52 protein-coding genes are annotated in these 56,023 nt (G+C 65.2%); 25 read left to right on the top strand and 27 right to left on the bottom strand.

The genetic code is table 11. The features are described 5' to 3' along the window. The first annotated feature begins 91 nt into the window (after nt 1-91). From AC1DYM_RS10615 to AC1DYM_RS10605, 3 genes are all read left to right on the top strand, one after another. Nucleotides 92-373: a DUF2188 domain-containing protein gene (locus AC1DYM_RS10615; RefSeq protein WP_477338067.1), complete on the top strand. Its 282-nt coding sequence runs from the start codon at nt 92-94 to the stop codon at nt 371-373. A gap of 68 nt (nt 374-441) precedes the next feature. Further along, nucleotides 442-2,538 (top strand): ATP-dependent DNA helicase DinG, encoded by a 2,097-nt coding sequence (gene dinG, locus AC1DYM_RS10610; RefSeq protein ID WP_477338065.1) that lies wholly within the window; start codon nt 442-444, stop codon nt 2,536-2,538. Beyond that, entirely contained in the window at nt 2,535-3,071 is a 537-nt protein-coding gene (locus AC1DYM_RS10605; RefSeq protein ID WP_477338064.1) for a HutD/Ves family protein, read from the top strand. Before dinG ends, AC1DYM_RS10605 begins: the two co-directional genes overlap by 4 nt. A gap of 473 nt (nt 3,072-3,544) precedes the next feature. On the opposite strand, the gene AC1DYM_RS10600 is transcribed toward AC1DYM_RS10605, so the two are convergent. After that, entirely contained in the window at nt 3,545-3,877 is a 333-nt protein-coding gene (locus tag AC1DYM_RS10600; protein ID WP_477338062.1) for a hypothetical protein, read from the bottom strand. Nucleotides 3,878-4,085: 208 nt separating this feature from the next. On the opposite strand from AC1DYM_RS10600, the gene AC1DYM_RS10595 reads away from it, so the two are divergent. The 3 genes from AC1DYM_RS10595 (at nt 4,086) to AC1DYM_RS10585 (ending at nt 6,197) form a co-directional block, all read left to right on the top strand. Next, nucleotides 4,086-4,622, top strand: a complete 537-nt coding sequence (locus tag AC1DYM_RS10595; protein WP_477338060.1) for a lipocalin family protein — start codon at nt 4,086-4,088, stop codon at nt 4,620-4,622. Between the two features lie 48 nt (nt 4,623-4,670). Further along, entirely contained in the window at nt 4,671-5,060 is a 390-nt protein-coding gene (locus tag AC1DYM_RS10590; RefSeq protein WP_477338059.1) for a YchJ family protein, read from the top strand. Nucleotides 5,061-5,507: 447 nt separating this feature from the next. Further along, a complete protein-coding gene (locus tag AC1DYM_RS10585; RefSeq protein ID WP_477338057.1) occupies nt 5,508-6,197 on the top strand; it encodes a hypothetical protein in 690 nt (229 codons plus the stop codon). 138 nt (nt 6,198-6,335) lie between these two features. Here AC1DYM_RS10585 and AC1DYM_RS10580 read toward each other — a convergent pair whose 3' ends face one another. The 4 genes from AC1DYM_RS10580 to gltB all read right to left on the bottom strand — a co-directional run bounded on the left by AC1DYM_RS10580 (nt 6,336) and on the right by gltB (nt 13,973). Further along, nucleotides 6,336-7,130 carry an SDR family NAD(P)-dependent oxidoreductase gene (locus AC1DYM_RS10580; RefSeq protein WP_477338055.1) on the bottom strand — a complete coding sequence of 265 codons (795 nt, stop codon included), beginning with the start codon at nt 7,128-7,130 and terminating at the stop codon, nt 6,336-6,338. A gap of 120 nt (nt 7,131-7,250) precedes the next feature. Beyond that, nucleotides 7,251-8,018 (bottom strand): NRDE family protein, encoded by a 768-nt coding sequence (locus AC1DYM_RS10575; protein WP_477338053.1) that lies wholly within the window; start codon nt 8,016-8,018, stop codon nt 7,251-7,253. Between the two features lie 70 nt (nt 8,019-8,088). Further along, the gene (locus tag AC1DYM_RS10570) at nt 8,089-9,525 is read right to left on the bottom strand and encodes an FAD-dependent oxidoreductase (RefSeq protein WP_477338051.1); all 1,437 of its coding nucleotides are present in this window, start codon (nt 9,523-9,525) and stop codon (nt 8,089-8,091) included. Next, nucleotides 9,522-13,973 carry a glutamate synthase large subunit gene (gene gltB / locus AC1DYM_RS10565; RefSeq protein WP_477338049.1) on the bottom strand — a complete coding sequence of 1,484 codons (4,452 nt, stop codon included), beginning with the start codon at nt 13,971-13,973 and terminating at the stop codon, nt 9,522-9,524. Before gltB ends, AC1DYM_RS10570 begins: the two co-directional genes overlap by 4 nt. A 296-nt stretch (nt 13,974-14,269) precedes the next feature. Between gltB and AC1DYM_RS10560 the strand changes: the two genes are divergently transcribed. Together AC1DYM_RS10560 and AC1DYM_RS10555 are read left to right on the top strand one after the other, a co-directional pair. Beyond that, nucleotides 14,270-15,442 (top strand): murein hydrolase activator EnvC family protein, encoded by a 1,173-nt coding sequence (locus AC1DYM_RS10560; RefSeq protein ID WP_477338047.1) that lies wholly within the window; start codon nt 14,270-14,272, stop codon nt 15,440-15,442. A 14-nt stretch (nt 15,443-15,456) separates the two neighbouring features. Beyond that, nucleotides 15,457-16,812: a S41 family peptidase gene (locus AC1DYM_RS10555; RefSeq protein WP_477338045.1), complete on the top strand. Its 1,356-nt coding sequence runs from the start codon at nt 15,457-15,459 to the stop codon at nt 16,810-16,812. A 4-nt stretch (nt 16,813-16,816) separates the two neighbouring features. Here the strand turns inward: AC1DYM_RS10555 and AC1DYM_RS10550 are convergent, their stop codons facing one another. The 5 genes from AC1DYM_RS10550 to AC1DYM_RS10530 all read right to left on the bottom strand — a co-directional run bounded on the left by AC1DYM_RS10550 (nt 16,817) and on the right by AC1DYM_RS10530 (nt 19,639). Then, nucleotides 16,817-17,449 carry a hypothetical protein gene (locus AC1DYM_RS10550; RefSeq protein ID WP_477338043.1) on the bottom strand — a complete coding sequence of 211 codons (633 nt, stop codon included), beginning with the start codon at nt 17,447-17,449 and terminating at the stop codon, nt 16,817-16,819. A gap of 4 nt (nt 17,450-17,453) precedes the next feature. After that, complete coding sequence (gene tatC / locus AC1DYM_RS10545; protein ID WP_046967940.1) at nt 17,454-18,212, bottom strand: twin-arginine translocase subunit TatC; 759 nt, start codon at nt 18,210-18,212, stop codon at nt 17,454-17,456. Then, complete coding sequence (gene tatB / locus AC1DYM_RS10540) at nt 18,199-18,612, bottom strand: Sec-independent protein translocase protein TatB (RefSeq protein WP_477338042.1); 414 nt, start codon at nt 18,610-18,612, stop codon at nt 18,199-18,201. Before tatB ends, tatC begins: the two co-directional genes overlap by 14 nt. Nucleotides 18,613-18,625: 13 nt before the next feature. After that, nucleotides 18,626-18,871 (bottom strand): twin-arginine translocase TatA/TatE family subunit, encoded by a 246-nt coding sequence (gene tatA, locus AC1DYM_RS10535; protein WP_477338040.1) that lies wholly within the window; start codon nt 18,869-18,871, stop codon nt 18,626-18,628. Between the two features lie 75 nt (nt 18,872-18,946). Continuing rightward, nucleotides 18,947-19,639 carry a lipid-binding SYLF domain-containing protein gene (locus AC1DYM_RS10530; RefSeq protein WP_477338038.1) on the bottom strand — a complete coding sequence of 231 codons (693 nt, stop codon included), beginning with the start codon at nt 19,637-19,639 and terminating at the stop codon, nt 18,947-18,949. 85 nt (nt 19,640-19,724) lie between these two features. Here AC1DYM_RS10530 and hemH point away from each other — a divergent pair, with 85 nt between their 5' ends. Both hemH and AC1DYM_RS10520 read left to right on the top strand, forming a co-directional pair. Continuing rightward, on the top strand, nt 19,725-20,846 hold the full coding sequence (gene hemH, locus AC1DYM_RS10525; RefSeq protein ID WP_477338036.1) for a ferrochelatase: 1,122 nt from the start codon (nt 19,725-19,727) through the stop codon (nt 20,844-20,846). After that, the gene (locus AC1DYM_RS10520; protein WP_477338034.1) at nt 20,839-21,675 is read left to right on the top strand and encodes an alpha/beta fold hydrolase; all 837 of its coding nucleotides are present in this window, start codon (nt 20,839-20,841) and stop codon (nt 21,673-21,675) included. Before hemH ends, AC1DYM_RS10520 begins: the two co-directional genes overlap by 8 nt. Nucleotides 21,676-21,741: 66 nt before the next feature. Here AC1DYM_RS10520 and cyoE read toward each other — a convergent pair whose 3' ends face one another. From cyoE to AC1DYM_RS10500, 4 genes are read right to left on the bottom strand one after another with little or no spacing between them, the layout of a single operon-like run. Beyond that, complete coding sequence (cyoE, locus tag AC1DYM_RS10515; protein WP_477338032.1) at nt 21,742-22,659, bottom strand: heme o synthase; 918 nt, start codon at nt 22,657-22,659, stop codon at nt 21,742-21,744. After that, nucleotides 22,656-23,807 carry a COX15/CtaA family protein gene (locus AC1DYM_RS10510; RefSeq protein ID WP_477338030.1) on the bottom strand — a complete coding sequence of 384 codons (1,152 nt, stop codon included), beginning with the start codon at nt 23,805-23,807 and terminating at the stop codon, nt 22,656-22,658. The genes cyoE and AC1DYM_RS10510 overlap by 4 nt, the downstream gene beginning before the upstream one ends. Further along, nucleotides 23,807-24,373, bottom strand: coding sequence for a hypothetical protein (locus AC1DYM_RS10505; RefSeq protein ID WP_477338028.1), 567 nt, complete (start codon nt 24,371-24,373; stop codon nt 23,807-23,809). The genes AC1DYM_RS10510 and AC1DYM_RS10505 overlap by 1 nt, the downstream gene beginning before the upstream one ends. Further along, the gene (locus AC1DYM_RS10500) at nt 24,370-25,101 is read right to left on the bottom strand and encodes an SURF1 family protein (protein WP_477338026.1); all 732 of its coding nucleotides are present in this window, start codon (nt 25,099-25,101) and stop codon (nt 24,370-24,372) included. The genes AC1DYM_RS10505 and AC1DYM_RS10500 overlap by 4 nt, the downstream gene beginning before the upstream one ends. A 59-nt stretch (nt 25,102-25,160) precedes the next feature. Between AC1DYM_RS10500 and AC1DYM_RS10495 the strand changes: the two genes are divergently transcribed. Then, on the top strand, nt 25,161-25,379 hold the full coding sequence (locus AC1DYM_RS10495; protein ID WP_036139356.1) for a twin transmembrane helix small protein: 219 nt from the start codon (nt 25,161-25,163) through the stop codon (nt 25,377-25,379). A gap of 75 nt (nt 25,380-25,454) precedes the next feature. Here the strand turns inward: AC1DYM_RS10495 and AC1DYM_RS10490 are convergent, their stop codons facing one another. Next, the gene (locus tag AC1DYM_RS10490; protein WP_477338024.1) at nt 25,455-26,951 is read right to left on the bottom strand and encodes a Fic family protein; all 1,497 of its coding nucleotides are present in this window, start codon (nt 26,949-26,951) and stop codon (nt 25,455-25,457) included. A gap of 163 nt (nt 26,952-27,114) precedes the next feature. On the opposite strand from AC1DYM_RS10490, the gene AC1DYM_RS10485 reads away from it, so the two are divergent. Continuing rightward, on the top strand, nt 27,115-27,513 hold the full coding sequence (locus tag AC1DYM_RS10485; RefSeq protein ID WP_477338022.1) for a hypothetical protein: 399 nt from the start codon (nt 27,115-27,117) through the stop codon (nt 27,511-27,513). A 100-nt stretch (nt 27,514-27,613) separates the two neighbouring features. On the opposite strand, the gene AC1DYM_RS10480 is transcribed toward AC1DYM_RS10485, so the two are convergent. From AC1DYM_RS10480 to AC1DYM_RS10460, 5 genes are read right to left on the bottom strand one after another with little or no spacing between them, the layout of a single operon-like run. After that, nucleotides 27,614-28,507: a cytochrome c oxidase subunit 3 gene (locus tag AC1DYM_RS10480; RefSeq protein ID WP_477338020.1), complete on the bottom strand. Its 894-nt coding sequence runs from the start codon at nt 28,505-28,507 to the stop codon at nt 27,614-27,616. Nucleotides 28,508-28,542: 35 nt separating this feature from the next. After that, nucleotides 28,543-28,668: a hypothetical protein gene (locus AC1DYM_RS10475; protein WP_477338018.1), complete on the bottom strand. Its 126-nt coding sequence runs from the start codon at nt 28,666-28,668 to the stop codon at nt 28,543-28,545. A gap of 3 nt (nt 28,669-28,671) precedes the next feature. Further along, entirely contained in the window at nt 28,672-30,285 is a 1,614-nt protein-coding gene (gene ctaD / locus AC1DYM_RS10470) for a cytochrome c oxidase subunit I (RefSeq protein ID WP_046967929.1), read from the bottom strand. Nucleotides 30,286-30,317: 32 nt separating this feature from the next. Continuing rightward, nucleotides 30,318-31,217 carry a cytochrome c oxidase subunit II gene (gene coxB / locus AC1DYM_RS10465; protein WP_477338016.1) on the bottom strand — a complete coding sequence of 300 codons (900 nt, stop codon included), beginning with the start codon at nt 31,215-31,217 and terminating at the stop codon, nt 30,318-30,320. 20 nt (nt 31,218-31,237) lie between these two features. Then, nucleotides 31,238-31,720: a DUF2244 domain-containing protein gene (locus AC1DYM_RS10460; RefSeq protein ID WP_181016751.1), complete on the bottom strand. Its 483-nt coding sequence runs from the start codon at nt 31,718-31,720 to the stop codon at nt 31,238-31,240. 134 nt (nt 31,721-31,854) lie between these two features. Here AC1DYM_RS10460 and putA point away from each other — a divergent pair, with 134 nt between their 5' ends. The 3 genes from putA (at nt 31,855) to AC1DYM_RS10445 (ending at nt 36,823) form a co-directional block, all read left to right on the top strand. Further along, nucleotides 31,855-35,025: a bifunctional proline dehydrogenase/L-glutamate gamma-semialdehyde dehydrogenase PutA gene (putA, locus tag AC1DYM_RS10455; RefSeq protein ID WP_477338014.1), complete on the top strand. Its 3,171-nt coding sequence runs from the start codon at nt 31,855-31,857 to the stop codon at nt 35,023-35,025. 125 nt (nt 35,026-35,150) lie between these two features. Next, nucleotides 35,151-36,086 (top strand): 2OG-Fe(II) oxygenase, encoded by a 936-nt coding sequence (locus AC1DYM_RS10450; RefSeq protein ID WP_477338012.1) that lies wholly within the window; start codon nt 35,151-35,153, stop codon nt 36,084-36,086. Nucleotides 36,087-36,322: 236 nt separating this feature from the next. Then, nucleotides 36,323-36,823, top strand: coding sequence for a hypothetical protein (locus tag AC1DYM_RS10445; RefSeq protein ID WP_477338010.1), 501 nt, complete (start codon nt 36,323-36,325; stop codon nt 36,821-36,823). Nucleotides 36,824-36,878: 55 nt separating this feature from the next. Here AC1DYM_RS10445 and dcp read toward each other — a convergent pair whose 3' ends face one another. The 3 genes from dcp to bioD form a co-directional block, all read right to left on the bottom strand. Continuing rightward, on the bottom strand, nt 36,879-39,080 hold the full coding sequence (dcp, locus tag AC1DYM_RS10440) for a peptidyl-dipeptidase Dcp (RefSeq protein WP_477338008.1): 2,202 nt from the start codon (nt 39,078-39,080) through the stop codon (nt 36,879-36,881). A gap of 91 nt (nt 39,081-39,171) precedes the next feature. Continuing rightward, complete coding sequence (locus AC1DYM_RS10435) at nt 39,172-39,507, bottom strand: hypothetical protein (RefSeq protein ID WP_477338006.1); 336 nt, start codon at nt 39,505-39,507, stop codon at nt 39,172-39,174. Between the two features lie 36 nt (nt 39,508-39,543). Beyond that, nucleotides 39,544-40,215, bottom strand: coding sequence for a dethiobiotin synthase (gene bioD, locus AC1DYM_RS10430; protein ID WP_477338004.1), 672 nt, complete (start codon nt 40,213-40,215; stop codon nt 39,544-39,546). A gap of 75 nt (nt 40,216-40,290) precedes the next feature. Here bioD and AC1DYM_RS10425 point away from each other — a divergent pair, with 75 nt between their 5' ends. Next, nucleotides 40,291-40,779, top strand: coding sequence for a GAF domain-containing protein (locus AC1DYM_RS10425; RefSeq protein WP_477338002.1), 489 nt, complete (start codon nt 40,291-40,293; stop codon nt 40,777-40,779). A gap of 30 nt (nt 40,780-40,809) precedes the next feature. On the opposite strand, the gene yihA is transcribed toward AC1DYM_RS10425, so the two are convergent. Further along, a complete protein-coding gene (gene yihA, locus AC1DYM_RS10420) occupies nt 40,810-41,454 on the bottom strand; it encodes a ribosome biogenesis GTP-binding protein YihA/YsxC (protein WP_477338000.1) in 645 nt (214 codons plus the stop codon). A gap of 173 nt (nt 41,455-41,627) precedes the next feature. Between yihA and AC1DYM_RS10415 the strand changes: the two genes are divergently transcribed. The 5 genes from AC1DYM_RS10415 (at nt 41,628) to AC1DYM_RS10395 (ending at nt 45,376) form a co-directional block, all read left to right on the top strand. Continuing rightward, a complete protein-coding gene (locus AC1DYM_RS10415) occupies nt 41,628-42,440 on the top strand; it encodes a c-type cytochrome (protein ID WP_477337998.1) in 813 nt (270 codons plus the stop codon). Nucleotides 42,441-42,515: 75 nt separating this feature from the next. Then, a complete protein-coding gene (locus tag AC1DYM_RS10410) occupies nt 42,516-43,400 on the top strand; it encodes a thiol:disulfide interchange protein DsbA/DsbL (protein ID WP_477337996.1) in 885 nt (294 codons plus the stop codon). 30 nt (nt 43,401-43,430) lie between these two features. Beyond that, nucleotides 43,431-44,084 (top strand): thiol:disulfide interchange protein DsbA/DsbL, encoded by a 654-nt coding sequence (locus tag AC1DYM_RS10405; protein ID WP_477337994.1) that lies wholly within the window; start codon nt 43,431-43,433, stop codon nt 44,082-44,084. Nucleotides 44,085-44,174: 90 nt separating this feature from the next. After that, nucleotides 44,175-44,987 carry an endonuclease/exonuclease/phosphatase family protein gene (locus AC1DYM_RS10400; RefSeq protein WP_477337993.1) on the top strand — a complete coding sequence of 271 codons (813 nt, stop codon included), beginning with the start codon at nt 44,175-44,177 and terminating at the stop codon, nt 44,985-44,987. A gap of 8 nt (nt 44,988-44,995) precedes the next feature. Continuing rightward, nucleotides 44,996-45,376 carry a hypothetical protein gene (locus AC1DYM_RS10395; RefSeq protein ID WP_477337991.1) on the top strand — a complete coding sequence of 127 codons (381 nt, stop codon included), beginning with the start codon at nt 44,996-44,998 and terminating at the stop codon, nt 45,374-45,376. Between the two features lie 6 nt (nt 45,377-45,382). Here the strand turns inward: AC1DYM_RS10395 and AC1DYM_RS10390 are convergent, their stop codons facing one another. Continuing rightward, nucleotides 45,383-47,017, bottom strand: a complete 1,635-nt coding sequence (locus tag AC1DYM_RS10390; RefSeq protein ID WP_477337989.1) for a glycoside hydrolase family 17 protein — start codon at nt 47,015-47,017, stop codon at nt 45,383-45,385. Between the two features lie 120 nt (nt 47,018-47,137). On the opposite strand from AC1DYM_RS10390, the gene AC1DYM_RS10385 reads away from it, so the two are divergent. From AC1DYM_RS10385 to AC1DYM_RS10375, 3 genes are read left to right on the top strand one after another with little or no spacing between them, the layout of a single operon-like run. Beyond that, complete coding sequence (locus AC1DYM_RS10385; RefSeq protein WP_477337987.1) at nt 47,138-49,255, top strand: transglycosylase SLT domain-containing protein; 2,118 nt, start codon at nt 47,138-47,140, stop codon at nt 49,253-49,255. Beyond that, nucleotides 49,252-50,193, top strand: a complete 942-nt coding sequence (locus AC1DYM_RS10380) for a complex I NDUFA9 subunit family protein (protein ID WP_477337985.1) — start codon at nt 49,252-49,254, stop codon at nt 50,191-50,193. Before AC1DYM_RS10385 ends, AC1DYM_RS10380 begins: the two co-directional genes overlap by 4 nt. Nucleotides 50,194-50,200: 7 nt before the next feature. Continuing rightward, on the top strand, nt 50,201-51,427 hold the full coding sequence (locus AC1DYM_RS10375) for a multifunctional CCA addition/repair protein (RefSeq protein ID WP_477337983.1): 1,227 nt from the start codon (nt 50,201-50,203) through the stop codon (nt 51,425-51,427). A 111-nt stretch (nt 51,428-51,538) separates the two neighbouring features. Here the strand turns inward: AC1DYM_RS10375 and AC1DYM_RS10370 are convergent, their stop codons facing one another. Together AC1DYM_RS10370 and AC1DYM_RS10365 are read right to left on the bottom strand one after the other, a co-directional pair. Beyond that, nucleotides 51,539-52,732 carry a class I SAM-dependent methyltransferase gene (locus tag AC1DYM_RS10370; protein ID WP_477337981.1) on the bottom strand — a complete coding sequence of 398 codons (1,194 nt, stop codon included), beginning with the start codon at nt 52,730-52,732 and terminating at the stop codon, nt 51,539-51,541. A gap of 57 nt (nt 52,733-52,789) precedes the next feature. Next, entirely contained in the window at nt 52,790-54,907 is a 2,118-nt protein-coding gene (locus AC1DYM_RS10365) for a TonB-dependent receptor (protein ID WP_477337979.1), read from the bottom strand. A 172-nt stretch (nt 54,908-55,079) separates the two neighbouring features. Between AC1DYM_RS10365 and AC1DYM_RS10360 the strand changes: the two genes are divergently transcribed. Further along, on the top strand, nt 55,080-56,023 hold a 944-nt coding region (locus AC1DYM_RS10360; protein ID WP_477337977.1), incomplete at its 3' end, for a hypothetical protein.

Below are 56,023 nucleotides of genomic sequence, written 5' to 3'. Positions count from 1 at the left end.
CGCGGCGGCGTAGCGTGGACTCACCGCCCGCCGGCGACCGCTCCACCCGGTGTACCCATCCCAGGTCTACGTACCGACAGCGAGGGTTTCCATGGCTTCGAGCTCCGCACAACTGTTCATTCCATATAGCGAATCGACACAGGGACCGTGGATCGTCCGCCGTGCCTCCCTGCCTCTCGGCCGCTACGCGTCGCAGCCCATGGCGATCGCCGCTGCGGAAGCGCTGGCTCCCGGCCTGTCCGACAACCTGGGCCGTCCGGTCGAGATCCATGTCCAGCAATCCGATGGCACATGGGAAGAACACACCTACGTCGTCGCTGGCCTGGTCGCCGGCGCCTCGGCTCCCCCTGTCGGCATCAACCGTCACGCCTGAGCGTCGTGGGGTGAGACGGGTATGAGGTAACCTTGGTCGGTTGCCCTCCCCGTTCTGCGCCCTCATCGATGCTCACCGACGACACCAAAGCCGCGATCCGCGCCGCCTATGCGCGATTGAAGGACGGCCTTGCGGGGTTCCGCGGGCGTGCCTCGCAGCTGAAGATGATCGCCGAGGTGGCCAAGGCCCTGGGTGAACCCGGCGGCGCCGCCGTGATCGAGGCACCGACCGGTACCGGTAAGTCCATGGCCTACCTGATCGCCGGGCTGGAAGTGGCCCGTGCCCAGAAGAAGAAGCTGGTCATCGCGACGGCCACCGTGGCCTTGCAGGAACAGCTGGTCCAGCGCGATATCCCCCAGTACCTCACCCTCTGCGGTGTCGAGGCGAAGGTGGCCCTGGCCAAGGGCCGCGCGCGATACCTCTGTCCGCGCAATCTGCGCATGGCCGGCTCGGAACCGACGGCTCAGGGCGGCTTTGAGTTCGATGCCGACGTAGCGCTGTGGGCGCGGCCGCCCGCGGAGCGCGATACCAAGGCCGTGGCGAAGCTCAGCGCGGCCTTCGAATCGCGTGAGTGGAATGGCGATATCGATACCAGTCCCGAGCCGCTGTCGGATCTGGTGCGCGGCATGGTGACGACCAGCGCCGGCGGCTGCACGGGTCGCAAGTGCGGCGCGTTTGCGGTCTGCCCGTTCTTCGTCGCCCGCCGGCTCATCGGCGAAGCCGACATCGTGGTCGCCAACCAGGACCTGGTGCTGGCCGACCTGACCATGCCGCGCGATGAGGACACCTTCGGCGGCGTGATCCTGCCCAAGCCCGAAGAGACCCTGTACATCTTCGACGAGGCGCACCATGTGCCGGCCAAGGCGATCGACCGCGGCGCCGCCGACGTGCATCTGGCCACCGCCGTGCGTCGCATCGGGCGCCTGCAGAACCAGATCCACGCAGCCTACTCGCTCACCGACAAGGAAAGCATCGGCAATCTCTCGCTCGAAGCGGGCGACGAGAAGCTCATGCTGATGTCGGGCTCGCTGGAGGAGATCGAACGCGAGATCCGCATGTCGTGGACACCCTCCTCCAGCGAAACCGAACCCGTATTCCGCGCCTCGCTGGGACAGCTTCCGGAAAACTGGAAGATGCACGCCGAGCACCTCCACCTGGTGACCAAGGACATCCAGCGGTGGCTGCGCACCGTACGCCGCACCGTGGTGGAAATGGAAGCCGGCGGCCCCACGCAGGAGGCGCTCTCGCGTGAGCTTGGTGTGGCACTGGAACGTCTCGATCGGCAGGTACGTACCTGGTATGCGTGGTCGTCCGAGGATCGCGAGAACGCGCCGCCGCTCGCACGCTGGGTCACCATGACGCCCGAGCAGCAGCTGGTCTGCCATGCCTCCGCCGTCTCCGCCGGTGGCCTGCTGCGCACCGTGCTCTGGGACAACGCTTCCGCCGTGGTCATGACCTCGGCCACGCTGAGCGCGGGTGGCAACTTCCGCGGCTTCGCCGATTCGGTCGGCTTGCCCAACGATGCGGTGACGCTCAGCCTTCCCTCGCCGTTCGACCTGGAAAAGCAGGCGACGCTTACCGTGCCCGCCCTGACGACCATGCCGGACGATCGTGAAGGTCATGCGCGCGAGGTGTCGGGCTGGCTGGCCAAGAACCTCGACTGGGACGCCGGCAACCTCGTGCTGTTCACATCACGCGCCAAGCTCGATCGCGTGCTGCAGATCCTGCCGATCGAGTTCGTGCGCAAGGTGCGCGCGCAAGGTTCGCTTTCGAAGGCGCAGCTGATCGCCGAGCATCGTGAAGACATCGAGGCTGGCAAGGGCAGCACCTTGTTCGGCCTGGCCTCGTTCGGTGAAGGCCTCGACCTGCCTGGCAAGCTCTGCGAAACCGTCGTCGTCACGCAGCTTCCGTTCGCCGTGCCTACCGATCCGGTCGGCGCGACCTATGCGGAGTGGCTGGAGTCACGCGGACGCAATCCCTTTATCGAAGTGAGCGTGCCGGATGCCACGCGTATTCTCACGCAGTATTGCGGCCGCCTCATTCGTACCGAAACCGACACCGGTCGCATCGTGCTTCTCGATCGCCGGGTGATCACCAAACGCTACGGCACGGGCATGCTTCGTGCTCTACCGCCTTTCGCCCGCAACATCGAGCGCGTCGCATGACCATCATTCCCTTTGCCGAGCTCAAAGCCGTGCCGTGGAAGAACGGTCTCGGCATCACCCGCGAAATCGTCGTCGAACCTGCCGGTGCGACGATGGACGATTTCCTCTGGCGCGTGAGCATCGCCGACGTCGACACCGCATCGCCGTTCTCGGCTTTTCCCGGTATCGACCGCATCATCGTGCTACTCGAGGGTGACGGCTTCACAATGACGCTTGACGGCGAGCGCGAGCACGCATTGACGACACCGTGCGCACCCTTCGCCTTCGCGGGCGAGGCGCAGGTGGATGTCACACTGGCCGGCGGCGCGACACGCGATTTCAACCTCATGGTCCGCCGCGGCAAGGCACGCGGCACGGTCGATGTCGTGCATGGTCCGGCAATCGTCGATGCGGCCGACGTCGCGTTGCTTTACGTCGCGATGGGAAACGCCGTCGCCGACGGCAACCCCTGCCAGACCGGCGATTCCATCACCCATCCCCAGACCATCGAACTCGCCGCCGACACCACTGCACTTATCGTCCGCATCGCGTAGCCATCACCGGCACCAGGCTCACGCAATCCCATGGTAGGAGCCGATTCATCGGCGATCCCGCGCCAGCGGGCCAGACCCCTGACCGATCGGCTACTGCCTACCGAGCCCCAGCATCAGTCTTCTTCACCTTGAGTTCGATAGGCGGGGGGTCATTAACGCCTTCAGTCATCGACTGTGCTTCGACCTCACCCGACGTTGTCACATCGACCCACAACGTACTTCGGTCACCATACAGCTCTGGTTTGCATGCCCATTCGTACGCCCACCTGTCTGGAAAAGTCTTCTTGCTCGTCATCACAGGCGCCTGACAATCGCGATCTTTTGCTGCAGCCGAAGAACTCAGCGCGTCAGCTTGCGCCTCCGTAATCCGGCTGCTACAGCCGACGAGCCCCATCGACATCAGAACTATCAGCTGGCATTTCATGGCGTGAGATCCGTCTTCAATAAAGCCTCTTCGCAACTTCGCGTTCGTGTCATGCCTGCGGCGGACTGAGCGAATCATCCTCAGGCGAAACGTCGTGGATCAGGGGTCGCTTCCACAGCTCCACCGAGGTCAACTGAAAGCGAACCGGCGGCACCGCCCCCTCCCAGCCCTCAATGCCCGGGAAGTACTCGCGCATGACCTCGACCAAGGCGGCAAAGCCGCTGTCCAACTCGGAAATCGCCATCGTCGGCTCGCCGTCGAGGTGGAAGAACAGGAATACCGTATCGGCCGCCAGATTGTCCCGATTGCCTGCCTCGATGCGCCGAATCCGCTCCATCCGCACCTCGCGCGTCCGGAACGGCCCCAGGTGAACCACGACCACGCCCGACTCCCGGTCGAAGTGGACCTTCGGCCGCCATGTGAGATTTTCACGGAAGCGTGTCCATAGGGGGCGGGGCGTTGATTTGGGGCCCATCGGCGGCGTCTCTTGTCGGCTCCACCCCGTTATCGGCCGCGAAGTCGTAGGATTTAGTTGTAGTTCACCGCCGCGGGGCATCGTAGGGGGTCTGCTCGTAAGGAAAAGCACCGCCATGCGTGAACTATTCGCCGCCCTCTCCCTGGCCATGGCCACCTCCAGCGCCGTCGCCACGGTGCCACTCGCCCCCGTGCCCGACCTGGATCTGGCCCGCTACGCCGGCACGTGGCACGAGATCGCCCGCCTGCCCATGTGGTTCCAGCGTAAGTGCGAAAGCAACGTCACCGCTCATTACACGCCGAAGCCGGACGGCACGGTCGCCGTGCACAACGCCTGTGTCACCGCGGAGGGCAAGACGATCGCCAGCGACGGCGTGGCGCGGCGCCCGGACAACTTTGCCCGTGGCAAACTGGAGGTGCGTTTCGCCCCGGCGTGGCTGTCCTGGGTCCCGATGGTGTGGGCGGACTACTGGGTGCTCGCCTTGGACGACGACTACCAATGGGCCCTCGTCGGCCAACCTGGCCGGAAGTACCTGTGGATACTGTCGCGTGAGCCGTCGATGGATCGGGCCACCTTCGAGGCGCTGAAGAAGACCGCCACGGACATGGGGTATGACCTCACGCCACTGATCGTGTCGGGCAAGGTGGAGTAAGCCGCGGGGCTGCTAGGATCGCGATCTCCCACGAGACCGGCCGTACCGATGCCCATCGCTCCACCCTGCGCCTGCGGATCCGGCGCCACCCTGGCGAACTGCTGTGGCCGTTGGCACGCCGGTGAACCGGCCCCCACGGCCGAGGCATTGATGCGCTCCCGCTACACCGCCTACGTGTTCGCCCTCGAGGAGTATCTCCTCGCGACCTGGCACGAAAGCACGCGGCCCGCAGCGCTCGACCTGGCGACGCAATCGCCACGCCCTACCTGGCTCGGCCTCAGCGTCAAACGCCACGAAACCCTGACGCCGGAGTCGGCGATCGTCGAGTTCGTGGCGCGTTTGCGTATGGGCGGCGGTAGCGCGGAACGCATGCATGAGACGAGTCGTTTCGTACGCGAAGGCGGTCGTTGGTTTTATGTCGATGGCATCCTCGACTGAGCCCAGTGCGACGTGAGATGTTCCTTAGTGGGTTCGGGACACTTATGTCATCCGATGCGACTACGAACCTTCAGAGTTGTGCTTAGTTTATGTAGCCAAATGTCGGTCACTGCGTCGCTCCCGCTGTGGCTACACGCGCCCACATAGCGCTTTTTAAGCTGTCTTAACGTGTAATCAAGAGCCATCGCGACGAGACACAACGGCGACGAACGTCCCTTGGCGGCATCATCGCTGCACGAAATCGAGCGCTATCATTCTTGAATGACTACCAACAAACCAAAATTCCCCGTAGCGAACTTCCGTATCCGAGGCTGCAGTTTGACGAAGCGTCAGAGGGTTTCGTTGGTGCGAAAAGCCATGGCGGCTCAACGTGCACTGGAAGAGGCAACGCCGCCGCAGACTAACAAGGTTGTTCCGCAAAACTCGCTTAAGAGGAAGTAAGTCGCGATGGCTCGATGGACCGATCGCGACCTGACCAGCGTCTTTATCAACTGCCCTTTCACGACATACTTTCGGCCGTTGCATGAGGCGATAGTCTTCGCTGTGTTGGCGTGCCACTTTCGCCCACGCTCCGCCCTCGAAGCCGGCAACAGTGGCGATACACGTCTGGACAAGATCGTTCGCCTGATCAAAGAGTCCGGATACAGCGTACATGACTTGTCTGCCGTCAGCCTTGACGCCACCAGTGGGCTACCGCGTTTCAATATGCCTTTCGAGCTTGGCATCGCCGTCGGCCTGAAGAAGGCCACGCGCACCTACGCATCGCATTCCTTGCTGGTACTTGAGCACGAAAGGTACAGCTACCAAAAATGCCTCTCCGACATGGCTGGACAAGATCTCCAGGCGCACGGCAGCGACAGCGCCCGCCTGATCCCTATCGTGCGCAATTGGTTACGCACGGAGTCGCCCCGCACAGACATCCCGGGTGGCACCAGGATCAGCGCTGAATTCGTCAGGTTTCAACTCAAGCTTCCAGACATGTGCGCCGACGCGGATCTGGACAGGGATGCCCTGCCTTTCGTCGACCTGGTCGCACTTGCGCAGACATGGTTGCTGGAAACTGGCTTTACGCCTAAGACACGCCCGACGGATTCTTCTTCCGCCGCTTCGCATACCACCGTCCGAAGGACGGCATGAGGCAGGCGACGACGAACGCCGCGATAGCACTGAACATTCCCTTGATCCCTGTGCGCCGGCCGAAGGCCGACTATGCCGGGAATCTAGGTGTCACGTCAGTTATTGTCAATCGCCGTCCCTGGCGATCGACCGGCACGTTCAGATGATCGAACGGGTCACGCCACCGTCGACGCGGATGGCGGCGCCGGTGGTACCGGAAGCCTGCTCCGACGCCAGGTAGACTGAGACATTGGCCACTTCCTCGACGCTCAGCAGGCGTTTGATCAGCGAGGTCGGGCGGTGGGTCTGGATGAAGTCACGCTCGACGTCTTCCAGTGATTTGCCCTGGTCCTTGGCAATCTTGCCGAAAAACTCGCTGACGCCTTCGGACAGGGTCGGGCCCGGCAGGATGGCATTGACGGTGACGCCGGTGCCCGAGAGTACCTCGGCGAGGCCACGCGACACACCGAGCTGGGCGGTCTTGGTCACACCGTAGTGGACCATCTCGGCCGGAACCTGCACCGCGGATTCACTGGAGATGAACTGCACGCGACCCCAGCCACGCTCGGCCATGCCCTTGGCGTAATGACGCGAAAGGCGCACGCCCGAATTCACGTTCACTTCGAAGAAGCGCGTCCATTCGGCGTCATCGATGTCGAAGAAGCCCTTCGGCTCGAAAATGCCGAGGTTGTTGACCAGGATGTCCGTCTCCGGGACGGCCTTGATCAGGGTGGCGGCGCCGTCGGCCGTGCCGAGGTCCGCGGCGACGCCCTTGAGCTTTGCGTTCGGAACATCCTTGCGGATCGTGGCGAGGGCTTCGTCTACGCGAGCCTGCGTGCGGCCGGTGACGACCACTTCGGCGCCGGCGGCGGCAAGGCCGGTGGCGATGGCCAGGCCGATACCGGCGGTGGAACCACTGACGATGGCACTGCGCTTGCTGAGATCGATGTTCATGGTGACGCTCCGAGAGAGGAAGGTTCGATGTCTGACCCACTCATCGTCGGGGCTGACCGGCGCTGGATCAATCGCCGCTACGGCAAAAGACTCTCGCCGCCACGCCAACAACGGCGAGCATCAAGGGCTGGCGAGGTCGAACCGGTCCTCACCGAGGGCGACGCCATGTGGCCCAAAGCGCCGCTCGGCAATGACGGCGCGATCCTCGTGGTCGACGAGGATCACCGTACTCGCCCGGGTCCCGTAGGTTTCGCCGACGATGAAGGCACTGGAGAGGAAGCGTTCGCGCTCGATGCCGATGCCCGTGTCTGGCAGCACATCGTCGGGCCAGGCGCCCTCGTCGGCGAGCAGCGCGAACAGCGCGCTTACGTCGGTGTCCTCGTCGGCGGCCACCCAGGCGGTGAGATGCTCGACCAGGGCCTGGGTCTTTGGCCACGGCGCGTTGAAGTCCGCGTTGCTCAGGCCATGCACACCCGGCTCGACCCGCTGGGCGCGCGCATTCGGATGATTGCCCAGGTAATAGGCGTCGTCGTGGTCGAAGGTCAGCAGGTTGAACGGCCGGTATGCCTTTGCGCTCGACATCAGCTCGATGGCATGGGCGCGGGCGGGCACGTTGGAGCCGAGGTAGTCCGCGACCAGCAAGCCCCGCGACATGCCGCTGTGGTCCGCCGTCATGTCACGCACATTGGTGATCACGCTGACCCGGCCATGCGGAGCGATGCCGGCCCAGGTGCCGCCGGCCTCGAGATCGCGCCCCGCGATGATGTCGGGGGCTTCGTCCCACGGTGCCAGCGGTGCGGTCGGACGTGCGTGGAACTCGTCGCGGTTACCGACGAGCACCAGCTTCCATCGCGGATGGACATGCCAGGCGAAGGCGATCAGGCACATGGGCGGGGAATGGCTCGGAAGAGCATGCGCCTATTGTGCCCTACCTGTCGCCGTAAGGTTTTGTGGCGGATTAGACCGCCACTTTCAATGTCAGCTTCGACGTCGCCAGCATCCGCGCGATCGACCCAGCCGCTTCGCGACCGTCGTAGACCGCACGCACGACCAGGTCCGCGCCACGCACGTTGTCACCACCGGCGAAGATGCGCGGGTTGCTCGTCTGCAAGGGCAGTCGCCCTTCGCCACCGGCGACGATGCGACCACTGCGGTCGCGCTCGACGCCGAAGGCATCACACCAGTCGGGCGGGCTGGGCTGGAAGCCGAAGGCCTGGATCACCACGTCGGCGCGCAGGTCGGTCTCGCTGCCTTCGACGTTGCGCGGTCGCGGGCGTCCGTCACCGTCGTCGACAAGCTGGGTTTCGACCACGCGAACCGCGGCGACCCTCCCACCGTCGCCGACCAGGGCGATGGGCTGCTGCTGGAACAGGAAGCGCACGCCTTCTTCGCGGCTGTAGCCAACCTCGCGACGCGAGCCGGGCATGCTGGCTTCGTCGCGACGGTAGACGCAGGTGACCGAAGCAGCACCGAGGCGGATCGCGGTACGGTTGCAGTCCATACCCGTGTCGCCGCCGCCGAGGACGACGACATGCTTGCCGGCGAGGTCGTACTCCGGGGCAGGCGCTTCATCGCGTAGCAGGCGTTCGACATTGGCGATGAGAAAGGGCAACGCATCATGCACGCCGCCGAGGTCGCGGCCTTCGAGCTGCCCATCGACGTAGGTGTAGGCACCGGTACCCACGAACACAGCATCGTAGTCGGCGAGCAACTCGTCGAAGGCGATGTCGCGACCGATCTCCACGCCGAGATGGAACCGCACCCCCATGCCTTCGAGCACCATGCGACGGGTGCGCACGACGGATTTGTCGAGCTTGAACGGCGGGATGCCGAAGGTGAGCAGGCCGCCGATTTCGTGCTGGCGATCGTAGACGTCCGCCGCGATCCCGGCGCGACGCAGACGATCGGCACACGCCAGGCCCGCGGGCCCCGCGCCGACGATGGCGACACGTTGCCCGGTCTCCCGAACGCGCGACAGGTCGGGACGCCAGCCCTGACGGATCGCCTCGTCCGTCACCCAGCGCTCGACGCTGCCGATCGTCACGGCACCGAAGTCACCTTGCTCCAGCGTGCATGCGCCTTCGCAGAGGCGGTCCTGCGGACATACGCGGCCGCAGATTTCGGGCAGCGGGTTGGTTTCGTGCATGAGGGTCGCGGCCTCGAACAAACGACCGTCCTGCACCAGCTTCAGCCAGTTCGGAATGTAGTTGTGCACCGGGCAGGCGTGTTCGCAGTACGGGTTGCCGCAATCGATGCAGCGTTCCGACTGCGACGCTGCCTCCGACGGGGCGAACTCGCCGGAGATCTCGCCGTAGCCGAGCACGCGCACGGCCACGGGCACCGTGCGCGGCGTCTGCCGCGGGACATCGAGGAAGCGAAAGTCCTTCGTGCTCATGCGGCGCTCCGCAGTTCTTCAGCGAGGGCGTCGAGGCTTGCGGCTTTCGGCTTGACCAGCCAGAAACGCTGCAGCAGTCCACGGAAATCGCCGAGCACCTTGCGACCCCAGGCGGAGTCGGTGAGTTCGGCGTGGCGGGCGATGAGTTGGCGCAGGTGCTGCATGTAATGTTCCATGCCTTCGTGCGAGATACGCACGATGTCGACGAGTTCGTGGTTGTAGCAGTCGACGAAGTTGCGCTCGGTATCGAGCACGTAGGCAAAGCCCCCCGTCATGCCGGCACCGAAGTTGAGGCCGGTACGGCCGAGCACGGCGACCACGCCGCCGGTCATGTATTCGCAGCAGTGATCGCCGGCGCCTTCGACGACAGCCAACGCACCGGAGTTCCGCACAGCGAAACGCTCGCCGGCCTGACCCGCGGCGAACAACTCGCCACCGGTCGCGCCATACAGGCAGGTGTTGCCGATGATCGAGGCTTCCTGGCTGGCGAACGGCGAATCGGCCGGCGGCCGGATGATGAGGCGGCCACCGGCCATGCCCTTGCCGACGCCGTCATTGGCTTCGCCGGTCAGATCGATGTGCACCCCGGAGGCATTCCACGCGCCCAGGCTCTGGCCCGCCGAACCGGTCAGGTGCAGGTGTACCGGCTTCTCGGCCATGCCGACATCGCCCCAGCGACGCGCGACATCGCCGGACAGACGCGCGCCGATGGCGCGATCGGTGTTCGCGATGTCGTAGCGGAAGCTTCCGCCGAGGGCATCGGCGACCACGGCCCGGGTGTCCGCCGAAATCCGGCTGGCCAGGGTTGCGGGGTCGCGCATCGGGTTGCGCGCGAAGGTACAGGCGAAGTCGACCTTCTCACCCATGCCGTCTTCGGCGATGAGCGGGGTGAGATCCAGGCGGTCCTGCACGGCGGTGACGCCGTCGCGCTGCTCCAGGCGGCCACTCTGGCCGACCAGTTCTTCCAGCGTGCGCACGCCAAGACGGGCGAGATGGCGACGCACGTCCTCCGCGACGAAGCGGAAGTAGTTCATCACCATGTCGGGCAGGCCCAGGAAGTGCTTCTGGCGCAGTACCGGGTGCTGGGTCGCCACGCCGGTCGCACAGTTGTTCAGATGGCAGATGCGCAGGTACTTGCAACCCAACGCCACCATCGGCCCGGTGCCGAAACCGAAGCTCTCTGCACCGAGCATGGCCGCCTTGATCACGTCGAGACCGGTCTTCAGGCCACCGTCGGTCTGCAGGCGAACGCGACCACGCAGGTCGTTCAGGCGCAGCGTCTGCTGCGTCTCGGCCAGGCCGAGCTCCCACGGTGTGCCCGCATACTTGATGGACGTGAGCGGGCTCGCGCCGGTACCGCCATCGTGGCCGGACACCGTAATCAAATCGGCGCCCGCCTTCACCACACCGGCGGCGACGGTACCCACACCGGCATGCGAGACGAGCTTCACGGAGATCAGCGCCTTCGGATTCACTTCCTTGAGGTCGTGGATCAACTGGGCGAGATCTTCGATCGAGTAGATGTCGTGATGCGGCGGCGGCGAGATCAGGCCGATGCCTGGCTTGGCATAACGCAGACGAGCGATCGTCGCGTCGACCTTGTGGCCGGGCAACTGACCACCTTCGCCGGGTTTGGCGCCCTGGGCGATCTTGATCTGCAGCACTTCGGCATTGACCAGGTAGGTCGGCGTGACGCCGAAGCGGCCGGACGCGACCTGCTTGATCTTCGACGCGCGGTCGGTGCCATAGCGCGCCGGATCCTCCCCGCCTTCGCCCGAGTTGCTGCGTGCACCCAGACGGTTCATGGCGATGGCCAGCGCCTCGTGCGCTTCGGGCGACAGCGCGCCCAGCGACATGCCGGCCGAATCGAAGCGCTTCAGGATGCTTTCCACCGGCTCGACCTCATCGAGCGGGATGGACGTTCCTTCACGTGGCACGAGCAGGTCGCGCAGCGCTGACGGCGGGCGGGCGTCCACGTAGTGCGCGTACTTCGCGTAGTCATCCCAATCACCCGTGCGCACGGCCACCTGGAGGCTGGCGATCACATCCGGGTTGTACATGTGGAATTCGCCGCCGTGCACGTACTTGAACAGGCCGCCGGCACGCAGTGCCTGGGCTTCATCCCATGCTTCGGCGGCAAGCAGGCGCTGCTCTTTCTCCAGGTCATCGAAGGTCGAACCGCCAATGCGCGAGGGCGTGCCGGGGAAGCAGATATCGACGACATCGCGTGAGAGGCCAACGATCTCGAACAACTGAGCGCCACGGTAACCGGCGACGGTCGAGATGCCCATCTTCGAGAGGATCTTGAGCAAGCCTTTACGAATACCACGCCGATAGTTGCGGCCGATTTCGCGCGGCGCGCCTTCACCGTTGCGGATATGCCCGCTGCGGCCCATATCGAACAGGCTCTGGTAGGCCAGCCAGGGATAGATCGCCGTGGCGCCGAAGCCGAGCAGGCAGGCGAAGTGGTGCGGGTCGCGCGGCGTGGCCGTCTCGACCATGATGTTGCATTGACATCGCAGGCCACGGTCGACGAGGCGCGCATGCACGGCGCCGGTCGCCAGCAAGGAATGGATCGGCAACAGGTCACGACGCGGATAGCGATCGCTCAGGAAGACGATCTTCACGCCACCGCGCACGGCCGCTTCGACGCTGTCGCAGATGCGCAGCAGCGCTTGCTCGAGCGTTTCATCGGGGCCGTACATGAGATCGAATCGCGGCGTATCCGCGTACTCGGCATTCGCGAGAATCTGCCGCAGCTTGCGCTGCGAGAGGATCGGCGAATTGAGCAGGATCTGCTTGGCGTTCTCCGGACCGAGATCGAAGATATTCCGTTCCTGGCCGATCTGCGTCACCAGCGACATCACCAGGCGCTCGCGTAGCGGATCGATCGGCGGATTCGTCACCTGCGCGAAACCCTGGCGGAAGCGGTCGAACAGCGGACGGATCTGTCGCGACAGCACCGCCATCGGCGTGTCGTCGCCCATGGATCCGGTGGCTTCCGCCTCGGTCTCCGCGAGCACCTTGAGCACCGACTCGCATTCTTCGCGGGACAGGCCAAACAGCTTCTGGTAGCGGTGCAACTCCTCGGCAGGCAGCGGCTCGGCGGCGAGGCTGGGATCGATGAGGTCCGACTCGAGATAGGTGACGCCATCGCGCAACCAGTCGCGGAACGGCGCGCGCTTGCGATTGATCGCATCGATGTCGGCGTCGCGCAGCAGCCGGTGCTCACGGAAATCCACGGCGATCATTTCGCCAGGCGCGAGACGCCCCTTGGCGACAATGCGTGCCGAGGGGACGTCCCACAGGCCAGCTTCCGAGGCGACGATCAGGTGGTTGTCGTCGGACAGCGCCCAACGTGCGGGACGCAGGCCGTTGCGATCGAGCGTGCACGCGGCATAGCGCCCATCGCACATGACCAACCCGGCTGGGCCATCCCACGGCTCGCTGTGCAGCGCGTAGTACTCATAGAACGCGGCGAGATCTTCATCGATGTCCTCCCGCGCGGAGTACGCCGGCGGCACCAGCACACGCATCGCCGTGAGCAGGTCCATCCCGCCCATCAACAGCACCTCGAGCGCGTTGTCGAGGCTCTCGGAATCCGAACCGTTCTGGCGGACCAGCGGACCGATGTCGGAGAGATCGACGAGATCCGAGCGCATGACCGAGGTGCGCGCCTGCATCCAGCGACGGTTCGCGCGGATGGTGTTGATCTCGCCATTGTGCGCGAGTAGACGGAACGGCTGCGCGAGACGCCATTGCGGCGAGGTGTTCGTCGAGAAGCGCTGATGGAAGACCACCGCATCGGCGACGAGCGCCGGATGCTTGAGGTCGGGGTAAACATCGCGCAGGTGGCCCGGCGCGGCCATCGCCTTGTAGCCAATCACTTCGCCGGAAAGCGAAACGACATAGAACTGGGTGTCGCCGGCCAGCGCGAGCTCCGTGCGACGGCGTGCGCGGAACAGCGCGGCTTCGAACTGCGCCGGGGTGAGATCGCCCGGCGCGTCGACGAAGACCTGCCGCACGCGCGGCATGGACGATGCCGCCAGCGGTCCGCAGGCGGCCGTATCGACGGCGACGTCACGCCAGCCGGCCACATGAAGGTTCACGGCGGCGAGCTCGGTCTCGAGGACGGTAGCGGCGCTGCCATCACCGTCGGGATCGAGGAAGACCACGCCGGCGGCGAAATGCGTGGCCAGCGCGATGCCCGATTCGCGCGCAAGCGCGCGCAGCCACTCCACCGGCCGGCGAATGAGTACACCGCAGCCGTCACCACTGATGCCGTCGGCGTTGACGCCGCCCCGATGCGAAAGCCTGGCGAGTGCCGAAAAGGCGGTGTCGACCAATGCCGAACTGGCATGGCCGTCTATCTGCGCGACGATACCGAAGCCGCAGCTGTCGTGTTCGAACGCCTCGTCGTAGAGGCGCGGAGTGCCTTGCTTCACCATCCGCCTCCTGGGGCATAAGGTTGTGCTGGGAATCTGGCGAGCACGTGGCCCCGCGACCTGGAACGGTCGACCATCACGTGCGCGCGAAGGAGCTTGCGGCCCACTTTAGTCATATTTGTCGCGCTGCGTCAAAGCGTTCGGACGTCCAAACGGAAACCGAACGGAATTCTTACGACGCAACGGCCGAGACCAGTGGGAAGAAACGGGCTGGCACGCGGCTCGCGAGGCATACCAGCCTCGATAGTTTCGTGTGAGACCAATCGCCGCTGACGCGGCCGATAGGTAATAATCGCGGGATGCGCCCATCCCCCAACCTCCGCCTCGTCCTTACCCTTGCCCTCGCCGCTGCCGCTCCCTTCCCGCCCGCCTTCGCGGCGCAGGACGCCAAGGCACGGTCCGAACAGGACGAGGCACGGCAGAAGCTGGACGGTGTCCGCAAGGAGATCGAGGGACTGACGAAGGAGCAGCGAGACACCGCCAACTCGCGCGACAGCGCGAACGCGGCGCTGGCCAGGCAGGCCGAACAGGTCTCCACGGCCGCCAAGGCAGTCCGCGAGACCGACACCGAGCTGGAGGCGCGCAAACGCGACCTGGCACAACTGAACGAGCAACGCGCAGGGATGCAGGCCGGACTTGACCAGCAGAAGGGCGCCCTGAGTGACCTGCTCCGCGCCACGTATACCCTTGGCCGGGGTTCCGACCTGCAGATTCTCCTCGGCGACGAGAACGTCAACCGGATCTCGCGCGCCCTCGCCTATTCCCGTTACTTCCAGCAGAACCGGGTCGAGCGCATTCGCGGCCTGCTCGCGGATCTTTCCCGCCTGCAGGAGGTCGAAACCGCAATCACCGCCGAACAGGACAAGCTCGAGGCAACCCGGGCCGAACGCGAAAAGCGCACCGGCGAACTGGAAAAGCAGCGCAGCGAGCAGCAGAAACTGGTGGCCGAAGCGGACTCCAAATACAAGGACCAGGCGCAACGCATCGCTGCCCTGAAGCAGAACGAGCAGGACATGAATGCCCTGGTCGCCAAGCTGCAGAAGGTGATCGACGAGGCGGCCAAGGCTGCCGAGCCTGCCCCGGCGCCGAAGGGCACGGCACCGTCGGCGCCGCTGGGCAACCTTCGCGGCAACCTGCCCTGGCCGACCAACGGTCCGGTACACGCGTATGGCAGCGGCGTCATCATCGTCGCTGCACGCGGCAGCGAAGTGAAAGCCGTGGCCCGTGGCCGCGTGGTCTTCGCCAACTTCCTGCGCGGCTACGGCATGATGATCATCGTGAACCACGGCAACGGCTTCATGAGCATGTACGGCAACAACGAAACGCTGCTGCGCGGCGTGGGCGACATGGTCGAGGCCGGCGAAACCGTCGGCACGGCCGCGGCGCCCGCCGGCGACAACGGCGCCTATTTCGAGCTGCGCCAGGGTGGCAAACCCATCGATGCGCGCGGCTGGCTCGGTAAACGGCATTGATCCCGGAGACAGGCATGCGCCAGCACCCCCTTCGTTTCGCTCTCGCGCTGGCCCTCGGCACCGCGGTGGCGATTCCCGCCGCCCAGGCCCAGCACAAACCGCTGAAGCAGCCCGACGCGCCTGCGGCGTCGTCGAGTTCCGCAGCAGCCATCGCGGCAAAGGCCGACGACGAGGTGTCTCTCGACGATATCCGCAACTTCACGCGGGTCTACCAGATCGTTCGCCAGGCCTACGTCGAGAAACTCGACAACAAGACCATCATGAAGGCCGCGATCAGCGGCATGCTTGAAAACCTGGATCCACACAGCGAGTACCTGGACAAGGAAGGCCTCGATGAACTCGACGAGGACACCACGGGCCAGTACGGCGGCCTCGGCATCGAGGTGCTGCAGGTGGAGGGTTCGCTGAAGATCGTCTCGCCGATCGACGACACACCCGCCTCGCGCGCCGGCATCAAACCCGGCGACACGATCGTCAAGGTCGACGGCATGGTCATCGATGGCCAGAACATCGACGAAGCCTTCAAGAAACTGCGCGGCGATCCGGGCAGCAAGATCACCCTGACCATTCTTCATGAAAAGTCCGACAAGCCGATCGACATGCCATTGGTGCGCGAGCGTATCGCCGTCACCAGCGTCAAGGTGAGGCAGCTCGATCCGGGCTATGCGTATATCCGCCTGAGCCAGTTCCAGGAAGATACGGCGACGGACATGGACAAGAAACTTACCGACTACATCAAGAAGAACGGCGCGCCGAAGGGGGCTGTGCTCGACCTGCGCTCGAATCCCGGCGGCCTGCTCACCACGGCCGTCGCCGTCGCCGACGCCTTCCTCGACACCGGCACCATCGTCACGACGAAGGGCCGCCTGCAGGACGCCAACCTCAACTTCGAAGCGCACCCGGGCGACCTGCTCAAGGGCGCGCCGATGATCATCCTCACCGACAACGGCACGGCGTCCGCGGCCGAAATCGTCTCCGGCGCACTGAAGGACAACCACCGCGCGCTGATCATGGGCCGTCGCACCTTTGGCAAGGGCGTGGTGCAGACCGTGCTGCCGCTGGATCAGGACCACGCCGTCAAGATCACCACGGCGCGTTACTACACCCCCAACGGCACCTCGATCCAGGCCGAAGGCATCAAGCCGGATATCCCGCTGGCGGATCTCGCCGTGAACAAGAGCGATACGGCACCGCAGCTGATCGGCTCGGAAGCGGATCTTCGCAATCACCTGGCCAATGAGAAATCGGCCGGTGGCGACAAGAGCTCAGGTGACGACGATGGCAAGCTGGCGATCGAGGATTACGCGTTGTCGCAGGCGCTCAACGTGCTCAAGGGCATGGCGCTGAATCGTCAGCCCGCCACCAAGTAAGGTCTCACCAGAACTTCCACCAGGGCCGATCCGCGCGGGCCGTCACCATGGCCCGCCGGACACTCCACGGCAAGGTCGCCTTGCGCCCCGGCTTGAGCGCTTCGACCGGCGTCCATCCTTCGAATGCCGCGACACCGTAAGCGCTCGCAGGCCGCGCTTCGTCGAACGTCGTCACGCTGTGGGCGAGTTCGGGCGGCAGGAAAAAGAAGTGGTCGGCATCCTCGCCTTCCGCGTCGGCCTGATCCTGCAGGGCCTCGATGCGTGCGTGGATGGCATCGAAGGCGCGAGGCAGCGATCCCTGCGAGGCGAGGTGACGCGTGTCGTCCTGCTGGCCATCGTGTTCGACGCGCCATGTGCGCAACCCATCCACATAGCACGTGGCGGTACTGACCAGCTGCTGGTCGTCCTGCTCGCAGGTGATCACGGTGCAGCCACGCGACAGGGGACGCAGCGATTCCTCGGCGATCAACGGCGAGGCGAAACGCGTCACCACGACGAACCAGCCTGATGGGAGCGTGATTGCGAAGCCGCGGCGCGGATGCGATTCGGTCTGTTCGTTGCGAACCAGGCCGAGGGCGCCCAACACGGCATCCGCATCCTTGCCCTTTACCGCCAGCCAGCCGATCGACGCGCCCATGACATCACTCCCTTTCGGGTGGTTTCAGCAGGAAGCGCACCGACAGCAGGCCCACTTCGTAAAGCAGGCACATTGGCACGGCCAACATCACCATGGACAACAAATCCGGCGGGGTGATGAAAGCAGAAATGGCGAAGGCGCCGACGATCGCGTAGCCGCGTCCCTTGCTGAGTTTCTCCGCGTCGACGATACCCACGGCAGCCAGGATCACCACGGCCACCGGCACCTCGAAACAGAGTCCGAAGGCGAAGAACATCAGCATGACGAAATCGAGGTAATGCGTGATGTCCGTCATCATCGCCACACCTTCGGGCGTGACGGCGTTGAGGAATTTGAACGCCGCCGGCATCACCACGAAATAGGCGAACGCGCAGCCGGCGTAGAACAGCACCAGCGAGGCGACCAGCAGGGGCCGCGCCAGCCGCTTCTCGTGGCGGTACAGCCCGGGACTGACGAAGGCCCACAGCTGGTAGATGATCATCGGCATGCTGATGAACAGCGCCACGAAAAAGGCGAGCTTCAACGGGGTGACGAACGGGCTGGCCACCTCGGTCGCGATCAGGTGCGCGCCCTGCGGCATGCGTTCGACCAGCGGCTTCGCCAGTTCCGCGTAAAGATGGTTGGCCACGGGGACCAGGGCCAGGAGCACCAGCAGGAGCACGACCACGGCGCGAAGGAGCCGGGAGCGTAGTTCGATCAGGTGGGAAAACAGGCCCTCTTCGATCGCGTCGTCGGCGGACGGACGGGGGTCACTTGGGGTCATGCGTCTCATCCGTGGGCGGCGTGGTCACGCCGTGGGCCAGCGGCAGCATGTCGCGTGCCGGGTCGGGTTCCCGGCCTTCGACGCGCGCCACCTGTGTGTCGGTAAAGGTGTCGCGGACGCGATCGCCGGTGTCACGGATGTCCTGGCCGGCGCCGCGGATCTCGTCGCGCACGCTGTCGTGGGCGGAGCGTGCGCTTTCCGCCGTCTCACGTAGCGTCCGCTTGATCTCCTCGGCCTGGATCTCGCGCTCGACCTCGGCCTTCACGTTGTCCCAGCCATTGCGCATGCGCCGGAGCAAGGCGCCCGCGGTGCGGGCGGCATGGGGGAGCTTCTCAGGGCCGAGCACGATGAGCGCCACTACCGCGAGCAGCAGCAATTTACCGAAGCTGATCTCGATCATGGCGCCGCCAGGATCACGGAGCGCGGTCGCGCGGCTCGGTGGATTCGGTGTGGACCGGCGGCACCTGGCCCGTTACCGGGGGATCGGCGCGCAGCTTCTCTTCGCGGTCACGGGCGGCCTTGGCCTCCTCGTCACCGTCCATTCCCTTCTTGAAGTCGCGCATGGCACCGCCCAGGTCCGAGCCGATGTTGCGCAGCTTCTTCGTGCCGAAGATCAGCACGACGACGAGCAGCAGGAGGACGATATGGGTAATGCTCATGTAAACCTCGCAGGCGCCCGCCAGGGCACCGATAGGACGGACCGGCGCCCTTGCGCGACGCCGGATGGTTCAGATTCAGCGGTTAGTGTACTCCTCCAGCGTATCGCGGAAATTGACCACGTATGCCGGAGCGTTGGTTATACCGCCTGTCTCGAAGATGCGGCGGGGCGTGATGCCCGGGCCGTACACCTGCTTGTTCGTATCGTCGTCGATGCTGAAATGGGTGCCATCCAGCGCCACGCCGGCGAACAGACCCCGGGCGCGGGAGTAGGTGTAGATCTCGGCCTTGAGCTGGCCGTCGGTGGCCGCCGTGGCGGAGCGTCCCACCGGGCCGGCGGCGGCGGAGGCGTTGGCGCCCAGGGTGAACTTGCCGTCGATGATGCCCTGCACGCCCCGGTCGGTGCGGAAGACCAGGATCACGTCGGCTGACTGGATACCGATCTGGAACCCGACGCCGGCACCCGCCATGGAGATGAAGTTGGGATTGGACCAGGTGCCGTCGGGGCTCTTGATCGAGATCAGACCCTCGCCCTTGGCGCCCGAGAAGACGAAACCGCCCTTGACCATGTCAGGCAGCACCGCGATCGCCCTGGCGTTCTTGAGCAGGTCCGCCGGGAGTTGCTTATCCGGCGCGTCGTCCATGATTTCCTTGAGCACGCGAACCGCGTTCTCGGCCTGCTCCTTCGGTGGATCCGCGGCCTGGACCGCCGATATCGGCAGCAAGGCAAGAAGTCCCAGGGCAAGCAGGCGGGAAAGACGTGGGGTCATCGCGTGGCTCCTTTCATACATGACGGCTTCGGCGTGACACCGTGCTATGGCAGACTGCGGGAATTCCCGCGAGTGCCCGACGCCGATGCCAGGTACGCCAAACTATACCGGCCTTGCCGGGTATTCCCACGACACGCTGCCCCAGGTCGGTGTGTTGCTGGTTAATCTCGGTACACCTGAAGCGCCCACGGCTGCTGCCGTCCGGCCCTATCTCGCCGAGTTCCTCGGCGACCCGCGTGTCATCGAATACCCCCGCCTGCTCTGGCTGGCCATCCTGCATGGCGTGATCCTGCGCGTGCGCCCGAAGCGTTCAGCACATGCGTATGCGCGCATCTGGACGGAGCAGGGCTCGCCCCTGCGGGTCGGCAGCGAAGCCCTCGCCGCCGCCTTGCAGGCGGAACTGGGCCGGCGGCGATCGGGCCCGATCCGCGTGGCGCTCGCCATGCGCTACGGCAGACCCGCCGTTGCCGAAACGATTGCGCAACTGCAACGCGAGGGTGTTCGCCGACTGCTCGTGCTGCCGCTCTACCCGCAGTACTCGGCGACGTCGACCGGCAGTGTCTTCGATGCCGTCGCCGACGCGGTTAAAGGCTTGCGTTGGCCCCCGGAGCTGCGCCAGATCAACGACTATCACGCCGAACCCGGGTATATCGCAGCGCTGGCCGATAGCGTGCGCGCGCACTGGGAACAGAGCGGTCGCGGTGAAAAGTTGCTCATGAGCTTCCATGGCATTCCCGAACGCTACGTGCGAAACGGCGACCCCTACTTCTGCCAGTGTCACGCCACAGCGCGCCTGTTACGCGAGGCGCTAGGCCTGTCCGAAGACGAGGCGCCGCTCAGCTTCCAGTCCCGCGTCGGTCGCGAACGCTGGCTGCATCCGTATACCGATGAAACCGTGAAGGTTTTTGGCAAGAGCGGGATCAAGCGGATCGACGTGATCAGTCCGGGTTTCGCCGTCGACTGCCTGGAAACGCTCGAGGAAATCGCCATGCAGAACGCCGACTTCTTCAAGGAAGCCGGCGGCGAGACGCTCAACTACATCCCCTGCCTCAACGCCGCGCCCGCGCACGTCGGAACGATCGCCGATCTCGTGCTTCGGCATACCCAGGGCTGGCCGGAGTTCGCCGCAGACTACGACGCCGCCGAGGCGGCTCGCCGTCTTGCCGCCAGCCGCGAACGCGCCCGCCAGGTGCGCGACGATGCGTGAGTTGCGTATCGGCATTCCGGGACTGGAACTGTCCGGCCTGACCTGGGGCGAACCCGATGCACCGCCGCTGCTGCTGATCCACGGCTGGCTGGACAACGCCGCGAGCTTCGCCCTGCTGGCACCGCTGCTGGCCGAGCGCTTCCATGTGATCGCGCTTGACCTGCCCGGGCACGGTCATTCCGATCACCTGCCGGCGGGAACCATCTACCAGCATGTCGACTACACCCGCGCCGTGCTGGCGGCGGTCGATTCGTTGGCGCTGCCCCGTTTTCATCTGCTCGGCCACTCCCTCGGGGCAGGTGTCGCGACCATGGTCGCCATCGCCGCGCCCGAGCGGATCCGCGCCCTGGCCCTGATCGAAGGCCTCGGGCCCCTCGGCGACGATGGATCGCGCACGCTCGATCGCTTCCGCGATGCGCTGGCCATCAAGGACGAAGGTAGCCGGCCGCTTCGCGTTTTCCCCTCCATCGACGATGCCTCCCGCGCGCGCGCACTGGCCAGCGGCCTGGACAGCGCGCTGGCCCGGCATATCGTCGAGCGCGGGTTACGCGAGGTCGATGGCGGTTACAGCTGGCGCAGCGACCCACGCCTCTCGAAACCCACGGCGATCCGCCTGGCCGAAACGCAGGTGATGTCGCTCTTGCTGGGGCTGGCGGCGCCGACGTCGCTGTTGCTGGCGCGACCGCATCCGCCGTATCTGGAGCCCGAGGCGCTACAGGTGAGGATCGACTGCGTCGACCAGATCGCGGTGGAACACATGGATGGGGGGCATCATCTGCACCTTGAACATCCGGGGGCGGTCGCGGACTGGTTGCACAAGGCCCTGTAGGAATCGCCGATGAATCGGCTCCTACCAAAAGCCGGCTCTTGTGGGAGCCGATTCATCGGCGATTCCCTAAACGACGGGATCCAACCTAAACGCCGGCTGCACCATCGGATCGATCAGCCAATGGTCGGCAAGCAGGAAGGCGAACAACACCATCAGGTAAACGATGGAGTAGTTGAACATCTTCATCGCGAACAACTCGTCCGGCGGATTGAGCATGCGGATGGCATACCAGAGGAAGCCCGCGCCGAGGATCACCGCGCCGAACAGGTAGATGAGCCCACTCATGCCGGTAAAGAACGGCAGCAGGGTCACCACGCAGAGCAGGATCGTATAGAACAGGATGTGCCACCGGGTGTAGACCACACCGTGTGTCACCGGCAGCATCGGCACCTGAGCGCGCGAATAGTCGTCAACGCGGAAGATCGCCAGCGCCCAGAAGTGCGGTGGTGTCCACACGAAAATGATAAGCAGCAATTGCAGCGCATAGGGATGCAGTGAACCGGTCACCGCCGTCCAGCCGAGCATCGGCGGCGCGGCACCAGCAAGACCACCGATCACGATGTTCTGCGGCGTGGCCCGCTTGAGGTACGCCGTGTAGATCACCGCGTAGCCGATCAGCGAGAAGAACGTCAGCACCGCGGTGAGTATGTTCACCAGGAACACCAGCACCAGCATCGACACGATGCCCAGCGTCATGGCGAAAACGAACACCTGCATCGACGTCAGCTGACCGGTCGCAAGCGGCCGGTGCGACGTGCGCGCCATGATCTTGTCGATGCGTTGGTCGATCAGGTGATTGAACGCAGCGGCGGAGGCAGAGGCAAGCCAGATGCCAAGCGTGCCGAAGACCGCGGCATGCCATGTCGGCAGCACGCGCTGCCCGGAGGCGTCCACGGCGAGGAACATGCCGATGACGGCGCAGAAGACCAGCAGCGCGACGACGCGCGGCTTGGTCAGTTCGTAATATTGGCCGAGGATGCTCACAGTGACTCCGTGGTCGCGGGCAGGCGCTGCGTGCTGGCCAGGGCAACGAGCAGGGTGAAAAGAAGCAGCGCCGCCACGCCATTGTGCGCCGTCGCCACCGGCAGTGGCAGGCCGAGATGGACGTTGCCGATGCCGAGCAGGACTTGGGCGACCAGGACCACGCCGATAGCGATACCCGCCCGACGCAGCCCCGCGCGCGCCAGCTTATGCGACAACCAGGCGAGATAGCAGAACGTCACCAGCGCGCCGATGCGATGGGCAAGCTGGATGGAACTGCGCGCGGCCATGTCGAGTACACCGCCCTCATAGTTCACGCCGATACCACGCCAGAGCACGAAGGCTTGCGGGAAATCCGTCTGCGGCCACCATTGGCCCAGGCACTTCGGGAAATCGGTGCCGCAGGCGAGCGCCGCGTAATTCGAGCTGGTCCAGCCACCCAAGGCGATCTGGCAGACCAGCACGACGATACCGATGGCGACCGGCCCGCGCAGTGCCGCGAAACGATCGTCGGGCGTGCCGATACGCCACCAGCGCAGGGCCGCCCAGGCCAGCAGACCGAAGGTCGCAAGGCCACCCAGCAGGTGCCCCATCACGACGATCGGCTTCAGCAACAGCGTGACCGTCCACATGCCGAGCATGGCCTGGAAGATGATCACGGCCAGTGCGACGACGCCGATTTTCCAGGCACCCGGTCGATCCAGCGTCGCTGCAGCGATCAAGGGCAGCGCGATAGCCAAGGCCGAAAGGAACGAAGACACCACGTGCTCGCCACGTATGTACATCACCACGCCGACCACCGCGAACGCGGCAGCGAGCAACACGGCGATCACCGCGACGCGTCGACGCCAGGCGGAGACCAGTGCGATGGCCAGCACCATGAAGCCAAGACCGCCGGCGAGGAAGCGATGGACCTGTTCGCGCCAAGCCTTGTGCGTTTCGTAGGGGCGATCGGGGAAGGCCTCGTTGGCCTGTGCAATGTCCTGCGCGTGGCCGGGCCACGTGGCCTTGCCATAGCAGGTCGGCCAGTCCGGGCACGACAGGCCGGCATTCGACAGGCGCACGAAGGCACCGAACATCACGATACAGAAGGCGAACAGCGCAGCAAGCAATCCGAGGGTACGCAGGATTTTCACGGCACGCGGCGTCATCAGCGAATCACCTTCTGCATGTCCTTGCGCAGGCCGCTCGGATCGAACCCGGCGGGGTAATAGGAAAGCGCCGTGCCGTTGGACTCGATGAGCACGGCGGAGACCGTATCCGGTTCGGTCGGACGGAACTCGCCGAAAGCATTGGCGGTATCGCTGCCGAGCTTCCAGCTGGGCATCACGCCATCGGCGCCGGGAGCGGTCGGCGGCGTGCCGAGATAGAGCAGGCGCAGACGGTCCGCGTTGGCATTGAGCACGATGCGCGCATTACGCATCAGCGCCAGCGTCTGCAGGCAATGATCGGCGCAGCCCGGCCCCGGCAGGGCGATCAGGGTCAGTCGCGGCTCGCTGTCGCGCCACACCCAGGGCTTGCCGTCGACATCCACACGCACGTCGTTGACGCTGCGCTGGGGCACGATCGGCCGTCCGTTGCCCTTGCCTTCGGGCTGCCAGCCACTGAGCGTGAGCAAGCCTGCGGCGATGATCGGCGCAAGGAACACCAGCATGATCAGGATCAGCTTGAGGCGGCTGCTGCGCAGGTTCTTGGTGGAGACGTTCGGATCGGTCATGGATTCTCGGGCCGCTTCGGGCGTCGCTGGCGATGCAGGAGGACGAAGATCACCACCGCGGCGAGCGCGAAGGTGAACCACTGAAAGGCATAGGCGCGGTGCCGCGCCGGCGGCATGAAGCCGGGCGTCCAGTCGCGCGCATAGATACTGGCCGGATCGGCGTCGAGCAACAGCACGCGAGGATACAGCGCACGGCCGACGTCAGCGCCGATCTCCTTGAGGTCGACATAGACCATCGACTTCTCCGCACCGTGCTGCTCCGGCAACCGGTCACCGCCCAGGCGGACACCGACACCCGGCGATGGCACATACAGCCCCCGGATCGTCGTTTCGCCCTGGGGCAAGGGCGGCAGGCGCGGGTTGGCGCCAGCTTCTTTGGCAAGGAAGCCGAGGTCCACCAACACGTAAGGCGTCTGCCCGCGCGGGGAGAACGGCACGTAGACATGGATACCGACCTGCCCCGCATGGGTCTGGTCGTCGAGGATATAGGTGTGGCCGGGCACGAACTGGCCATGCAGGGCCACGCGGGGATAACGATCCACCGGCGGCGCATCGGCGATCATGCCGAAGTCTTCCACCGCCGCTGCAGCGGATGCGGCGTAGCGCCGCAGCAGTTCGTCCTTCTCGTCGGCGCGGTCCAGCTGCCAGACACCCAAGCGCACGAAGGCCAGCACACCCACCACGGTGAGTGCGACAGCGAACCACGTCGGACGACGCAAGAAGCTCATGCCAGACGCCCCACGGCCACCGCTATACTCGGATTGTCGATATCGGGCGGAAGGGTCACGTGGAAACCATCTATAAGTACGCGCTGGTGATTCTGCTGTTGGTTGTGCTCTTCAACCTCGGCCAGGCCCTGTTCTTCATGATGACCGACAAAGGCCAGAGCAAACGCACGGTATGGGCGCTTACCCGTCGCATCGGCCTGTCGTTGCTGCTCATCGCCATGGTCGCGCTGGGCATCTTCATGGGCTGGCTGCATCCCCATGGGGTCGGTCAATTCTAACGCGCATGGCCGGGGGGCCAAGGCGCGCTGCGGCATTTGGTGCCGTGGGGGGCTCAGGGAGTATCGAAATCGGGATCATTCGGTCGGCGCAAGAGCCGCCTTCGACGCTTCTTCGATAAGGTCGAACACGGCAGCCGGGACGCGGTCGGCGAACTGATCGCGGCGGCGCTTTGAAACGATACCGTTCTGTGTCAGGGCACTGGTCACCAGCGTAGCCAGATMGCTCCCGCGAAGATCGTAGCGGCGCTCCACTTCACGAACGACCCGGTCGTAGCGGAGGATGAACTCGGTGTTCTCGCGAAGGTTGACCTCCAGCGCCTGATCGGCCATCCGGTAGCAGAACTCGACGGCCGGGGTCGCATCCCAATAGCGGTAGAGCTCGTGCCCTGCACTACCCTCATAGTGCAGGTCGTACTCGTCTTCGCCGATCCAGCCGACGCGCCAACGTTCGCGCGCAGGTACTGAGAAGATCTGGAGGGTGGACAGGTAATCAGCCTCATGGGCTTTCATGGCGATCGAAACAGGGAGGATGAGCCCGTTATCCATGCGACCCGACTGGCACAGGGCGTAGTGAACGAGGAAACGTGAAAGTCTGCCGTTGCCGTCCATGAAGGGGTGAACGAAAACGAATCCGAACGAAGCCACGGCACCCACGACAAGTGGATCAAGGGCCGCCGGAGCACGGTTGATGAAAGCCATCAACTCGTCCATCAATTCGCCTGAAAGTGCGGGCGGTGGCGGCACATAGGTCACGCCCGAAGCCCCGCGGAGGGGCCCTTGCAGATAGTTCTGTTGCGCGCGAAAACCCAACGCACGGTCAAGCGGATTGGTCACGGCCGTGGTCTGCAGCTGGACGAGATAGTCTTCGCTGATATCCCGCTTCTTGTGCGCCGAATGCAAAAGGGCCACGAAGGCGCGCTGCTTTTCTTCGCTCGGTGTTTCCCGCTCGATCGCAAAGCTGCTGCGTGTCTCGTCGAGGTAAGCCCATTCAAGGGCCCGATCCCTGACTGCGGTTCCGACATCGTCGGTATACCGGTGAATTCGCTCGATCAGCTCGCTCGCCAGGGCCTTTTCGACGGCATCGGTTCGCTCAACGGTGGCGCAATAACGAAGAGAGCCCAGACCGTTGAAGTGGACGCGCCACTTAGGGTGTCGCTCTCCTTCCATCGTCACATAACGGGCCGGATCGAAGAGATCCACCATGGCGCCCTTCGCAGCCGGCGCGGCGTCCAATGTCCGGCCATTGGCCGCCTCCCAGAGATAGCAGGCCTTTCGAACGAAGACACTACCCGGAGTGCGCGTCATAGCCGCGACGAGCGCCTCTTCCGGAAGATGCGTCAGTGCCTCCATGAGGATGGCCAGATTCGTGCCCTCGTGCTTCAGGGCGAACAAGATGTGGGCTAGCGTCCCGCCCTGGTCGAGCTCCATGCGTTCCACGACGGCAGCCGGCACGGCCAGGTGATCCGCGTTCTCCACCAGTTTCGAGACGGGTTTCACCAACGCAGGACGCCGGGGTTCGAAGGCCGTCAGACCGAGAGAGGCGTGCAGATAGGCGTAACCTAATCGGCTCATGGGAGGCCTGCGGAAAAGTTCAAAAGGGCCACATCGGCTCACTTTTTTTTACTTTGCCACATTTTTTTTTACTTTTAGGGCATTTCTCTGATTTTTTTTTACTGCCGACGATCGCGTGATCCGGCATTGAGTGCTGTGGACTAGCCACAAGGGGAAAGCAGGGATGACTACAACAACGCCCAGGCCACTGCCAACAGCGCTGTTTTTAGCGCTGATTCCTGTCGGCTGGCTGGGTGTCACGGTCGTCGTGACCGGGCTGGAAGGCCTGGTCGGTATCTTCCCGAGCCGCTTCGCGGCCGCCTTCACGGTATTCCACCAAGCCTCGCCCTCGCTTCTCGCTGGCTGGGGCGCTACCGCCCTGATGGCAGCCGGGGCCTTTCTGACCAGGAATCGCCGACCTTTCACTTGCGCCTTGTTCGTCGCGCTATTCCTTGTCGGCTATGTGACCCTGGCACACGTGATGTATCAACGCCTGACCTTCGGCGTGTGGATTGCGTGCGTTGAGGCGATGCTCGCCGTCGCCGGGATCTGGCAGCTCATAAGGGATGATTCGGCGTCGTAGAAGTATCGCTCTCGTCGCCAAACGATTTTCAGCGAAGGTCACAAAAAAACCCGCCTCACGGCGGGTTCTTCGATGCACATGGCAGCGCGCCTACGTCAAATCAAAGCACGTAAACGAACAGGAACAGCGCCAGCCACACCACGTCGACGAAATGCCAGTACCAGGCGACGGCTTCGAAACCGAAGTGATCGTCCTTGGTGAAGTGGCCCTTGGCGCAGCGGATCCAGATGATCGCCAGCATGATCGTGCCCAGCGTCACGTGCATGCCGTGGAAGCCGGTGAGCATGAAGAACGTGGCGCCGTAGACGCCGCTACCGAGCGTGAGGTTGAAGTGCTCGTACGCCTCGGCGTACTCGTGGGCCTGGAACCAGAGGAACAGGCAGCCGAGCAGGACGGTGGCGCCGAGACCGATCAGCAGCGCCTTGCGATGACCGGCCTTCAGCGCATGGTGCGCGATGGTGATGGTCACGCCGGACGAGAGCAGGATCAGCGTGTTCAGCAGGGGCAGGCCCCAGGCCGCGATGGTCTGGAACGAACCGCCGATTTTCTGCGGGCCGCCGCCACCGTTCGCGCCCCACGATGCCTCATAGCCCTGCCAGACGAACTGGTGGGTGAGCACGCCGTGGCCTTCGCCGCCCAGCCAGGGCACCGAAAAGATGCGCGCGTAGAACAGCGCACCGAAGAACGCACCGAAGAACATCACTTCGGAGAAGATGAACCACATCATGCCCATGCGGAACGAGCGATCGACCTGGCCGTTGTAGTTGCCGGCCATCGATTCGCGGATCACCGAGCGGAACCAGCCGAAGAACATGCCCAGGATCATGACGAAGCCGATCCAGAAGAGCGGCTTGCCGAAGGCACTGCTGTCGCCGGGCTGCGAGTTCAGCCAATGCGCGGCACCGTACACGGTGACGAACATGGAGATCGCCGCCACGATGGGCCAGTAGCTCTTGCTCGGTACGTAGTAAACGTCTTGTTGCTGGTGACCCATGGTGGTTTCCCGTGGATGTCGCTTGGTTTAGCCGCTCAGACCTTCAGCATCTGCACGATCGAGAGAAGGAACACCGACACGGCGAACCCGCCCGCGATGAGTGCCGTAACGCGGGCGCGCTTGAGGCGCGCCGCCATTTCGATGTCCGTCTTGTCCTGCATCGATCAGTGGTCCGTGTTGCCGTGGGCGAGCTCGTCGTCATGGATGACCGGCGGCACGTCAAAGGTGTGGAACGGCGCCGGGGACGGCACGGTCCACTCCAGGCCCTTGGCCCCTTCCCACGAGCGATCCGCCGCCTTCTTCTTCGAGAAGAACACGCAGTGGATGATCACGCCGAGGAAGATCAGCTGCGAGGCGCCGAACCAGAAGCCGCCGATGGAGCTGACCATGTTGAAGTTGGCGAAGGCGACGTTGTAATCCGGGATGCGTCGGGGCATGCCCGCCAATCCCAGGAAGTGCTGCGGGAAGAACAGCACGTTCACCGAGATCACGCTGGACCAGAAATGGATCTTGCCCCAGGTCTCGCTGTACATGTGGCCCGACCACTTCGGGATCCAGTAATACGCGGCGGCCATGATCGAGAACGCGGCGCCGGTTACCAGCACGTAGTGGAAGTGGGCCACGACGAAGTACGTGTCGTGATACTGGAAGTCGGCCGGGGCTAGGGCCAGCATCAGGCCGGAGAAGCCGCCGATGGTGAACAGGATCACGAAGGCGATCGAGAACAGCATCGGGGTCTCGAAGGTCATCGAGCCGCCCCACATCGTCGACACCCAGTTGAAGACCTTCACGCCCGTGGGCACCGCGATCAACATCGTCGCGTACATGAAGAAGATCTCCGCCCCCATCGGCAGGCCCACGGCGAACATGTGGTGGGCCCAGACAATGAAGGAAAGGAAGGCGATGGACGCGATCGCGAACACCATCGCGCGGTAGCCGAAGATCGGCTTGCGGGCGAAGGTCGGGATGATTTCCGAGATGATCCCGAACGCCGGCAGGATCATGATGTAGACCTCGGGGTGCCCGAAGAACCAGAAGATGTGCTGGAACAGGACCGGGTCACCGCCGCCGGCCGCGTTGAAGAAGTTGGTATGGAAGTACTTGTCGGTCAGCAGCATGGTGACCGCACCGGCCAGCACCGGCATCACCGCGATCAGCAGGAACGCCGTGATCAGCCAGCTCCAGACGAAGACCGGCATCTTCAGCAGGTCCATGCCCGGCGCGCGCATGTTGAGGATGGTCGCGATGATGTTGATCGCACCCATGATCGAGCTGATGCCCATCAGGTGGATCGCGAAGATCACGTAGGCCACCGACTCGCCCTGCAGCGACAGCGGGGGGTACATCGTCCAGCCGCCGGCAGGACCGCCGCCCGGCATGAACAGCGTGGACAGCAGCATGAAGAAGGCGAACGGAAGGATCCAGAACGACAGGTTGTTCATGCGCGGCAGCGCCATGTCCGGCGCGCCGACCATGAGCGGAACCATCCAGTTCGCCAGGCCGACGAAGGCCGGCATGATCGCGCCGAAAATCATCACCAGCGCGTGCATCGTCGTCATTTCATTGAAGAAATACGGCTGCACCAGCTGCATGCCCGGCTTGAACAACTCCGCGCGGATAACCATCGCGAAGGCGCCGCCGATGAAGAACATCGTCAGCGAGAAGATCAGGTACAGCGTGCCGATGTCCTTGTGATTCGTGGACATCACCCATCGCTGGAAGAACCCTTTCGGGGCTCCGTGGTGATCGTGGTGATCGTGGGTGGCTGCGTGCGCCATAACTCTGCACCTCTACCTGCAATACTTTTCGGTTAACCCTGGGGGGCCGGGGCGGGAGCGTTCTGGGCGGTCTGCGCGGCCTTCTGGAGCGTGGCCTCGTTTTCCTGGGTCGCCAGCCATTGTTCGAATTCGGCCTTCGGCACGGCCTTCACGACGATCGGCATGAAGCCGTGGTCCTGGCCGCACAGCTCGGCGCACTGGCCACGGTAGACACCGGGCTCCTTGATCTTGGTCCAGGCCGCGTTGGCGATGCCCGGGATCGCATCCATCTTCCAGCCCAGTGCCGGCACCCACCAGGAGTGGATGACGTCGCCACCGACGATGATGAAGCGAATCTTGACCCCGACCGGCACCACCAGGGGCTTGTCGACGTCGAGCAGGTAGGTGTTGTAGCCGTCGACCTGGATCTTGTCCGGATCGAGGTTGGACTTCAGCTGGCGGGTGCGGTCCGAGGACTCTTCGAGCTTGGATACGAAGCCGACCTTGTCGACCCCCTTACCCTTGTAGTCGACGTAGTCGTAGCGCCACTTCCACTGGTAGCCGGTGATCTTGATGGTCATGTCGGCGCCGGTGGTATCGGCGAACGAGGTCAGGCCACCCGTGGCGAGGTTCGCCAGGAAGATCAGGATGATGACGGGGACGACCGTCCAGACGATTTCCAGCTTGGTGCTGTGCGCCCACTTCTCGGCGACGGCGCCGCGCGACTTCCGGAAGCGGAACATCGCGATGAACATGGCGCCGAAGACAAGGACGCCGATGACCACGCAGACCCACAGGGCAACCATGTGCATCGCATAGGGCGACCACTCGCTCACACCCTTGGTCATGTTCAGCTGGTTGGCAACGGGGTTGGCCCACGCCTCCCCACCGAACAGCGCCATCGCGCCTGCCGCCCACGCTGAAACCGATCGTCCGATGCCGCCAGATGTCATGTCTTGCACCTTTAATGAACCTACCTGCGCGTCTGGGTCGAGACCTCGGCCAGCAGCACCATGAGTTTCCTTGACACCTCGACCCGTTCCTCTTCCCCGAGAAAGGCGCCGATTTCTAGCTCGTTGCCGTGTGACTTGAGCAACAGACGCTGGCGTCCGTCCCCCGGAGCCAGACCCACCCTGACCCAATACGTCTGGAAGCGCCGTACCCGACGACCGGGCACCACCCTCACCTCCAGCGTATCCGGCCCGATGGCGATACGTTCACCCCTGTCGCCGGCCTTCCAGGCCGCGCCAAGCGCGAACCCCACGACGAAGGTTTCGATCAGGGCGAACACGGGAGCGAAGACATTCCCCTGCCACGCGCCGAACGACGCCGTCGCCAGGGCTATCGCCGCCAGACCCATGATCAGTCGACGCAGACCAAGCTTGTCCAGCGCACGGTTGGGCCTGAGCCACAACACGCGCGGCTGACCCGCGACGGTCGGTCGAAGCACGTTCATGGAAAGTCCAGCGTGCCTGGAACCCGAGGGATGATAGGGCGCTGGTCAAGAAGCGGCAAGGTTGGGAAGGGACGTGTTGTCGCAGGCGGCGTGGCGGGGGTGGCCCGAGGTCCCCTACAATGGCCGGTCTCCCCATGTCGCCCACTCCCCCCGTGAACCCATCGATCCTCCGTCCCGAACTCCCGACCGGCGCCGAGCCGGCACGCGCGCGTATCACGGCCGCCTGGCTGCGCGACGAAACCGAGGCCGTCAACGACCTGCTGGCCCAGGCCACGTTGCCGCCGACCGAGCGCGAACACGTCATCGACGTCGCCGCCGGCCTGGTCACGCGCGTCCGCGCGCGGGCCAAGGACCAGAGCGCGGTCGAGTCCTTCATGCGTCAGTACGACCTTTCCTCCGAGGAAGGTGTCCTGCTGATGTGCGTGGCCGAGGCGCTGCTGCGTATCCCCGACAAGGCCACCGCGGACAAGCTCATCCGCGACAAGCTGGGCGAGGCCGACTGGAAGAAGCACCTTGGCCAGAGCGAGTCGCTCTTCGTCAACGCGTCGACCTGGGGCCTGATGCTCACCGGGCACCTGGTGAACCTCGCCGAAGAGACCCGCCACGACTTCAGCTCCGCCCTGCGCCGCCTGGTCGGCCGCGCGGGCGAGCCGGTCGTACGCCTTGCCGTGCGCCAGGCCATGCGCATCATGGGCCACCAGTTCGTCATGGGCCGGACCATCAAGGAAGCGCTGGACCGTTCCGCCGAGAAGGAACACGCGGTGTACCGCTACTCGTACGACATGCTCGGCGAGTCGGCGCTCACCCAGGAAACGGCTGAACGCTACCAGCAGGATTATCGTGACGCGATCAACGCGCTCGGTGCGCGTGGTCCGTTCAAGAACAACCTCGAAGCCCCGTCGATCTCGGTGAAGCTCTCGGCGCTCCATCCGCGCTATGAAGTGGCCAACCGTGCCCGCGCGCGCATCGAGCTCGGTGCCAAGCTGCTCGAACTTTCGCAGCTTGCCTTCAAGAACGGTATCGCGCTTTCCGTCGACGCTGAGGAAACCGACCGCCTCGAGCTGTCGCTCGACATCATCGGTGATGTCTTCGAGCACCCGTCGCTGGAAGGCTGGAACGGCCTCGGTATCGTGATCCAGGCGTACCAGAAGCGCGCGCCCTTCGTCATCGACTGGGTGACCGAGAAGGCCCGCGCCACCGGTCGCCGCTGGTTCGTGCGCCTGGTCAAGGGCGCCTACTGGGACGCCGAGATCAAGCGTTCGCAGGAAAACGGCCTGACGGGTTATCCGGTGTATACGCGCAAGCCGAACACCGACGTTTCCTATCTCGCCTGCGCGCGCCGGCTCTTCGCGGCCGGTGGCGATGCGGTCTATCCGCAGTTCGCCACGCACAACGCGCACACGATCGCCGCGATCAACCACCTGGCCCAGGGTCGTCCGTACGAGAACCAGCGCCTGCACGGCATGGGTGCGGATCTGTATGCCGAGGTGATCGGCAAGGACAAGCTCAACGTACCCTGCCGCGTCTACGCGCCGGTCGGTACGCATGAAGACCTCCTGCCCTACCTCGTGCGTCGCCTGCTCGAGAACGGCGCCAACACCAGTTTCGTCAACCGCGTGGTCGACGAGAGCGTGCCTGTGCGCGACCTCGTCGCCGATCCGTGCGAGACGGTGCGCGCCTTCGCTTCCATTCCCCATCCCCGCATCCCCCTGCCGGTCAATCTGTACGGTGAACTTCGGAAGAACTCCATGGGCATGAACTTCGCTAACGACAACGAGCTCCACGAGCTCGCCGACGCCGTCAACCGTCACAGTGGTCCGTGGACCGCCGCCCCGCTGGTCGCCGGTGGCGCCACGGCCGGCACCAAGGTCGAAGTGACCGATCCGTCGGACCGTCGCCGCATCGTCGGCACGGTCGAGAACACCGATCCGGCCCTCGTCGATCGCGCCCTGTCCGCCGCGGTAAAGGCCCAGCCTGCGTGGGACCGCCTGCCGGCCGCCAGCCGCGCCGCGATCCTCGAGCACGCTGCCGAACAGCTCGAGCACAACCGCGCCGAGTTCATCGCGCTGTGCGTGCGCGAAGCCGGCAAGAGCCTGCCCGATGCCATCGCCGAGATCCGCGAGGCCGCCGACTTCCTGCGTTACTACGCGACCATGGCGCGCCGCCTGTTCGGCCAGCCGGAACAGCTGCCCGGCCCCACGGGCGAGAGCAACCAGCTGTTCCTCAACGGCCGTGGTGTGTTCGTCTGCATCAGCCCGTGGAACTTCCCGCTGGCGATCTTCCTCGGCCAGGTCGCCGCGGCGCTCGCTGCCGGTAACGCCGTCATCGCGAAGCCGGCCGAGCAGACCGCACTGATCGGCTACGCCGCGGTCAAGCTGCTGCACGCCGCCGGCGTGCCGACCGACGTCCTGCAGTACATGCCGGGCGATGGCGCCACCGTCGGTGCCGCGCTCACCCGCGACCCGCGCGTGGCCGGCGTGGCCTTCACCGGCTCGACCGATACCGCCTGGGCGATCAACCGTGCACTGGCCGCACGTAACGCGCCGATCGCCGCGCTGATCGCCGAGACCGGCGGCCAGAACGCGATGATCGCCGACTCGTCGGCCCTGCCGGAGCAGATCGTCAAGGACGTGATCGCCTCGGCCTTCCAGTCCGCTGGCCAGCGCTGCTCGGCAGCCCGCGTGCTGTTCGTGCAGGAAGACATCGCCGACAAGGTCACCGCGATGCTCGCCGGCGCCATGGCCGAGCTGAAGATCGGCGACCCCGGCCTGCTCTCGACCGATGTCGGCCCGGTGATCGACAACGACGCGCTGCAGATCCTCGTCGATCATGCCGCGCGCATGGACAAGGAAGCGAAGAAGATCGGCGAAGTTCCGCTCAACGACGCCACCGCCAACGGTACGTTCTTCGGCCCGCGCGCCTACGAGATCCCGTCGCTCGACGTACTCACCCGCGAGGTGTTCGGCCCGGTGCTGCACGTGATCCGCTGGAAGGGCTCGGAACTGGACAAGGTGGTCGAGCAGATCAACGGCACCGGCTTCGGCCTCACGCTGGGCATCCACAGCCGCATCGACGACACGATCGACTACATCCAGAGCCGCGCCCGTGTCGGCAACTGCTACGTCAACCGCAACCAGATCGGCGCGGTGGTCGGCGTGCAGCCGTTCGGCGGCGAAGGCCTCTCTGGCACTGGCCCGAAGGCCGGCGGCCCGCACTACCTGCTCCGCTTCGCCGGCGAGCGCACGCTCACGATCAACACCACGGCGGCCGGCGGCAATGCGTCGCTGCTGACGATYGGCGAGTAAATCCGCCGTTGGTGCGATGAAAGCCGCGCATCGAAGGATGCGCGGCTTTTTTCTTGCTGGAGACTTATCCGAACCTGCGGTCTTGCTCTAAGATCCTGCGGATATCCAGGGCAGGAACACCACCCATGAGCCATGAAGCCATCATCAGCGATGCCGTGCGTCGCGACGTCGCCCGGCACGCTGAAGCGTTCGCCAGCGCGCGTCCCTTCCGCCACCTCGTCATCGACGATTTCCTGCAGCCGGCCGTCATCGAGCAACTACGGCAGGAGTTTCCGGCCTTCGAGCGCGGCAACTTCATCGGCGATGACGGACGTCCGGGCGGAAAGTCGACCGTCGACAGCATGCCGCAACTCGGTCCGGCTTACCGACAGCTGGATGACGTCATCCAGTCACCGGCGTTCCTCGCTTACCTCGGACAGGTCACGGGCATCGACGGACTCCTGTACGACCCGTTCTACCTGGGTGGCGGCACGCACGAAAACCGGAACGGGCAGCCGCTCCGACCGCACATCGATTTCAACTACCACCCCAGTGAGCGCTGGCACCGACGCCTGAATCTCATCGTGTATCTGAATCCCGAATGGGACGATCGCTGGGGCGGACTGCTCGATCTTTACCGCGACCCGTATGCCGACCCGAAACCATCGGCACGCATCGCGCCGCTGCTCAATCGCTGCGTCATCTTCGAGACGACCGAAACGAGCTGGCATGGCTTCGACGCAATCACCTTCCCCCCCGATCGCCCTGGGCTTTCGCGAAAGTCGATCGCGCTCTATTTCTACACTAGGGAACGGCCCGTCGAGGAAACCGCGCCCCGTCATACGACGCACTACGTGAACCGGCAATTGCCGGAGCACATGACCGCAGGACACGCGCTGACCGACGCCGACGTGGCCGTCCTGCGCGAACTGATCGCCTCGCGAGATGGGCAGATGAAGATGCTCTATGAAGAAAACAGCAAGCTGCTTCAGGCCCAGGACAAGGGCTTCGGCGGCCACGTGCTGTACCTGATGAAGCGCCTCTACATGCGTTACCGCCGTAGCGCGACGAAGCTGGGCTGAGCCGCGCCTACAACGAAAGTTATATTGCGGAAGGAGGCCGTTTCGTTGCTTYCTGTCAGGACATCGCGCCGGCCGGAACCCGGCGCCCATCCATCCTGGAGGGCCGCGACATGATGTTGCAGATGTCCGCTATACCGGCGTCRCCCGCTGTTCGATCCGAACCCGCGCCTGCTTCCGTACACGGCAAGCCGCTTTCCCCACGACCGGCGTGGAACAACGCACGCCTGCAAGCCTTCATGACGACCCAGCGCGACGGCCGCACCGAAGTAGGCGCCCTGGCAACCCAGGCCATGGAGGAATCGTTCCAGGACGCCCCTCCCGGCACGGTGAAAGCCGGTGACATGCTCGAGCTGCGGGAGACGATGGTCGTGGCGGCCAACGCCGATGTGATCATCGAGCCGACCGATCACGGCTGTGTGGTGACCGGCACGCGGGGAAAGAACAACGAGTGCCGACTGATCTTTCGCCATGCCTATTGCCACGTGCGTTGCGACATCCGTATCCCCAACGGCGCGGCGGATGCCCGCATCACATACCTCAGATCGCCCAGTGAGCGATCGCCATGCCTCGGCGAACTTCACTCGTTCAATATCTGCCAGCCTTTGCTCAGGATGCGCAGCGACGCCGGAGGGTTCTCGATGACACTCGACTACCATGCCGACCCGCTCAACGAAGTGCAGGGCATCCTCTGGCGCGGCGGCCTGCTGCAGATTTCGCGAATCCACCTGACGCCGTGACGAAGAAGGGCGGCCCTGAGGCCGCCCTTCTTCGTTGTCGCCAGACCCGCGGGGCTTACTTCAGCCCGCGATCCTTGAGCATCGGCTCGATGCTCGGATCCTTGCCGCGGAAATCGCGGTAGAGCTTGCCGAGCTCCTCGGTGTTACCGCGCGAGAGGATCTTGTCGCGGAAGATCTGCCCGTTCTCACGAGTCAGGCCACCGTGCTCCTTGAACCACTCGAACGCATCGGAATCGAGCATCTGCGTCCACAGGTAGGCGTAGTAACCGGCGGCGTAGCCGTTACCCCAGATATGCTGGAAATAGCTCGAGCGGTAACGCGGGGGTACCTGGGCGAGCGTGAAGCCGGCCTTCTTCAGCGCATTCGTTTCAAAGGCATCGACGTCCTGCTTCGGTGCACCCGGCGCGATCATGTGCCACTGCATATCGAGCAACGCGGCCGAGATGAGCTCGCTCATCGCGTAGCCCTGGTTGAAGCTCTTCGCCTTCTTGATCTTGCCAACCAGTTCTTCCGGCATCGGCGCACCAGTCTGGTAATGCTTGGCGTAGTTGGCGAAGACCTTCGGATCGGAGGCCCACTGCTCGTTGAACTGTGACGGGAATTCCACGAAGTCGCGCGCCGTGTTGGTGCCGGACAGCGACGGATACTGCGAGGCGGCGAACATGCCGTGCAAGGCGTGGCCGAATTCATGGAACATCGTGGTGACGTCGTCGAACGAGAGCAGGGCCGGTTGGCCGGCGGCCGGCTTGGTGAAGTTGGCGACGTTGTAGACCACCGGCTTGAGGCCGAACAGCTTCGACTGGTCGACGAAGTTGCTCATCCACGCGCCGCCGTTCTTGTTATCGCGCTTGAAGTAGTCGCAATAGAACAGCGCCATGGACGTGCCGTCCTTGTCGAACACCTCGAACACGCGCACGTCCGGCTGGTACACCGGGATGTCCTTGCGCTCCTTGAAGGTCAGCCCGTACAGCTGGTTGGCCGCATAGAAGACACCGTTCTGCAGGACGTTATCCAGCTCGAAATACGGCTTGATCTGCGCCTCGTCGAGGTCGTACTTGGCCTTGCGGACCTTCTCGGCGTAATGGTCCCAGTCCCATGCCTGGACCTGGAAGCCACCCTTCTCCTGGTCGATCACCTGCTGGATGTCCTTCGACTCCGCTGTGGCGCGGGCGACGGCAGCGGGCGCGAGGCGTTCCATGAATTTCTCGGCGGCGGCCGGCGTCTTCGCCATCTGGTCGTCGAGTTTCCAGGCGGCGTAGTTCGGGAAGCCAAGCAGCTTCGCGCGGTCGGCGCGAACCTGTGCGATGCGCGTGATGATCTCGCGCGTGTCGTTGGCGTCGCCGTGCTCGGCCCGGTCGAACGAGGCCTTGAACAGCTTCTCGCGGGTGTCGCGGTCGTTCATGCCCTGCAGCGCGGGCTGCTGCGTGGTGTTCTGCAGCGTGACGACATACTTGCCATCGAGCTTGCGATCCTTCGCCGCCGCGCTGGCGGCTTCGACGTCGGCGTCGGACATGCCATCGAGCAATTTCTTGTCGTCGACCACCAGGGCACCGGCCTTGGTCGCGGCGAGCAGCACGTTGGTGAACTTGGTGCTGAGGGTCGACTCTTCCTTGTTGAGGTCCTTCAGCTTGGTCTTGTCGGCCTCGGACAGCTTGGCGCCCGCATGGACGAAGTCGTCGTAGGTCACCTGGAGCAGGCGTGCGGATTCCGGATCGAGCTTGAGCGAATCGCGCTTGTCGTGGAGGGCTTCCACGCGCTTGAACAACTTGTCATTGAGGTAAATCGCATCGCTGTGCGCGGCGAGCTTCGGCGATTCGTCCTCGTCGACCTTCTGCAGCGTGTCGTTCGTGTTGGCGCCGGTAAGCGCGCTGAACACGTTCTCGGCGCGCTTGAGCAGGACGCCCGACTTCTCGAGGGCGACGATGGTGTTGTCGAAGGTCGGCTCGTCCGTCGCGTTCGCAATGGCCTCGACCTCGGCCAGCTGCTGCTTCATGCCCTCTTCGATCGCCGGCTGGAAGTCGGCATCCACGATCTTGTCGAACGGCGGCGCCTGGAACGGCAGCTCGCTCGCTGTCAGCAGCGGATTCACGTGCGACGCGGGGACGGCGGCAGACGCTGCCGCGGTCGCGGTCGCCGCCGGCGCGGGCGCGGTGCTGGCCGGCGCGGGGTCGGCAGCCTTTCCGGCGTCGTTCGACGACGAGCAGGCGGCAGTGAGGGAGATCGAGGTGGCGATCACGAGGCTACGGACCTTCAGCATGGGCAACAATCCCTGACGGTGGGCAAAGCATCGACTCTAGTGGCGCAAGGCCACCGAGGACAACCGCCATCAGTCAGGGGATGGAAACGGATCAGCGGGTGTCGCGCAACTCCCAGCTCGAACCGATCAACAGGTTCAGCCGATGCTTGACGAGACGCATCGGCAGGCTCGTGGTGAGCTGCACATCGGTGCGATCGTTGGAAAGCTCACCCTTCGCCGACGCGCTTGCGTCGGTCACGCCCAGGCTCGGATCGACCTCGTCCGGCTCCGGCTGCTTGGCGCGCCAGCGCTGGAACAGGCCGTCGCTGCGCATGGCCTCGGCGATGTCGGCGGCCAGTTTTTCCGGACCGATGCCTTCGAAGGAAAGCTCGGGGTCCGGGCCCCGGGCCTTGCTCATGTCTTTTACGGAGAGGAAGTAGGTCGTCATGGGGTCTTAGTTAAGCCGGTCGACGTGAATTTGCCGTCAGCCGAGCAGGTCGAGGTCGAGCAGGAGTGCCGCATCGCGTGGTGCCACGCGATGCGGGAGCACGCCGAGACAGGGTGCGGGCAACAGGTCGCGCAACGTGGCGATGTTCTCCTCCCGCAGCGGCATGTCCGATTCGATGACGTTGGCGATCCACCCGGCGAGCACGCAGCCGTCCGCTTCGATGGCACGCGCCGTCAACCGTGCATGGCTGATGCAGCCAAGGCGAATACCGACCACGAGGATCACCGGGAGGTTCCAGCGACGCGGGATATCTTCGGTGGACATGCCTTCGGCCAACGGCACCATCCAGCCGCCGACGCCCTCGACGATGACGCGGTCGTAGTCACGGACGAGGGCGGCGAAGCCCGCGTCGAGCGGTGGCCATGCGATGGGCTGCCGCGCGCGGGCCGCGGCCAGATGGGGCGCGACCGCCTCCTCCAGCGCGATCGGGTTGACCGACTCGTAAGGTGGCGTGGGCGAACTGGCGGCCTGCAGGTCGAGGGCATCCTGGTTGCGCAGCCCCTCCGGCTGCCGGGCCGAGCCACTGGCCACCGGCTTCATGCCGACGACGCGTTGACCGGTCTCGCGGAACGCGTAGACGAGGGTCTGTGCGCCGTGCGTCTTGCCGATGCCGGTGTCGGTACCGGCCACGAAGAAGTGTCGTGACATGGGGCCTGGAGCCTTGCGGGAGCGGGGACGTGGCACCATACACGGTCCCAGATACCGAATTCACCGGATAACGTCATGTTCGAAGCCAAGGCCATCGCCACCGACGACAAAGCCACCCTGTACGCGGAGCTGGTCGAACAAGCCCGGGGGCTGCTCGCCGGCGAACCGGACATGATCGCCAATGCGGCGAACTTCGCCGCCCTGGTGTTCGATGCCGTGCCCGACATCAACTGGGCCGGCTTCTACCTGTTCGACGGCAAGGAACTGGTCGTCGGCCCGTTCCAGGGCAAGCCGGCCTGCATTCGTATCGCTATCGGGCGTGGCGTGTGTGGCACGGCCGCGCAGACGCGCGAGACACAGCTGATCCGGGATGTGCACGAGTTCGAAGGCCACATCGCCTGCGACGCGGCGTCCAATTCGGAAATCGTGGTGCCGTTGGTCAAGGCCGACGGCAGCCTGCTCGGCGTGTGGGACGTGGACAGTCCGTCCGTCGCGCGCTTCGACGACGAAGACCGCAAGGGGATGGAAGCGCTCTGCCGCGTGTTCATGGCGACCCTGGCCTGAGCCAGGGCGTCCGAACCGCTGCGGAGCGGGTCAGAGCTCGTGCGGGCGCGGTGTTGCCAGTAGTTCCATGACCCGTGCGCGGGCTTCTTCGACGCCCGTCTTGGCGCTCGAGGAAAACACCTGCGCGGTGCCCGGCACGTTGTTGTCGCGGAAATGCTTGCGCATCGCATCCAGCGCCTTCTGGGCCTGGCTGCGCGAAATCTTGTCGGCCTTGGTCAGCAGCACATGGCAGGGCAGCTGGGTGTCGGCGCAGAACTGGAGCATCGTCGCGTCGAACTCTTTCAGCTCGTGCCGGATATCCACGATCAAGACGATGCCGCGGAGGCTGCGGCGCATCTTCAGGTACGCGTCGATCTCGCCGCGCCAATGCTTGCGCATGGCTTCGGGGACTTTCGCGTAGCCATAACCGGGAAGGTCGACAAGCCGGCAGTCGAGCGGCTCGGCGCCCTCGGTTTTCAGCCGCGGCAGATCGAACACGACCATCAACTGGGTGCGTCCCGGTGTCTTGGACGTGCGCGCCAGGGCGTTATGGCCCGTCAAGGCGTTGAGCGCGCTCGACTTGCCGGCGTTGGAGCGCCCGGCGAACGCCACCTCGGCACCCTCGTCGAAGGGCAGCTGGACGATTTCGTGGGCGGCCAGGACGAAGGTGGCGCCGTTCAACGGATTGGAAGACATGGGGGGATAGCCCGCCGGGCGGGAAAAACAATGGTCGGGCAGTGTATGCGATACCACGCCCGGTCGCGCGCTGGTGCGGTTTGACCCGGCTCTCCCGGGCCCCTCATAATCTTTTGGTTGCGGCGCGTGGGGAAGCGCGCCCGATCCGGAAGCATCCCCCCTTGGAGAGACTTATGAAGTTTCGGCACGCCGCCGCTGCCATCACCGCGATGCTCGTCATGAATGTAGCTGTGGCCCAGACCGCAGCACCTGCCAAACCGGCCTCCGCGCCGGCGGCAGCGACCACCGCGGCGAAGCCAGGGGCGAATCCGGCGACCGATCCGGCCACACCGGGCATGCCGAAGGCCGAGACGGCCACCGTGGCGCCGAGCGCCCCCGGCGCCGACGCGACGGCCGCGGTCAAGCCGGGCGACGCCACGGCAGGCCAGGGCAAGGCCGCCGCCTGCGGCGCGTGCCACGGCATGGACGGCAATTCGACCGACGCCCAGAATCCGCGCCTCGCCGGCCAGAGCGAGCAGTACATCGTCCGCCAGCTCACCGACTTCAAGGCAGGCAAGCGCCAGAACCCGATCATGATGGGCATGGCCGCGCCACTGACGCCGCAGGACATGCACGACATCGGCGCGTACTTCGCCAAGCAGAAGCCGCTGCCCGGCGTCGCCGACAAGGCGCTTGTCGATCAGGGCCAAACGCTTTATCGCGAAGGCGATACCGCACGCGGCATTCCCGCGTGCATGGCTTGCCATGGGCCGGACGGCCGCGGCAATCCCGGCGCCATGTACCCGCAGCTGACCAGCCAGCACGCCAAGTACGTCGAGGCCACACTGAAGTCCTGGCACGACGGCACGGCCTGGGGCGACGACGCGCACGCGAAGATCATGCCGTCCATCGCGCAGAAACTTGACGACAAAGACATCGCCGCGCTGGCCAGCTACATCGAAGGCCTGCACACGAACGATGCGGCGGACGCACCCGCGACGCGCTGATGGCGTTAAAGTTGGAAGATCGAACGGGCCCCTTCGGGCCCGTTCTCGTTTAGAAGGTTAGAAAAGGAATCCCCGATGCGTCTGCGCCTTCCCCTGCTCTGCACCGCCCTGATCGCCCTGGCCGCCTGCGGCTCCGGCAACAACGATACCGCCGCGACCACCCCGACTCCCCCGCCTGCCGCCACCGCGGCCGCCCCCGCCGCGACCGCGCCTGCACCGGCCTCGACCGCCGCCACCGCCTCACCCGCCGCTGCCGGTACCGCTGCTGCCGTGGCCGCTCCGGTCGCCGCCCCGGCAACCGATGCCGACGACGCCAACCGCCCGGCACCGAAGCCCTTCGTCGATGACGGCAAATGGGTCGAGGGCAAGAACTACTTCCGTATCGACCCCGCGCAGCCGACCAGCTCGCCGGGCAAGATCGAAGTCACCGAGGTGTTCTCCTACGGCTGCCCGTTCTGCTACCAGTTCAACGGCCTGGTCGACCAGCTGGCTAAGGACCTGCCCCGTGGCGCGGTCATGACTTATACGCCCGCCTCGTTCCGACCGGATGAGAACTGGCCGCTGCTGCAGCGCGCTTTCCTCACCGCCCAGGCCCTCGGCGTGGAGAAGCAGGGCCACGACGCCATGTTCGACGCGGTGAACAAGGGTTCGCTCAGCATCATGGACAGCAGCGGCGATCGCCGGAAGCCGCAGTCCGCCTGGCCGACCATCGACGATGTGGCCAAGGTCTACGCGAAGTACGGCGTCAAGGCAGAGGACTTCGTCGCCACCGCCAATTCCTTCACGATCAACACGAAGATGAAGCGCGCCGATGAACTCGTGCGTGCTTACGAGGTCGATGGCACACCGGCGATCATCGTCAATGGCAAGTACCGCCTGTCGCCTGCCAGCGCCGGTGGCTATCCGCAGGCCGTCGAGCTCACGCAGTGGCTCGTCAGCAAGGAAGCCGCGGGTAAGTAACCGCGTTCTCGACCCCTCCCGGAGATTTTCATGCTCAAGCGCCTCTCGTTCCTGTTCGTCGGCCTGACCCTGGCCACCGCCTGCTCGGCCGGTGGCGCCGATCCGGCGACCGCCACGGCGGCCACCTACACCGCCGACCAGTACGCCACCGTCGCCACGCCCGTGCGCCTGGATCCGAAGGACGGCAAGGTCGAAGTCGTCGAAGTGTTCTCGTACGGCTGCATCCACTGCGCGCACTACGAGGCGCAGGTCGAGGACCTGCAGAAGAAGCTGCCCAAGGGCGTGGTGTTCCACGCCATCCCGGCTGCCTTCAACGATGCGTGGCTGCCGTACGCACAGTCCTACTACGCCGCGCAGAAGCTCGGCGTACTGCCGAAGACGCATGCGGCACTGTTCAAGGCCATCCATGAGGAGCATTACCCGCTGCGCACGCTCGACGAGCTCGGCGACTGGTATGCAAAGACGGCCGGCGTGGACAAGGCCAAGTTCCTCGCCGTCGCCGACAGCAAGGAAACGCACGACCGCATCATCGCCGACACCAAGCTGATCCAGGCCTGGGGCGTGGACGGCACGCCGTCGATCATCGTCAACGGCAAATACCGCCCCGCGCAGTTCAAGGACTTCGACGAGCTCAACGGCATGACGCTGTTCCTCGTGGATAAGGAACTCAAGGGCGGCAAGTAAGCCCCTGGGCCGATACCGATGCCCCCCGTTCACACGGCGGGGGGCATCCTCGGCAGTCACGGCCCGACGTGGTACCCATCGCGAAACACCATGACCCGCTCTCCGCCGAATCCCTCTCCCGCTCCCGAGCGCACCCTGCGCCTGCTGAGCTGCAACATCCTCGCCGGTGCCAGCGTCCAGCGCTACAGCGATTACGTCACGCGTAGCGTCAACGCCGTCCTACCCGGCCGATCGAAGCTGGCCAATCTCGATTCGCTGGCTGAGCTTCTCCATGAATTCGATGTCGTCGGCCTGCAGGAAGCGGATGCGGGAAGCCTGCGTTCCGGATTCCTCAACCAGACGCGCTACATCGCCGAAGCGGCAGGCATGCCCTTCTGGAGCCACCAGCCGAACCGGCCGATGGCGCGCGTTGCGCATTCGGCAAACGGCCTGCTCAGCCGCATCGAGCCCAGCGAAGTCATCGATTACCCGCTGCCGGGCCGGATCAAAGGTCGTGGCGCGCTCTTCGTGAAATTTGGCGAAGGCACCGACGCGCTAGTGATCGTCGTCGCCCACCTGTCGCTCGGCGCGGCGGCACGCCTGGGCCAACTCGCCTTCATCGCCGAGTTGCTGGCACCCTATCCGCACGCCGTGCTGATGGGCGATCTCAATACCGAGCCGACCAGTCCCGAGATGCGCGTGCTGTTCGACAAGACGGCGCTGCAGATGCCGACCGTGCACACGCTCACCTTCCCGAGCTGGAAACCGCGTCGCGCGCTCGATCACATCCTGACCTCGGCGGACATCAAGCTCGATCGCACGTGGACATTACCCCGCGCCTTCTCGGATCATCTGCCGCTTGCCGCCGAAATCCGCCTGCCTCTCGCCCTCGCCGAGGCGGCCGGCGCATCCCGACCAAGGTAGCCCGTTACATGAAACCGAGCCTGCGCGCCGCCCTGCCCTGGGCCATCATCGTCCTCGCCGCCCTCGGAGCGACGTGGGTTCGCTACGGCTTTGTCGAACCCTCAGAGATGGCTCATGCCTGCGATGGTGCCAGCGGCCCGTGGTGGTGTGGAACCCGCACGCTCGTCGTGCAGGGATTTCTCAGCTACGGCTATGGCTATGCGGCCGTACTGATCGCGCTCGTCGCGCTGTTCTGGCGTAACACGGCCGCCGCCGTGCTTGCCGCCTGCGCCGGCGTCATCGCGCTGCAGCTGTACTGCTACGAGGGCGGCGCACTGGCGCTGCTGATCGGCGTACTGCGGCTGGTTCGCGTGCAGTACGACCGGCAGCAGGTCGCCGTCACCGACTGACGGGGTTTACTCGCGCCTCGCCCGGTACCACGCCAGCAATACGGGCAAGGCCAGTGCGAGGTTGAGCAGCATCCAGCCCCAGGAGACGGCGTTCGCACCCAGCTCCTGCACCACGACCGCGACGCCGAGGCCGACGATCCAGATGCCGAGCAGCCGTTCCTCGACCATCGGCATGAGGACGTCCTCGCGCGTGCGCAGGATGGCGAGCAGCAGGAAGCCGACGCATGGCAAGGCGAAGAGGCCGATCGGGAAATCGCGGTATCGGCCGTTGAACACCATCAGGATGCCGTAGAGCGCCAGCACGAACATCCAGAAGAACCGTTGCGGCGTGAAGGCATCCGACCAGTCGATGCCCAGACGACGGCGCTCGACCGGTCGCGGCGCGATCGCCGCGGGATTCACCGGCGAAGCCAGACGCGATGCGATGGCGCGCGACAGCGACAGCGCGGTCAGTAGTGCCAGGACCGCGATGATCGTGCCCGTGGCCCATTCGACGTCGTTGCGGGCGGTAAAAAGCAGAAGGCGCGCATGCGCCGCCAGCGCCGTGCCCGTGGCGAACCCCGCGAGCATCAGTGCGAGCCAGCCCGATGCGCCGTGCCAGCGTCGGCGGAACGCACCGACGATGAGGAACAGCAGCGCGCCGATACCGCCGGCGCCGATCGCCCAGGCCCAGCGCGGCTCTTCGACGATGGGGCCCTGCATGGCGAACTTGGGCTTGGCATCAACATCGAAAATGCCCCAGTACCCGCCCACGGTCCCCTCGAGGTCGCGCTTCCACGGCTGGTCGAACGCCTCGATGACGTTGTACGGCATGTCGACGGTGGCGGCGTAGTTGAGGAACTCGCGCATGTAACGCGCTTCGTTGACCAGGCTCGCGCTCGCATCGCGTCGCGTACGGCCCTGACTCGGCCAGCCGGTTTCACCGATCATGATCGACTTGCCGGGGAATTCCTTCTTCATGGCCTGGTACACATCGGCCACGTGGTGCACGGCGTCGGCGGGCGCCACGGGTTCGTCCTCCCAATACGGAAGGATGTGGATCGTGATGTAGTCGGTGTCCTTGGCCAGCTCCGGATGCTTCTTCCAGAACTCCCAGACATCGGCATAGGTCACCGGCACATCCGTCGCCGCGTTCACACGCGCGATGTACGCGCCCAACGCCTTGGGCGACAGCTCGCCGCGCAGCAGCACTTCGTTGCCGACAACGATGCCGCGGAGCGTGTCGTGATCGCGCCGGGCAGCGCTCAGGGCAAGCTTGATCTGTTCTTCGTTCGCGACCGGATCGCGGCCCAGCCACACACCCATCAGGACTTTCATGCCGTAGCGCCCGGCGATATCCGGCACGGCTTCGAGGCCCTGGTTCATCGCATAGGTGCGCACGCAGTCGAATCGCGTGGACAAGGCTTTGAGATCCTCCTCAACGCGTTCGCGCGACACGAAGGCGTGCGGGTCCATCGGGTTCTCGCCCTTGAGCCGGAACGGCGCATAGGAAACGCAGGCAATACGCGTCGTCGGCGAGTCCGGGAGCGGGATCGGGCGACCGAGCGTCCACCAGTAACCGGCACCGAACAGGGCGGCGGCAACGAGGAGGATCCATGCGAGCGGGCGCGCAAGGCGCGCGTAGGGCGTGAGGGGCGGCATCCCGCTAGCTTAACGGGCCCACGGCGTGAGGGCGATTCCGGGGCGGGGCGACCGTTCATCCGAAGTGCGCACCGCCTTCCCTTACAATCGGGCGATAAGTCCTAAGTAAAGGAAGACCCGATGGCATCCGCCCCGGCAGCACGACGCGTCGATCGCTCCCTTCGCCTGCTTGGCGGACTCGTCCTCGCGGTCTGCAGCCTGACCGCCGCGTTCTCCGCTTCGGCCAGCGGTACGGACGCCGAGCGGGCCCGGTTTCGCCAGGCCTACGCCGCGGCCCAGCAAGGGGGTGACGGATGGCGGGCGCAGGCGACGGGCCTGGAGGGCTACGTGCTGTTCCCTTACCTGGAAGCGGCCTCGCTGGAGCACGACCTGCGCACGCTCGATCGCGCCCCTGTCGAGGCTTACCTGGCCCGCTATCCCGGGCTGATTCCTGCTGCCGACCTGCGCAAGGACTACCTCGGCGAACTCGCCCGCCGCAAGGACTGGGCCACGTTCAGTGCGATGTACCAGCCCGGCCTGGGCGATGCGCTGACCTGCTTCGCCCTGCAGGCGAAGCTGTCGCGCGGCGAGCCCCTGGTCTTCGAGCGTGACCTTGCCGACCTGTGGAAAAAGGCCAGCCTGCCCAATGCCTGTGACCCGGTGCTCTCCGCCGCCCACGACCAGGGCCTGCTGACGCCCGAGCGTGTCTGGACACGCATCCAGGCCGCCGCCGATGCCGGCAAGGGTGGCACCGTGGCCGCCCTGGCCCCGTGGCTGCCCGCCGATGATGCCATCGTCGCCCAGCGTATCGCGCAGGCCCTCAACGATCCGGCGACAGCACTGCGCGATGCGGCGAACTGGCCCGACACGCCGCGCCACCGACAGGCCGTGACGCTCGCCTTGCAGCGCATGGCACGTAAGCAGTCGACGGTCGCCGATGGCGCGTGGAGTTCGCTGTCCTCGCATTTCACCCTGAGTGAGCAACAGCGCGGTGCGATCGAAAACGCGCTGGCGTTGTTTCACGCGACGGACTTTGATGAGTCCGCCCTGGACCGCCTCGCCGGCTTGCCGCCGGGCGCGCAGACCGACGCCACGCGGGAGTGGCGCGTGCGCGTGGCGCTGGCACGGCAGGACTGGACGGCGGCTCTCGCCGCGCTGGATGCCTTGGGAGAAGCCCAGAAAGACGACGGCGAATGGCGTTACTTCCGCGCACTGGTGCTCGGCAAGCTCGGCCGGCAGGGCGAAGCGAAGGCGCTGTACCAGTCGGTGTCCCAGGAAGCGACGTACTTCGGTTTCCTTGCCGCCGATCGCATCGATTCGGCTTACGCCATCTGCCCGTCGACCATGGCGACCGACGAACGCCGCGAGGCCGCCCTGCTCGCCGACCCCGGTCTCGATCGTGCCTTCGAGCTGTATGCGGTGGGCCTGCAGAAGCAGGGCCGTCGCGAATGGACAGCCGCGCTGGCCGGGCGCGACGCCGATACCCAGCGTCTCGCCGCCGATCTCGCCTTCCGCAAGGGTTGGTACGACCGCGCGGTCTTCGGCTTGTCGTCGGGCGACGCACTGCGCCTTTACGAACAGCGTTTTCCGCTGGCCCGCCAGGACGGCGTGGTCGAGCAGGCCAGCCAGGCCGGCATCGAAGCACCCTGGGCCTACGCGATCATTCGCGCCGAAAGCGCCTGGATGACGGATGCCCGTTCCGGCGCGGATGCGCGTGGGCTCATGCAGCTGCTTCCCGGCACGGCCTCGCTCGTGGCCAAGCGCAATGGACTCACCTGGTCCGGCGGCGACAGCCTGTACGACCCGGCCACCAACATCGTGCTGGGTACGCGCTATCTCTCGCAGATGGCCGAGCGTTACAACGGCGCCCCCTGGCTGGCCAGCGCGGCGTACAACGCCGGCCCGAACAAGGTCGACCAGTGGCTGACTGCCCGCGGCACGCTGGACCCGGACCTGTTCGTCGTCAGCATCCCCTATAAGGAAACGCGCGAGTACGTCGCCCGCGTGATGGCGTTCGCTGTGATCTACGACTGGCGCCTCACCGGCAACGCACTGCCGATCAGTTCGCGGATGACCCGGATCGGCAGCACCTATGCGCTGCCCTCGTCAGGCGCCCTGCGCAAGCCGGTCACCTGCCCGGCACCCGCGGCGGCCGCCGCCCGAAGCGGACGTGACACCGCTCCCGCGGCGCCTGCCGCCCTGCAGCCGGCACCGGCCGCAGCGTCGTCGGCGCCCGCCTCACCGGATGCCCAGCCATGAAACCCCAGCGGATCGTCTTGCTCGGCGCCACCGGTTTCGTCGGTGGCGCGCTCGTGCCGCGACTCGCGGCGGATGGGCACGAACTGATCCTGCTTTCGCGAAATCGCCAGGGCCGCCGTCATAGCGTCGTCGGCCGCAACGTCACCGTCGCCAGCGCCGATGTCTACGACGCTGCCACCCTACGCCGCCACGTGGCCGGCGCGGACGCCGTGATCAACCTCGTCGGCATCCTCAACGAAAGTGGCCGCCATACGTTCGAACGCGCCCATGTGGGCCTGACGCGCCTGCTCGTCGAGGCCTGTCGTGACACCGGCGTCCATCGGTTTCACCAGATGAGTTCGCTGAAAGCCGGCCAGGGCCTGTCGTCCTACCTGCGTACGCGCGGTGAAGCCGAAGCACTGGTGAAGGCCTCCACGCTCGACTGGACCATCTACCAACCGAGCACGATCTTCGGACCGAACGATGGCCTGGTCTCCCGCTTCGACAAACTCATGGCGATCGCGCCGGTGATACCGCTGCCCCGTCCCAACGCGAAGATCGCACCGGTCTACGTGGGCGACGTGGTCGAGGCCATGGCGCGTGCGGTCGCCGATCCGGCCATCTCGGTACTGCGTACCTTCGAACTCTACGGCCGCGAGACCGTGTCGTTGATCGACGTGGTACGGGCCATTCGCGATGCACGCGGCCGTCGTCGCTGGGTCGTTCCGATGCCTGATGCGCTGGGCCGGTTACAAGCGCAGCTCGCCCAGTTCGCGCCGGGCAAGCCGTTCACACCGGACAACTTCCGCACGCTGCGCACCGATTCGGTCGGCAAGGTCGATGGCCTCGCCCAGTTGGGTATCGTGCCGCAGTCGTTTTCCGCGTGGCTGCCCCGCCTCCTCGGCAAACCCGTTCGCCAGCGCCGCTTGGACGACGCGCGCGCGCGTCACCACCACTGACCTCCGCATGGATATCTATCTCGTCGGCGGCGCTGTCCGCGACAAGCTCCTGGGCCGCCCTGTCGTCGATCGCGATTGGGTGGTCGTGGGCGCTACGCCCGAGGAGATGCTGTCCACCGGTTACAAGGCCGTCGGCAAGGACTTTCCCGTTTTCCTCCACGGCGACACCAAGGAGGAATACGCGCTCGCGCGCACCGAACGCAAGACCGGGCGCGGCTACCACGGCTTCGCCTTCCACGCCGACCCTGGCGTCACGGTGGAACAGGATCTCGAGCGGCGCGACCTGACGATCAATGCGATCGCGCAGCACGAAGACGGCCGCCTGGTCGATCCCTTCGGCGGCGTCGCCGATATCGCCTCGCGCACGCTCCGTCACGTGTCCGCTGCCTTCGTCGAGGACCCGGTCCGCCTGCTTCGCGTGGCGCGTTTCGCGGCCCGCTATGCGCCGCTCGGTTTCCGTGTGGCCGACGAAACCATGGCGCTGATGCGCCGCATGGTCGACGACGGCGAAATCGATCATCTGGTGCCGGAGCGTGTCTGGGCAGAGACGCGCAAGGCATTGGCCGAACCTTCGCCCTCGGTCTTCCTCCGCGTGCTTCGCGAGAGCGGCGCACTGCGTGTGCTGTTTCCCGAAGTGGATGCGCTGTACGGCGTACCGCAGCGGCCCGAGTTTCATCCCGAAGTGGACACGGGCATTCACGTCGAGCTGGTGCTCGACGCCGCCGCGCGGCTGGCACCGGGCGACGCACTGGTCGGCTGGTGCGCACTCACCCACGACCTGGGCAAGGCCCTGACGCCGGCCGATGTGCTGCCTCGCCACATCATGCATGAGCAACGTGGTATCGAGCCTGTGCGCGCGATCTCGGCACGACTGAAAGTACCGGTCGAGTACGCGTCGATGGCCGAGCTCGTCTGCAAGCACCATCTCAATGCGCACATGGCCTTCGAACTGAAGCCAACGACAATCCTGCGCCTGCTCGATGCGCTCGGCGCACTACGCCGACCCGAGCGCCTGGAAACCTTTTTGCTGGCCTGCATGGCGGACAAGCAGGGCCGACTGGGCAGTGAGGATGCGCCGTACCCGCAGGCAGCGTTTCTTCGCGACTGCCGTAAGGCGGCGGCTGCGATCACGTCGCAGCCGTTTGTCGATCAGGGGTTGCATGGGCAGGCGATTGGCGAGGCGATGAAGAAGGCGCAGGCCCAGGCGATTGCGGCTGTGCCAAAGCCTGCCTGATCCGGGGCCCGCTTTGTGTAGGAGCCGATTCATCGGCGATCGGGTGCTCGCGGCGACCCGGCCCGCTGCCGCGGGATCGCCGATGCATCGGCTCCTACCAAGAGCGCGGGTTTACAGGCGTGAGCCCTGGTCCGCGGCGAGGATGCCTTCGGGCAGGGCCGAGGCTTCGATGCCCTTGGCGAACAGCATCACCTGGAAGCGCTCGCCCATCTGCTCGGGCAAGGTCAGCTTCTTCACTTCCTGGGCGAGCCGGTAGCGCGCGGCTTCGTCGGTGAGCATCAGGTAGTCGTTCTCGAAGAACTCCTGCATGCCTGCGGCCAGCAGGAACGGTGCCTGTGGCATGTACGCCGCGACGCCGAAACCGGCGTTGTTGCCCGCTTCGGCGAGACCCGTGAAGTCCACCGAGGCCGTGAGGTCCTGCAGACCGGGCAGGTAGAACGCGTCGCCGTGCATGCGATGGCGATAGAACGCACGCAAGGTGCCGTCCGTACGCTCCGGCAGATAGAACTCGTTGCGGGTGTAGCCGTAGTCGGCGAACAACATCGCGCCACGCCGGAGCGAACCCGCGACCGCCTGCATCCAGTACGGCAACTGCGGGAGAATCTCGGTGCGATAGCCGTTCTCGAAATCACGACCGAGATCGCGCTCGACGTGACGCACGGCGCCGCTGACCAGCGCATCGGCAGGCCGGTCCGTGCGATGAAAGCGACCGTCGCCGTCCAGGACCACGTACTCCTCGTAGACCTCGCCATCGCGTACCGTGAAGCGCGTGGTCGGCAGCGCGTCGATCACTTCGTTGGCGAAGAGCACACCGTCCCAGTCCTGCTCCGGCGGGCCGTCGAGCCACACCGCACGGGCGAACAGTTCGGCTGGCAAGGCGGCATGCAGACGCTCGCGCTGACGTTCGCGAAGATCGGCACTGGGCTCGAGGATCATGAAGCGTCGCGGTAAACGACCCGCGGCATCGAGGGCCAGCAAGGCCGCTTCGGCGAAGGCACCGCTGCCGCCGCCCAGTTCGAGGAAGTCGGCGTCGGGGCCCAGGGAGGCAAGTACCGGCTCGAACGCGCGCACCACGCAACGGGCGAAGAGCGTGCCGATCTCCGGCGCGGTGACGAAGTCGCCATCCCCGCCGAACTTGGCCTTGCCCGCGCTGTAATAGCCGAGGCCTGGTGTGTACAGGCAGCGCTCCATGAAGCGCGAGAAAGTCATCGGCCCGTGGGAGGCGATTTCCTCGCGCAGCAGGGCGGAAAGATGATCGGAGTGGGCGCGCTCGTCGGCGCCGGGTTCGGGAAGCTTGGCGTTCATGCCCTCAGGATAACGGATGCCGCGCCCCGGTTCAGGAGCGCGGCATCCCGGGGCCGATCAGAAATCCTGCTGCAACGACAGGAACACGCCACGGCGCGGACCGAACTGCGGCGCGCCGACGCCGATACCGGAGCCGTCACGGATCTCGTAGGTACGGTCCAGCGCGTTGACCAGGGCCAGCTGGGCGTGGGTCTTGCCGATGCTGGTCAGGTCGAAGTCGTGCGCCACGCTGAGGTTGAGCTGGAAGTAGCCCGGTAGCGTATCGCCGTTCGGCACCGCGCCGTCGCGACGCAGGCCCGAACCGAACAGGTAATCCGCGCCGACACGGGTGCCTTCGGAGAAGGCATAGCTGATGCCACCCGAGGAGGTGTACTTCTGGTCGTGATCGAGGTGGATGTAGTTGTTGTAGATGTAGGCGAGATCGTCCGGGTTGAAGTTGTACTGACCCGTGATGATCCGCTTGCCGACCGAGCGGTTGTACGCAAAGTTGAAGTACGCCGTGAGCGCGCCGTCGGTGTAGTTCACCGTCAGCTCGCTGCCCTTGATGCGACCCTGGTCGTAGTTGAAGGTCGAGTAGACCAGCGCCGTACCGAACTGCCCTTCATCCTGGATGCGCGAGACCTTGCGATAGTAGCTGTCGAGGCCCACGGTCCACTTGTCGCCGATCTTCTGCGAAATGCCGATGTCGTAATAGCTCGAGCGTTCGGCCAGAGGGGTATCGTCGCCGTTGTCCGGAAGCGCATTGGTCGTGCCGGCGAATTTCGCGATCGAGGTCGGGCTGATCTGCTCACTAGCCGGCGGCGTGAAGTAACGCGAGTAGCCTGCGTGAATCGTGGTGCTGTCGGTCGCCTGATAAACCAGGCCGAGGCGTGGGCTCAGCTGGCTCTCGGTGCGAAAGGCTTCGTAGCGATCGCCACGCACGCCGTAGTTGACCGTCCACTTGTCGCCAATGCTCCATTCGTCCTGCAGGTACACCGCATAGGTGCGCGCGAGGATGCGGCTGGAGTCCACGATGTTAAGCGGCGTGGTCGAGGTCTGGTTGCCGTCGTCATCGGCCGGGAAGACCATCGCGTCGTTGCTCGACGACGCACGCTCGAAGGAGCCGTACATGCCGTAGCGCAGCGTGTGGTTGTCACCCAACGGCGTGGAGAAATCGGCCTGCAGGGTGCTGGCGCGGTTGGCCCGACGTACGTCCGAAGCGACGCCGTTGAACATCAGGTCGCCGATATCGTCCGGCGTGAAGTCCAGGCTGCTGTAACGCTCGCCGGCCGACACCTGGTAAGCCGTCTCGCCCATCTTGCCCTGAAGGCTGAGGACGCCGAAGCGCGTCTTTTCCTGCTGGCGCTCATTGAGCTGCGCCGAGTCGAAATTGGTCACGTCCAGATAGCCGAACTGCGGCGTCTGGCCCGGATTGTTCGGGATCTCGAAGCGGTTGTTGGTCACGCCGAACATGAAGCTCAGGCGTGTGTCGTTATTGATGAGGTAGGAAACGTCGCCGAACGCTTTCACCTGGTTGGTGTGGTCGTGCACCGCCTTGCGGCTGGCGGTCGGGTTCTCGATGCCAACGTCGTTCTCGAGATAATTGGCCGTGAGGAAGAAGCTCCAGTCGCCCGTCTTGCCGAACAGCGTGGCGTTAGGGTTCAGCGTGCCGAATTGGCCACCGGTGATGCCGACGGTGCCGCCGATGCCGTCTTTGGGGGTACGCGTGGTGATGTCGACGATGGCCGCGGTGCGCTCGCCGTACTGCGCGGGGAGCGCGCCGGTGAGCAGCTTCACGTTGTCGATCATGCGCGCGTCGAGCGTCTGGCCGAAGCCGCCGATGCTTTCCGGGATCAGCACGCCGTTGATGCGGTACTGCAGGTTGGCGTGATCGCCGCGCACATGCAGCTGGCCGTAGGAGTCCTGGACCACGCCCGGCGCCTGCAGGATGACCTGGTTGAGCGGGGTGGAGTCGCCGAGTGGGAGGGCCTGGATCGTCTGGCGATCCATGACGTACTGGCTGCTGCCGGTATCCGGCGAGAGGCTGTTACGCGCCTCGTCGAGCCGGGCGGTGACATCGACCTCGCCAAGGTTCGTGGCCTTCTGCGGGTTGGTGGTGTCAGTGGCGTCGTCCGCGAAGGCGGGGGCGGCGGACAGGGCAAGGGCGATGCAGAGTGCGAGGCGAGCGGGGGTCATCGGGGACTCTTCTGGGGTAGCGATGTTATAACGTATCATAATGAAATCGGAGGATGGGGGAAATCCGCCGGAAGTCACTATCCGCCCGACGGGGTTTCATCGCCCTTTCGCTTCATGGCGGACTCACGCAGGCCACGCGACGATGCTTGCCATCGCATGCCCGGAGAGACCGATGGCCAAAAAGGACCCTACCTCGACCTCGAAAGAGATCGTTCCCGTGTCCGCCGATCGCGGCGAGAGCCCTGTCGCCAAGGCGATCCTCGAGTTCGTCAGCCGCATTCCCGACAGTGAGGTTCCCCGAGTGAAGGGCGACGCTGCCGAGGAATGTCGCCGACTGGCCTCATCCGCCGCGCAGAAGGCCGCCATCACCGCCGGCTCGCTCGCCCTGCCCCCAGGTCCGCTGGGCTGGCTCACCGTGCTGCCCGAACTCGTCGCCATCTGGCGCATCCAGGGCCAGCTGGTCAGCGATATCGCCGCCGCTTACGGCAAGACGCCGAAACTGGGCCGCGAGCAGATGCTCTGGTGCCTGTTCCGCCACACCGCCGCCCAAGCCTTCCGTGATGTCGCCATCCGGGTCGGCGATCGCCTTGTCTTCCGCACCACCGCCACCAGCGTGTTGCAGCGGCTGGCTGGCCGCATCGGCGTCAGCGTCTCCAAGCGCGCCGTCGGCAAGGGCATTTCCCGCTGGCTGCCGGTGGTCGGCGCCCTTGGCGTCGGTGCCTATGCTTACTACGACACGGGGCAGGTGGCGAAGACCGCGATCGACCTGTTCAGCGGCGAGATCCACATCGACGACAATCCCGACGGCAGTGATCCGGACGGCCGCGAGCCCGGCAAGACGTCGCGCGCCCGGAAGGAGTCCGTCACCTCCGACGCGGCGAAAGCCCTTGTAGGAGCCGGCTCCGCCGGCGATCCGCCCACCACGAAGACAGCCGCCCGCAAGACCTCGCCCGCGGCCACACGCAAGCGCGCCACGACCAAGAAAACCGTCGCCCGCAAATCCGCCGCGACCAAGGCAACCAAGGTAGCCAAGCCAGCCACGAAGAAGGCGACCGCCAAGGCGACAAGCAAGGCCACGAAAAAAGTGACCGCCCGTCGGGCGCCCGCGAAGAAAAC

The sequence above is a fragment of the Luteibacter sp. P1_D3 genome, from assembly GCF_056406135.1.
The sequence above is the reverse complement of the archived record's forward strand: the minus strand, read 5'-3'. Positions and strand labels throughout refer to the sequence as shown.

What these genes read in the sequence shown, in the direction of transcription:
- AC1DYM_RS10395 (WP_477337991.1), top strand. Translation starts at nt 44,996, where the DNA reads ATGAAACCGAGCCTGCGCGCCGCCCTGCCCTGGGCCATCATCGTCCTC.
- AC1DYM_RS10405 (WP_477337994.1), top strand. Translation starts at nt 43,431, where the DNA reads ATGCTCAAGCGCCTCTCGTTCCTGTTCGTCGGCCTGACCCTGGCCACC.
- AC1DYM_RS10375 (WP_477337983.1), top strand. Translation starts at nt 50,201, where the DNA reads ATGGATATCTATCTCGTCGGCGGCGCTGTCCGCGACAAGCTCCTGGGC.
- AC1DYM_RS10385 (WP_477337987.1), top strand. Translation starts at nt 47,138, where the DNA reads ATGGCATCCGCCCCGGCAGCACGACGCGTCGATCGCTCCCTTCGCCTG.
- AC1DYM_RS10415 (WP_477337998.1), top strand. Translation starts at nt 41,628, where the DNA reads ATGAAGTTTCGGCACGCCGCCGCTGCCATCACCGCGATGCTCGTCATG.
- AC1DYM_RS10590 (WP_477338059.1), top strand. Translation starts at nt 4,671, where the DNA reads ATGCCCATCGCTCCACCCTGCGCCTGCGGATCCGGCGCCACCCTGGCG.
- yihA (WP_477338000.1), bottom strand. Translation starts at nt 41,454, where the DNA reads ATGTCTTCCAATCCGTTGAACGGCGCCACCTTCGTCCTGGCCGCCCAC.
- dcp (WP_477338008.1), bottom strand. Translation starts at nt 39,080, where the DNA reads ATGCTGAAGGTCCGTAGCCTCGTGATCGCCACCTCGATCTCCCTCACT.
- AC1DYM_RS10505 (WP_477338028.1), bottom strand. Translation starts at nt 24,373, where the DNA reads ATGACCGATCCGAACGTCTCCACCAAGAACCTGCGCAGCAGCCGCCTC.
- AC1DYM_RS10530 (WP_477338038.1), bottom strand. Translation starts at nt 19,639, where the DNA reads ATGACCCCACGTCTTTCCCGCCTGCTTGCCCTGGGACTTCTTGCCTTG.
- AC1DYM_RS10575 (WP_477338053.1), bottom strand. Translation starts at nt 8,018, where the DNA reads ATGTGCCTGATCGCCTTCGCCTGGCATGTCCATCCGCGATGGAAGCTG.
- AC1DYM_RS10460 (WP_181016751.1), bottom strand. Translation starts at nt 31,720, where the DNA reads ATGAACGTGCTTCGACCGACCGTCGCGGGTCAGCCGCGCGTGTTGTGG.
- AC1DYM_RS10380 (WP_477337985.1), top strand. Translation starts at nt 49,252, where the DNA reads ATGAAACCCCAGCGGATCGTCTTGCTCGGCGCCACCGGTTTCGTCGGT.
- AC1DYM_RS10365 (WP_477337979.1), bottom strand. Translation starts at nt 54,907, where the DNA reads ATGACCCCCGCTCGCCTCGCACTCTGCATCGCCCTTGCCCTGTCCGCC.
- AC1DYM_RS10450 (WP_477338012.1), top strand. Translation starts at nt 35,151, where the DNA reads ATGAGCCATGAAGCCATCATCAGCGATGCCGTGCGTCGCGACGTCGCC.
- AC1DYM_RS10390 (WP_477337989.1), bottom strand. Translation starts at nt 47,017, where the DNA reads ATGCCGCCCCTCACGCCCTACGCGCGCCTTGCGCGCCCGCTCGCATGG.
- AC1DYM_RS10425 (WP_477338002.1), top strand. Translation starts at nt 40,291, where the DNA reads ATGTTCGAAGCCAAGGCCATCGCCACCGACGACAAAGCCACCCTGTAC.
- AC1DYM_RS10400 (WP_477337993.1), top strand. Translation starts at nt 44,175, where the DNA reads ATGACCCGCTCTCCGCCGAATCCCTCTCCCGCTCCCGAGCGCACCCTG.
- coxB (WP_477338016.1), bottom strand. Translation starts at nt 31,217, where the DNA reads ATGACATCTGGCGGCATCGGACGATCGGTTTCAGCGTGGGCGGCAGGC.
- AC1DYM_RS10570 (WP_477338051.1), bottom strand. Translation starts at nt 9,525, where the DNA reads ATGAGCACGAAGGACTTTCGCTTCCTCGATGTCCCGCGGCAGACGCCG.
- AC1DYM_RS10500 (WP_477338026.1), bottom strand. Translation starts at nt 25,101, where the DNA reads ATGAGCTTCTTGCGTCGTCCGACGTGGTTCGCTGTCGCACTCACCGTG.
- AC1DYM_RS10370 (WP_477337981.1), bottom strand. Translation starts at nt 52,732, where the DNA reads ATGAACGCCAAGCTTCCCGAACCCGGCGCCGACGAGCGCGCCCACTCC.
- AC1DYM_RS10475 (WP_477338018.1), bottom strand. Translation starts at nt 28,668, where the DNA reads ATGCAGGACAAGACGGACATCGAAATGGCGGCGCGCCTCAAGCGCGCC.
- AC1DYM_RS10550 (WP_477338043.1), bottom strand. Translation starts at nt 17,449, where the DNA reads ATGGGCGCGTCGATCGGCTGGCTGGCGGTAAAGGGCAAGGATGCGGAT.
- bioD (WP_477338004.1), bottom strand. Translation starts at nt 40,215, where the DNA reads ATGTCACGACACTTCTTCGTGGCCGGTACCGACACCGGCATCGGCAAG.
- AC1DYM_RS10445 (WP_477338010.1), top strand. Translation starts at nt 36,323, where the DNA reads ATGACGACCCAGCGCGACGGCCGCACCGAAGTAGGCGCCCTGGCAACC.
- AC1DYM_RS10585 (WP_477338057.1), top strand. Translation starts at nt 5,508, where the DNA reads ATGGCTCGATGGACCGATCGCGACCTGACCAGCGTCTTTATCAACTGC.
- AC1DYM_RS10410 (WP_477337996.1), top strand. Translation starts at nt 42,516, where the DNA reads ATGCGTCTGCGCCTTCCCCTGCTCTGCACCGCCCTGATCGCCCTGGCC.
- AC1DYM_RS10605 (WP_477338064.1), top strand. Translation starts at nt 2,535, where the DNA reads ATGACCATCATTCCCTTTGCCGAGCTCAAAGCCGTGCCGTGGAAGAAC.
- AC1DYM_RS10595 (WP_477338060.1), top strand. Translation starts at nt 4,086, where the DNA reads ATGCGTGAACTATTCGCCGCCCTCTCCCTGGCCATGGCCACCTCCAGC.
- AC1DYM_RS10520 (WP_477338034.1), top strand. Translation starts at nt 20,839, where the DNA reads ATGCGTGAGTTGCGTATCGGCATTCCGGGACTGGAACTGTCCGGCCTG.
- AC1DYM_RS10435 (WP_477338006.1), bottom strand. Translation starts at nt 39,507, where the DNA reads ATGACGACCTACTTCCTCTCCGTAAAAGACATGAGCAAGGCCCGGGGC.
- AC1DYM_RS10615 (WP_477338067.1), top strand. Translation starts at nt 92, where the DNA reads ATGGCTTCGAGCTCCGCACAACTGTTCATTCCATATAGCGAATCGACA.
- AC1DYM_RS10560 (WP_477338047.1), top strand. Translation starts at nt 14,270, where the DNA reads ATGCGCCCATCCCCCAACCTCCGCCTCGTCCTTACCCTTGCCCTCGCC.
- AC1DYM_RS10485 (WP_477338022.1), top strand. Translation starts at nt 27,115, where the DNA reads ATGACTACAACAACGCCCAGGCCACTGCCAACAGCGCTGTTTTTAGCG.
- hemH (WP_477338036.1), top strand. Translation starts at nt 19,725, where the DNA reads ATGCCAGGTACGCCAAACTATACCGGCCTTGCCGGGTATTCCCACGAC.
- AC1DYM_RS10580 (WP_477338055.1), bottom strand. Translation starts at nt 7,130, where the DNA reads ATGAACATCGATCTCAGCAAGCGCAGTGCCATCGTCAGTGGTTCCACC.
- gltB (WP_477338049.1), bottom strand. Translation starts at nt 13,973, where the DNA reads ATGGTGAAGCAAGGCACTCCGCGCCTCTACGACGAGGCGTTCGAACAC.
- dinG (WP_477338065.1), top strand. Translation starts at nt 442, where the DNA reads ATGCTCACCGACGACACCAAAGCCGCGATCCGCGCCGCCTATGCGCGA.
- AC1DYM_RS10510 (WP_477338030.1), bottom strand. Translation starts at nt 23,807, where the DNA reads ATGACGCCGCGTGCCGTGAAAATCCTGCGTACCCTCGGATTGCTTGCT.
- ctaD (WP_046967929.1), bottom strand. Translation starts at nt 30,285, where the DNA reads ATGGCGCACGCAGCCACCCACGATCACCACGATCACCACGGAGCCCCG.
- tatB (WP_477338042.1), bottom strand. Translation starts at nt 18,612, where the DNA reads ATGATCGAGATCAGCTTCGGTAAATTGCTGCTGCTCGCGGTAGTGGCG.
- tatC (WP_046967940.1), bottom strand. Translation starts at nt 18,212, where the DNA reads ATGACCCCAAGTGACCCCCGTCCGTCCGCCGACGACGCGATCGAAGAG.
- tatA (WP_477338040.1), bottom strand. Translation starts at nt 18,871, where the DNA reads ATGAGCATTACCCATATCGTCCTCCTGCTGCTCGTCGTCGTGCTGATC.
- AC1DYM_RS10555 (WP_477338045.1), top strand. Translation starts at nt 15,457, where the DNA reads ATGCGCCAGCACCCCCTTCGTTTCGCTCTCGCGCTGGCCCTCGGCACC.
- AC1DYM_RS10480 (WP_477338020.1), bottom strand. Translation starts at nt 28,507, where the DNA reads ATGGGTCACCAGCAACAAGACGTTTACTACGTACCGAGCAAGAGCTAC.